At 67.3% G+C, this 57,671-nt stretch carries 48 protein-coding genes and 5 pseudogenes (1 of these 53 running past the window's edge); 27 read left to right on the top strand and 26 right to left on the bottom strand.

Going from position 1 to position 57,671, the window contains the following annotated elements; genetic code table 11:
- Nucleotides 1-271: the 3' end of a hypothetical protein gene (locus tag ACH4D3_RS32630; protein ID WP_398329674.1), read on the top strand. The gene continues 1,091 nt to the left of window position 1, outside the view; the window shows 271 of its 1,362 coding nt (coding positions 1,092-1,362); the start codon falls outside the window, past its left edge; its stop codon occupies nt 269-271.
- A 263-nt stretch (nt 272-534) separates the two neighbouring features.
- Nucleotides 535-2,865 carry a SpoIIE family protein phosphatase gene (locus ACH4D3_RS32625; protein WP_398329671.1) on the top strand — a complete coding sequence of 777 codons (2,331 nt, stop codon included), beginning with the start codon at nt 535-537 and terminating at the stop codon, nt 2,863-2,865.
- A gap of 721 nt (nt 2,866-3,586) precedes the next feature.
- On the opposite strand, the gene ACH4D3_RS32620 is transcribed toward ACH4D3_RS32625, so the two are convergent.
- A complete protein-coding gene (locus ACH4D3_RS32620; RefSeq protein WP_398330054.1) occupies nt 3,587-4,303 on the bottom strand; it encodes an SDR family oxidoreductase in 717 nt (238 codons plus the stop codon).
- Nucleotides 4,304-4,418: 115 nt separating this feature from the next.
- Here ACH4D3_RS32620 and ACH4D3_RS32615 point away from each other — a divergent pair, with 115 nt between their 5' ends.
- The 4 genes from ACH4D3_RS32615 to ACH4D3_RS32600 all read left to right on the top strand — a co-directional run bounded on the left by ACH4D3_RS32615 (nt 4,419) and on the right by ACH4D3_RS32600 (nt 9,045).
- Entirely contained in the window at nt 4,419-4,817 is a 399-nt protein-coding gene (locus ACH4D3_RS32615) for a MerR family transcriptional regulator (RefSeq protein ID WP_398329669.1), read from the top strand.
- Between the two features lie 419 nt (nt 4,818-5,236).
- Entirely contained in the window at nt 5,237-5,830 is a 594-nt protein-coding gene (locus tag ACH4D3_RS32610; protein ID WP_398329666.1) for a TetR family transcriptional regulator, read from the top strand.
- Nucleotides 5,831-6,475: 645 nt separating this feature from the next.
- Entirely contained in the window at nt 6,476-7,942 is a 1,467-nt protein-coding gene (locus ACH4D3_RS32605; protein WP_398329663.1) for an MFS transporter, read from the top strand.
- Nucleotides 7,943-8,034: 92 nt separating this feature from the next.
- Nucleotides 8,035-9,045: an LLM class flavin-dependent oxidoreductase gene (locus ACH4D3_RS32600; RefSeq protein WP_398329660.1), complete on the top strand. Its 1,011-nt coding sequence runs from the start codon at nt 8,035-8,037 to the stop codon at nt 9,043-9,045.
- A gap of 654 nt (nt 9,046-9,699) precedes the next feature.
- On the opposite strand, the gene ACH4D3_RS32595 is transcribed toward ACH4D3_RS32600, so the two are convergent.
- On the bottom strand, nt 9,700-10,860 hold the full coding sequence (locus ACH4D3_RS32595) for an NAD(P)/FAD-dependent oxidoreductase (RefSeq protein WP_398329657.1): 1,161 nt from the start codon (nt 10,858-10,860) through the stop codon (nt 9,700-9,702).
- A gap of 215 nt (nt 10,861-11,075) precedes the next feature.
- Between ACH4D3_RS32595 and ACH4D3_RS32590 the strand changes: the two are divergent.
- The 5 genes and pseudogenes from ACH4D3_RS32590 (at nt 11,076) to ACH4D3_RS32570 (ending at nt 15,497) form a co-directional block, all read left to right on the top strand.
- A pseudogene (locus tag ACH4D3_RS32590) lies at nt 11,076-12,581 on the top strand (ISL3 family transposase).
- A gap of 615 nt (nt 12,582-13,196) precedes the next feature.
- Nucleotides 13,197-13,829, top strand: coding sequence for a hypothetical protein (locus tag ACH4D3_RS32585; protein WP_398329654.1), 633 nt, complete (start codon nt 13,197-13,199; stop codon nt 13,827-13,829).
- A 301-nt stretch (nt 13,830-14,130) separates the two neighbouring features.
- Nucleotides 14,131-14,226, top strand: a pseudogene (locus ACH4D3_RS32580) (IS5/IS1182 family transposase); the annotation flags it as partial.
- Between the two features lie 27 nt (nt 14,227-14,253).
- Nucleotides 14,254-14,738: pseudogene (locus tag ACH4D3_RS32575) on the top strand (transposase); the annotation flags it as partial.
- Between the two features lie 300 nt (nt 14,739-15,038).
- Nucleotides 15,039-15,497, top strand: a complete 459-nt coding sequence (locus ACH4D3_RS32570) for a cellulose binding domain-containing protein (protein WP_398329651.1) — start codon at nt 15,039-15,041, stop codon at nt 15,495-15,497.
- A gap of 545 nt (nt 15,498-16,042) precedes the next feature.
- On the opposite strand, the gene ACH4D3_RS32565 is transcribed toward ACH4D3_RS32570, so the two are convergent.
- Together ACH4D3_RS32565 and ACH4D3_RS32560 are read right to left on the bottom strand one after the other, a co-directional pair.
- Nucleotides 16,043-16,141: a hypothetical protein gene (locus ACH4D3_RS32565; protein ID WP_398330051.1), complete on the bottom strand. Its 99-nt coding sequence runs from the start codon at nt 16,139-16,141 to the stop codon at nt 16,043-16,045.
- A 10-nt stretch (nt 16,142-16,151) separates the two neighbouring features.
- A complete protein-coding gene (locus tag ACH4D3_RS32560; RefSeq protein ID WP_398329648.1) occupies nt 16,152-16,865 on the bottom strand; it encodes an acyl-CoA dehydrogenase in 714 nt (237 codons plus the stop codon).
- 248 nt (nt 16,866-17,113) lie between these two features.
- On the opposite strand from ACH4D3_RS32560, the gene ACH4D3_RS32555 reads away from it, so the two are divergent.
- A complete protein-coding gene (locus ACH4D3_RS32555; protein WP_398329645.1) occupies nt 17,114-18,097 on the top strand; it encodes an aldo/keto reductase in 984 nt (327 codons plus the stop codon).
- A gap of 248 nt (nt 18,098-18,345) precedes the next feature.
- On the opposite strand, the gene ACH4D3_RS32550 is transcribed toward ACH4D3_RS32555, so the two are convergent.
- The 7 genes from ACH4D3_RS32550 to ACH4D3_RS32520 all read right to left on the bottom strand — a co-directional run bounded on the left by ACH4D3_RS32550 (nt 18,346) and on the right by ACH4D3_RS32520 (nt 26,881).
- On the bottom strand, nt 18,346-19,164 hold the full coding sequence (locus ACH4D3_RS32550) for a hypothetical protein (RefSeq protein ID WP_398329642.1): 819 nt from the start codon (nt 19,162-19,164) through the stop codon (nt 18,346-18,348).
- 309 nt (nt 19,165-19,473) lie between these two features.
- Entirely contained in the window at nt 19,474-20,373 is a 900-nt protein-coding gene (locus ACH4D3_RS32545) for an aldo/keto reductase (RefSeq protein ID WP_398329639.1), read from the bottom strand.
- Nucleotides 20,374-20,753: 380 nt separating this feature from the next.
- On the bottom strand, nt 20,754-22,022 hold the full coding sequence (locus ACH4D3_RS32540; protein WP_398329636.1) for a ricin-type beta-trefoil lectin domain protein: 1,269 nt from the start codon (nt 22,020-22,022) through the stop codon (nt 20,754-20,756).
- 261 nt (nt 22,023-22,283) lie between these two features.
- Nucleotides 22,284-23,237 carry an NADPH:quinone oxidoreductase family protein gene (locus tag ACH4D3_RS32535; RefSeq protein WP_398329634.1) on the bottom strand — a complete coding sequence of 318 codons (954 nt, stop codon included), beginning with the start codon at nt 23,235-23,237 and terminating at the stop codon, nt 22,284-22,286.
- Entirely contained in the window at nt 23,237-24,082 is an 846-nt protein-coding gene (locus tag ACH4D3_RS32530) for an SDR family NAD(P)-dependent oxidoreductase (RefSeq protein WP_398329631.1), read from the bottom strand. Before ACH4D3_RS32530 ends, ACH4D3_RS32535 begins: the two co-directional genes overlap by 1 nt.
- 13 nt (nt 24,083-24,095) lie before the next feature.
- The gene (locus ACH4D3_RS32525) at nt 24,096-25,652 is read right to left on the bottom strand and encodes a class I adenylate-forming enzyme family protein (RefSeq protein ID WP_398329629.1); all 1,557 of its coding nucleotides are present in this window, start codon (nt 25,650-25,652) and stop codon (nt 24,096-24,098) included.
- Nucleotides 25,649-26,881 carry a thiolase family protein gene (locus ACH4D3_RS32520; RefSeq protein ID WP_398329626.1) on the bottom strand — a complete coding sequence of 411 codons (1,233 nt, stop codon included), beginning with the start codon at nt 26,879-26,881 and terminating at the stop codon, nt 25,649-25,651. Before ACH4D3_RS32520 ends, ACH4D3_RS32525 begins: the two co-directional genes overlap by 4 nt.
- 320 nt (nt 26,882-27,201) lie before the next feature.
- Between ACH4D3_RS32520 and ACH4D3_RS32515 the strand changes: the two genes are divergently transcribed.
- From ACH4D3_RS32515 to ACH4D3_RS32480, 8 genes are all read left to right on the top strand, one after another.
- Nucleotides 27,202-28,032 carry an ABC transporter ATP-binding protein gene (locus ACH4D3_RS32515; protein ID WP_398329623.1) on the top strand — a complete coding sequence of 277 codons (831 nt, stop codon included), beginning with the start codon at nt 27,202-27,204 and terminating at the stop codon, nt 28,030-28,032.
- Entirely contained in the window at nt 28,025-28,732 is a 708-nt protein-coding gene (locus ACH4D3_RS32510; RefSeq protein WP_398329620.1) for an ABC transporter ATP-binding protein, read from the top strand. Before ACH4D3_RS32515 ends, ACH4D3_RS32510 begins: the two co-directional genes overlap by 8 nt.
- Nucleotides 28,733-28,734: 2 nt before the next feature.
- Entirely contained in the window at nt 28,735-29,610 is an 876-nt protein-coding gene (locus tag ACH4D3_RS32505; protein ID WP_398329617.1) for a branched-chain amino acid ABC transporter permease, read from the top strand.
- Between the two features lie 32 nt (nt 29,611-29,642).
- Complete coding sequence (locus tag ACH4D3_RS32500; RefSeq protein ID WP_398329614.1) at nt 29,643-30,770, top strand: branched-chain amino acid ABC transporter permease; 1,128 nt, start codon at nt 29,643-29,645, stop codon at nt 30,768-30,770.
- Nucleotides 30,767-31,948 carry an ABC transporter substrate-binding protein gene (locus ACH4D3_RS32495; protein WP_398329611.1) on the top strand — a complete coding sequence of 394 codons (1,182 nt, stop codon included), beginning with the start codon at nt 30,767-30,769 and terminating at the stop codon, nt 31,946-31,948. Before ACH4D3_RS32500 ends, ACH4D3_RS32495 begins: the two co-directional genes overlap by 4 nt.
- 90 nt (nt 31,949-32,038) lie before the next feature.
- A complete protein-coding gene (locus ACH4D3_RS32490) occupies nt 32,039-32,848 on the top strand; it encodes an SDR family NAD(P)-dependent oxidoreductase (protein WP_398329608.1) in 810 nt (269 codons plus the stop codon).
- A gap of 4 nt (nt 32,849-32,852) precedes the next feature.
- The gene (locus ACH4D3_RS32485; protein ID WP_398329605.1) at nt 32,853-33,317 is read left to right on the top strand and encodes a MaoC family dehydratase; all 465 of its coding nucleotides are present in this window, start codon (nt 32,853-32,855) and stop codon (nt 33,315-33,317) included.
- 98 nt (nt 33,318-33,415) lie between these two features.
- Nucleotides 33,416-34,567: a PucR family transcriptional regulator gene (locus tag ACH4D3_RS32480; protein ID WP_398329602.1), complete on the top strand. Its 1,152-nt coding sequence runs from the start codon at nt 33,416-33,418 to the stop codon at nt 34,565-34,567.
- A gap of 225 nt (nt 34,568-34,792) precedes the next feature.
- On the opposite strand, the gene ACH4D3_RS32475 is transcribed toward ACH4D3_RS32480, so the two are convergent.
- Nucleotides 34,793-35,713 carry an IS701 family transposase gene (locus tag ACH4D3_RS32475; protein ID WP_398329599.1) on the bottom strand — a complete coding sequence of 307 codons (921 nt, stop codon included), beginning with the start codon at nt 35,711-35,713 and terminating at the stop codon, nt 34,793-34,795.
- Between the two features lie 214 nt (nt 35,714-35,927).
- Here ACH4D3_RS32475 and ACH4D3_RS32470 point away from each other — a divergent pair.
- A pseudogene (locus tag ACH4D3_RS32470) lies at nt 35,928-37,031 on the top strand (IS701 family transposase); the annotation flags it as partial.
- Nucleotides 37,032-37,429: 398 nt separating this feature from the next.
- On the opposite strand, the gene ACH4D3_RS32465 reads toward ACH4D3_RS32470, so the two are convergent.
- Together ACH4D3_RS32465 and ACH4D3_RS32460 are read right to left on the bottom strand one after the other, a co-directional pair.
- Nucleotides 37,430-37,645 carry an MbtH family protein gene (locus ACH4D3_RS32465; RefSeq protein ID WP_398329596.1) on the bottom strand — a complete coding sequence of 72 codons (216 nt, stop codon included), beginning with the start codon at nt 37,643-37,645 and terminating at the stop codon, nt 37,430-37,432.
- 179 nt (nt 37,646-37,824) lie between these two features.
- Nucleotides 37,825-38,202: a TauD/TfdA family dioxygenase gene (locus ACH4D3_RS32460; protein ID WP_398329593.1), complete on the bottom strand. Its 378-nt coding sequence runs from the start codon at nt 38,200-38,202 to the stop codon at nt 37,825-37,827.
- A gap of 283 nt (nt 38,203-38,485) precedes the next feature.
- Between ACH4D3_RS32460 and ACH4D3_RS32455 the strand changes: the two genes are divergently transcribed.
- The gene (locus ACH4D3_RS32455) at nt 38,486-38,788 is read left to right on the top strand and encodes a putative leader peptide (protein WP_398329590.1); all 303 of its coding nucleotides are present in this window, start codon (nt 38,486-38,488) and stop codon (nt 38,786-38,788) included.
- Between the two features lie 18 nt (nt 38,789-38,806).
- Here the strand turns inward: ACH4D3_RS32455 and ACH4D3_RS32450 are convergent, their stop codons facing one another.
- The 5 genes from ACH4D3_RS32450 to ACH4D3_RS32430 form a co-directional block, all read right to left on the bottom strand.
- Nucleotides 38,807-40,510, bottom strand: coding sequence for a carbamoyltransferase N-terminal domain-containing protein (locus tag ACH4D3_RS32450; RefSeq protein ID WP_398329587.1), 1,704 nt, complete (start codon nt 40,508-40,510; stop codon nt 38,807-38,809).
- Between the two features lie 118 nt (nt 40,511-40,628).
- The gene (locus ACH4D3_RS32445; protein ID WP_398329584.1) at nt 40,629-41,672 is read right to left on the bottom strand and encodes a zinc-binding dehydrogenase; all 1,044 of its coding nucleotides are present in this window, start codon (nt 41,670-41,672) and stop codon (nt 40,629-40,631) included.
- A gap of 429 nt (nt 41,673-42,101) precedes the next feature.
- Complete coding sequence (locus ACH4D3_RS32440; protein WP_398329581.1) at nt 42,102-43,055, bottom strand: hypothetical protein; 954 nt, start codon at nt 43,053-43,055, stop codon at nt 42,102-42,104.
- Nucleotides 43,052-43,486 carry a VOC family protein gene (locus ACH4D3_RS32435; protein ID WP_398329578.1) on the bottom strand — a complete coding sequence of 145 codons (435 nt, stop codon included), beginning with the start codon at nt 43,484-43,486 and terminating at the stop codon, nt 43,052-43,054. Before ACH4D3_RS32435 ends, ACH4D3_RS32440 begins: the two co-directional genes overlap by 4 nt.
- Nucleotides 43,487-43,701: 215 nt before the next feature.
- Complete coding sequence (locus tag ACH4D3_RS32430; RefSeq protein WP_398329575.1) at nt 43,702-45,135, bottom strand: alpha/beta fold hydrolase; 1,434 nt, start codon at nt 45,133-45,135, stop codon at nt 43,702-43,704.
- Nucleotides 45,136-45,267: 132 nt separating this feature from the next.
- Here ACH4D3_RS32430 and ACH4D3_RS32425 point away from each other — a divergent pair, with 132 nt between their 5' ends.
- Genes ACH4D3_RS32425 through ACH4D3_RS32415 form a run of 3 tightly spaced genes read left to right on the top strand, consistent with a single transcriptional unit; the run spans nt 45,268 to nt 47,968 of the window.
- Nucleotides 45,268-45,459, top strand: a complete 192-nt coding sequence (locus ACH4D3_RS32425) for a TauD/TfdA family dioxygenase (RefSeq protein ID WP_398329572.1) — start codon at nt 45,268-45,270, stop codon at nt 45,457-45,459.
- 21 nt (nt 45,460-45,480) lie between these two features.
- The gene (locus ACH4D3_RS32420; protein WP_398329569.1) at nt 45,481-47,040 is read left to right on the top strand and encodes an acetolactate synthase large subunit; all 1,560 of its coding nucleotides are present in this window, start codon (nt 45,481-45,483) and stop codon (nt 47,038-47,040) included.
- Between the two features lie 49 nt (nt 47,041-47,089).
- Complete coding sequence (locus tag ACH4D3_RS32415) at nt 47,090-47,968, top strand: NAD(P)-dependent oxidoreductase (protein WP_398329566.1); 879 nt, start codon at nt 47,090-47,092, stop codon at nt 47,966-47,968.
- A 69-nt stretch (nt 47,969-48,037) separates the two neighbouring features.
- Here the strand turns inward: ACH4D3_RS32415 and ACH4D3_RS32410 are convergent, their stop codons facing one another.
- Both ACH4D3_RS32410 and ACH4D3_RS32405 read right to left on the bottom strand, forming a co-directional pair.
- The gene (locus ACH4D3_RS32410; RefSeq protein ID WP_398329562.1) at nt 48,038-48,922 is read right to left on the bottom strand and encodes a cyclase family protein; all 885 of its coding nucleotides are present in this window, start codon (nt 48,920-48,922) and stop codon (nt 48,038-48,040) included.
- 340 nt (nt 48,923-49,262) lie between these two features.
- Nucleotides 49,263-50,048: an SAM-dependent methyltransferase gene (locus ACH4D3_RS32405; protein WP_398329559.1), complete on the bottom strand. Its 786-nt coding sequence runs from the start codon at nt 50,046-50,048 to the stop codon at nt 49,263-49,265.
- A gap of 206 nt (nt 50,049-50,254) precedes the next feature.
- Between ACH4D3_RS32405 and ACH4D3_RS32400 the strand changes: the two genes are divergently transcribed.
- Nucleotides 50,255-50,488, top strand: coding sequence for a hypothetical protein (locus ACH4D3_RS32400; protein WP_398329556.1), 234 nt, complete (start codon nt 50,255-50,257; stop codon nt 50,486-50,488).
- 78 nt (nt 50,489-50,566) lie between these two features.
- Here ACH4D3_RS32400 and ACH4D3_RS32395 read toward each other — a convergent pair whose 3' ends face one another.
- The 5 genes and pseudogenes from ACH4D3_RS32395 to ACH4D3_RS32375 all read right to left on the bottom strand — a co-directional run.
- A complete protein-coding gene (locus ACH4D3_RS32395; protein ID WP_398329553.1) occupies nt 50,567-51,916 on the bottom strand; it encodes a cytochrome P450 in 1,350 nt (449 codons plus the stop codon).
- Nucleotides 51,917-51,997: 81 nt separating this feature from the next.
- Nucleotides 51,998-53,335 (bottom strand): cytochrome P450, encoded by a 1,338-nt coding sequence (locus ACH4D3_RS32390; protein WP_398329550.1) that lies wholly within the window; start codon nt 53,333-53,335, stop codon nt 51,998-52,000.
- A gap of 128 nt (nt 53,336-53,463) precedes the next feature.
- Nucleotides 53,464-54,498: a hypothetical protein gene (locus ACH4D3_RS32385; RefSeq protein WP_398329547.1), complete on the bottom strand. Its 1,035-nt coding sequence runs from the start codon at nt 54,496-54,498 to the stop codon at nt 53,464-53,466.
- A gap of 1,132 nt (nt 54,499-55,630) precedes the next feature.
- Nucleotides 55,631-55,951 (bottom strand): hypothetical protein, encoded by a 321-nt coding sequence (locus tag ACH4D3_RS32380; RefSeq protein WP_398329544.1) that lies wholly within the window; start codon nt 55,949-55,951, stop codon nt 55,631-55,633.
- A gap of 407 nt (nt 55,952-56,358) precedes the next feature.
- Nucleotides 56,359-56,590: pseudogene (locus ACH4D3_RS32375) on the bottom strand (IS256 family transposase); the annotation flags it as partial.
- A gap of 225 nt (nt 56,591-56,815) precedes the next feature.
- On the opposite strand from ACH4D3_RS32375, the gene ACH4D3_RS32370 reads away from it, so the two are divergent.
- A complete protein-coding gene (locus ACH4D3_RS32370) occupies nt 56,816-57,520 on the top strand; it encodes an MIP/aquaporin family protein (protein ID WP_398329541.1) in 705 nt (234 codons plus the stop codon).
- Nucleotides 57,521-57,671 lie beyond the last annotated feature (151 nt).

The following is a 57,671-nucleotide window of genomic DNA, read 5'->3' as shown; positions in this document are numbered from 1 at the left end:
ATGCGCGATGACGAGGTACATACACTGCGATCGCGTCTACGCCGACGAGTCAGCACGTGCGGATGTACATGGCACGCCCGCCAGCGACTGCGCCGGAGCGGTCGGCATCCTGATCCGGCGGTTCGAGTCGAGCGGTGTACTCAGCGACCTGAGCTGGATTCTGGCCGGCGCCATCTGGTTCCGAGAGGCACTGCATCTCCGCGGGAGCCTGGTCGACATGGCATATCGCCGGTCCGGCCCGGACACCGAACTGGCCGAGGACGACTGGTAGGCCGGCGCGCCCTCGATCACATGGCCGGGCACTCACTTCCTCATCGGCGCTACGCAGTGTGCAAGAAGGCTCGCTTATGGTGATGCTGTCCGTGTCAACCGCTTGAGGCGGACACTCTATGCCTACCGGAAAATGCGGGGCATTCCGTCACTCACCGGTTGATTGTTTATAGTCCGGGCGTCACTCTGGAGTACATGAATGATGGTGCCGTGGCGTCCCCCGGAGTGCACATGCGCTCCAGGGGCCCGGGCACGCCACTGGCCGTGACGGATGTTCGCGGCCGTGTCGTGGCGTGGAGCACCGGTGCGACTCTGTTGGTCGGCCTTGATTCCGCCGAGGCTGTCGGCCGACCCGTTGCTGAGCTGCTGGGGACACAGCCCCACTGGTTGACCGGTCCGGACGAATGGCACGGCACGCTCGAGATCCGGCGGGTGGAGGGTGACAGCCGCCAGGTGGCCGTACGGGCGTCCCGCCTGGGCGGTGGCACCGACGAGGAACCGCTGTGGCTCCTGGCTCAGGACGCGGGAGAGACGTTTCCGACGGGGCAGATGCTGACGCACTGGCTCCGGACCCAATGCCCCGTCGCGGTGGCGATCTACGACGCCCAGTTCCGCTGCGTATTGCAGAACGGGGAGATGCGGCGATTGCTGGGTGTACCCGACGAGGAGCACACCGGTCAGGGCTTGTCCGCAGCTCTGATCGGGGCCGGAGCCACGGAGTGGGAAGCGCGGATGCGCCTGGTGCTGGAGACCGGGCAGGCGGATGACAGATTTCTCGTCCGGGATCGGACCCGGTCCGGCACCGATCATGAACAGCGTCTCACCACCACGGTGTCCCCCCTGCGCGGACCGTCAGACCAGGTGGTCGGTGTGTGCGTCATGGTGACCGACACGGCCGAGCGGCGCAGCGCCCAGGAGCGACTGGCGCTGCTGAACGAGGCCAGCGTCAGCATCGGGCGCACCCTGGATGTGACGCGCACCGGGCAGGAACTGGCCGACCTGGCCGTTCCGCGCCTCGCCGACTTCGTGTGTATCGACCTGGTGGACGCGCTCCTCAGCGGCGAGGATCCACCGCACGGTCCGGCTGCCGGGGCCGTGTTGCGCCGGGTGGCGAACCGGTCCGTTCACGAAGGCACACCGGAAGCCGTGGTTCCCGTGGGCGACGTGGACTTCTACCCGGCGAACTCGGCGCAGGCTCACTGCCTGGCCAACGGGCGTTCCACGCTGTACCGGACACCCGGTGACGCGGGCTGGGTGCTTGAGGACCCCTTGCGCATGGCCAAGGTACGGGAGTACGGGTTCCATTCCTGGATGATCGTGCCCGTGGATGCCCGCGGTACGAGGCTGGGCGTGGCGATGTTCCTCCGCGGGCGGCACTCCGAGTCCTTTGACGACGAGGACCTGTCCCTGGCGGAGGAAGTGGTGGCCCGAGCCGCTGTCTGCCTGGACAACGCACGGCGTTTCACGCGCGAGCGCGCGGCGGCTCTGACCTTGCAGCAGAGCCTGCTGCCTCAACGACTGCCTGAGCAGTCCGCCGTGCGGGCGGCTTTTCGCTATCTGCCGGGCGCTCCCGAGCTCGGTGTGGGCGGCGACTGGATCGACGTGATTCCCCTGTCCGGGGCGCGGGTGGCGCTCGTGGTCGGCGACGTAGTCGGTCACGGTCTCCAAGCCTCGGCGACCATGGGCCGGTTGCGCACCGCGGTGCGTACCCTCGCAGACGTCGACCTGGCCCCGGACGAACTGCTGACCCATCTGGACGACCTGGTCATCCGGCTGGCCTCGGAATCCGAGACGGGAACGGAAGGAGTCGCCGCGAGCGAGATCGGAGCCACCTGTCTGTACGCCGTCTACGACCCGGTATCCGGTCGCTGCTGCCTGGCCCGGGCCGGCCACCCCCTCCCGGCAGTTGTGCGGCCGGACGGGACGTGCGCTCTCTTGGACCTGCCTGCCGGCCCCCCGCTCGGTCTGGGCGGACTGCCGTTCGAGTCCGTCGAGGTGGAGCTGCCGCAGGACAGCCTCCTCGCGCTCTACACCGACGGTCTGATCGAGTCCCGTCAGCAGGACATGGACACAGGACTTGAACGGCTGCTGCGTGAGTTGTCGGGTGATCATGCCTCACCGGATACTCTGTGCGACCAGGTCGTCGCAGCGCTCTTGCCGGAGCACCGAACCGACGACGCCGCACTCCTGCTGGCTCAGGTCCGGCAGCTCGACGTCTCCCAGGTCGCCACCTGGGATGTACCCGCCGACCCGGAAGCGGTGTCGGGCACCCGCGCACACGTCGTCCGTCAACTGCGCGACTGGGGCTGCGAGGCGGCCGGCTTCCCCACTGAGCTCGTGGTCAGCGAACTGGTCACGAACGCCATCAGATACGGCAGCACTCCCATCCAGCTGCGGCTCATCAAGGACCGATCGCTGATCTGCGAGGTGATGGACGGCAGCAGCACAGCACCGCATCTGCGCAGAGCTCGTGCGTTCGACGAAGGTGGCCGCGGCCTGCTGCTCGTCGCACAGCTCACCCAGCGCTGGGGCACACAGCAGACACCGGACGGCAAGGTCATCTGGTGCGAGCAGGCGCTCCCGGACGACATGTGAGCCGTGTGCCACTGCGCCGGGCGCCGGCCCTGCGGTGCGCACTGGACCGCCCTTCTTGCCGCAGTGCCCGGCACGCGTCGGAGCACGTCCGTGGCTGTGGCGACACGGCCTCGGCGTCACCGAGGAGCACGGCCAAGGCGAGCCGGGCACCGGCCGGCCCGCATTCCGGGGGAGTGCGGCGAGCCGTTCGGGAGGCCATGGGGGCACTGTTCGCACAGGCCCCGGGGGGTGTTGAACGTCACGTACCGCCCGCTCGCGGCGAGTGCGTGGAGAGCCGGTCCGCGCAACGCCCGGGATTTTGCCTTGTCGCAGGCTCAGTCCAACCCTTTTGAGTGCCCACGATCCCCGATTGTCCTTCGCCCACAGGTCTGAGGCCCGAAGAACGTCTGCCTAACGAATGCGGCTGGAGGTCGCGGCCCACCATGGGCGACGCGAGGCTCTCGTCGTCGAGCTCCTTCACGTCGTCGGTGACGACACCGCCTGGGCGCATCACCGTCACTCTGTCATGGTCGTGGACTGCGGTGAGGGAGGTGGCCAGGGACGGGATCGCGATGTCGGGGCGCCCGTGCCGGGAGCGCTGCAGCGATGGGTTGAGCGGTGGCACCGTGCTCGCGCATCCACGTTGTGCAGACCTGCCGCCCAGGCCTCTGCCCGGCATCGCGCCGGACCGAGGGGCGGCCGGGTCTCTCAACGGCGTCAAGGACGGCACCCCACGTGTTCGTCAGCGAGTGGGTGCCGGGCCGTACAGCTGGGACGGGTCGCCGGACAGGGCGGCCTTGACGAAGCGGCTGGGCTCATCGACCAATACTTCGAGCAGGTTGTTCTGCACCCCGTCGAGGCTGGCCCGCGCCACATCGAGCGGGTCGATCTTGGGGGCGTCGCTGCCCGCCATCATGTCGGTGTCCGCAGCGCCCAGATGAACCCCCTGGACAAGGGTTCCCTGCCCGGCGAGCTCGATGCGGACACCGTTGGTCATGTTCCACTCCGCGGCCTTCGACACGGAGTAGGAGCCTGAGCCCTGAGGGGTCGCCACCCAGGACAGCACGGACAGGATGTTCACGATCGCTCCGCCGCCGTGCGCGGCAAGGGCAGGGGCGAAGGAGCGGATCACGCGCAGGTTGCCGAACAGGTGTGTCTCCAACTCACGCCTGATGTCGTCCAGGTCGCCGCTCAGCAGGTCGGCTCCGGTGGCGATGCCGGCATTGTTGACCAGCAACGTGACGTCCTGAGCGACAGCGGCCGCATCCGCGATGGACTTCTCGTTGAGAAGGTCCAGGAAGAGAGGTGTGACACGCGGGTCGGAGACAGAGACCGTCTCGGGGCGGCGCGCGGCCGCATAGACTCGCTCGGCGCCCCTGTCCAGCAACTCTTCGACGAAGCTTCGGCCGATCCCCCGGTTGGCGCCGGTCACTAGCGCGACAGAGCCAGCAATATTCATGATCATCTCCGGTTGTGCGAAGTCCCGCACCTGTCCGCGGGTTCCTGGCCTACGCTAGAACTTGACGTCAGCGTCAAGGGCAAGTCGAGTAACGCAGAGGAAGCGGGGTGTCACGGTGCGGATCGGTGAGCTGGCAGAGCGAGTGGGTGTCTCAACCCGTGCTCTGCGCTACTACGAGAACCAGGGCCTGCTGTCGTCGTCGCGCACCTCAGGCGGACAGCGCGTGTACGCACCGGCGGCCGCGGATCGCGTACGGCTGATCAGGGAGCTGTATACAGCCGGCCTCAGCAGCACCCTGATCGCCGACCTCCTGCCGGCTATCGACGACAAACACATTGGGCCCGCACTGCTGGCCCGCCTGCTGGAGGAACGCGCCCGCACCGCCACGAAGGTCGCCGAACTGCAGGCGGCGGAACTGCGGCTGGACACGTTGATCCGCCTGGCCACGTCCGCGGGCAACGGGGCATGTCCCACCACACTCGACCAGACACACGGCGAGAACACCGCCGCATGAACGCCGGGCCGCCCGCTGAGGAACTGGCGGGCACCGGCCCGCCACCTCACGGATCCGGCGTTGCCGGTGTGGACGAGGGCAACCGCACAGTGCCTTGCCGGCCACCTCAGCTGTCGGCGGTGGGGGTGAGGTTCTTTTCTATCCGATCGACCTTTCTGGGCGGCGGCTGCGTATCCGCGTGGTCATGCATCGACCGCGAAGACGTCACGCCCAGCCGCAGTGCGGCGATACCGGTCGGGGGGGGGCATGATCGCCGCGATCACCCGCTTCATGGCCGGCGGATCTCACGACCACCGGGACCACTTCCGGCCCGACGTGAACGCGGCGGCGTGAACGCGGCGTCAAGCCCCCTCTCCCGAAAACCGGCCCGCTCGTGCGGCTCCTTCGCATCATGGTAAACGTGACCGTATACTCGACGTATGAGCGCAGCGGACACGGTGGCCCGACGGCAGGGACGTGGAGGTCGGGAGCGTATTCTGGCGGCCGCCAGCCAGCTGTTCGCGGCCCAGGGAATCAACGCGACCGGTATGGAACAGGTGGCGGAGAAGGCGCCCGTGTCGAAGCGCACGCTCTACGCGCACTTCAGGACCAAGAACGACCTGGTTGTCGCCCATCTGAAAGGCCTCGTGCTGACGGGCGGCACTCTACAGAGCGTGCTGGCCCGCGAGGACATCCCCGCGCGGGAACGCATCCTCAAACTGTTCGACCGGCTCCCGGCGGACGTGGGCCCGGTGCGCGGATGCCCGTTCATCGACGCGGCCGCGGAGTTCCCCGACCCCGAGAGCGCGGTCCATTCCTACGCGCGTGAGCAGAAGCTGCGAATGGTGCAACTGCTTGCCGTCGCCGCGGCGCAGCTGGGCTGCCGCGAACCTCTCGCACTCGCGGAACAACTGGCCACCCTCGCGGACGGCGCAGCCAGTCGTGCCATGGTGCTGGGCGACGCGGACTACGGTCGGCACGCGCGGGCTGTGGCAGAGATCCTGCTCGAACGAGCACTGTCGGACGTGAACTGACGGCGAGAGGGCACCGCAGGGCGGCTGCGTCGAGAACGGTTCAACTCGTTCAATCAGTCCGTCTTCCCGGGGTCGCGCGCTGAGCCGCGCCACGATGCCTCGTCACGCATGGAAGGTCCCGGCCCACTCGTGCGCGGCCCGCCTGGCTGTCACTCGGTTCACCGGGACGGCTCGGCGCCCCCTGCGGGTGGCGCCGGCCACGGCCACGCCCCGCTGCCGGGTGACGCTTCCCGCTGTCAACGTCTTCGCCGGGCACTCACGCGCGGCGCCGCTCGCCATCTCCACCTGCCGCGGCCGGCGCTGTACCCGTGGGTCTGGCGTGACGCCAGTACCCGGGCGTCGCCGATGCGCGGGTGGTCCCGGATCGGGCGGGTCGCCGCGACAGGGGCGGGTGGCGCCAGGAGTCGGCCTCGTGGCGAGAGGCTCTCACGCCCCCGGAGCGCCTTTCAGGGGCAGAGTCCGGCTGCCGATGACCGCCCCCATGTCCGTGCGGCGGTCTGAGGCCCCATCCATTTAGTAAACGAATGCGTTTACCTAGGTGTCTGCGACCTGATATGGTGCCAAGGTAAACGATTGCGTTTACCTTGGCTGGACGGAGGCTACGCCCGCTGACCACCAGACATGCATCGCCCGAAATGAGAAGTTATGCCTGACGGCCTTCCGCCCGACCAGACCCTCGTCGAGCCGCCTCCCGGACAGGACACATCCACTGCGGTCGAATCCGGCGCGTCGTCGAGCGTTCGCAGGCCGGGGCTGGTCCTGGCGCTGCTGGCGATGGCGACCTTCCTGGCTTCGCTGGATCTGCTGATCGTCAACGTCGCCCTCGACCCGATCGGGCGCGGAATCGGTACACGCGACCTGTCTGGCCTCAGCTGGATTCTGAACGGCTACGCCATCGTCTTCGCCGCGTTGCTGGTCCCCGCGGGCCGACTGGCCGACCGCTATGGACGCAAGGGTGCCTTCATCTTCGGCCTCGGCCTGTTCGCCGCGGCCAGCCTGGGCGCGGCGCTGTCGGGGAATCTGTGGATTCTCATCGTGTTCCGCGTCATCCAGGCCGCCGGTGCGGCGGTGCTCACCCCCGCCAGTCTCGGCCTGGTCCTTGCGACGGCCCCGCCCGCCAAGGTGCACAAGTACGTTCAGATCTGGGCGGCAAGCGGGTCGCTCGCCGCTGCGGCCGGCCCCGTGGCCGGCGGGCTGCTGGCGAACGCGGCCTGGCAGTGGATCTTCCTCATCAATATCCCCCTATGCCTGGCCGCCATCGTCATGGCGATTCCCTTGATCCCCAACGTCCGCCACGACCTCGGCACCCGCATTCCCGACCTCCTCGGCGGGGCGCTGATCATCCTGGCCGTCGGAGCCCTCGCCGTCGGGCTGGTGAAGGCCCCCGACTGGGGCTGGGGCACGGCTCCCACAGTCGGCAGTCTGATCCTGGCCGCCGTCTCGCTCATCGCGTTCGTCGTCCGCTCGGCCCGTGCACACCTGCCGATCGTGGAACTCCGCATCTTCCGCAACGTGATGTTCTCCTCGGCGAACGCGGCAGTCCTGCTGTTCTACGCCTCGTTCACGCTCCAGTTGCTGGGCATCATCCAGTGGCTCGAACAGCAGGCCGACTGGTCGGTCGTCAGGACGGGGTTCGCCGTGGCACCCGGACCGGGCATGGTTTTCATCGCCTCATTGCTGGCCGCGCGACTCGCCCACCGGCTGCCCGTGGGCCTCATCGCCGCCGTGGGCGCTCTTCTTTCCGGTGTCGGCATCGTCCTGATCACCGCTTCCACCGGCGGGCATGCCATCCACTACGCCTCCGACATCCTCCCAGGCTGGCTCGCCGGAGGCTTCGGAATGGGTCTGGCACTGCCCACCATGTTCTCCTCCGCGACCCGCGACCTCCCCGCACATCAAGCGGCCACCGGCAGCGCCGTGGTCAACATGGCCAGCCAGATCGGCTCCGTCCTCGGGGTGAGCCTGCTCGTCATCTTCCTCGCCCTGCCCGGCTCCGACCCGCATCACGGCTACGCCATCTCCTGGTGGACCGCCGCCGCGCTGGCCGTCGCCAGCGGCGTCGCCGCTCTCGGCCTCAACGCACGGCGACACCCCCACACGACCGTCGCCTGAGCGGTCCGGCGCCCTCGCCGTCCGCCCACCGGGCGTACGAGGAGGGCGCCGCCCCTGGACAACCCACCAAAGGCACACGACGGGACGCCACAGTGAAGACTCTCGGTTTCCTCTCCTTCGGCCACTACCAGCCGGTGCGGGGCTTACGTACCCGCACCGCTCGCGACGCACTCACCCAGACCATCGAACTCGCGATCGCCGCGGAAGAGATCGGCATCGGCATGGCAGCCGTGCGGGTCCACCATTTCGCCCGACAAGCATCCACACCTTTCCCACTGCTCGCCGCCATAGCCACACGCACACACCGGATCGAGATCGGTACAGCCGTCATCGACATGCGCTACGAGAACCCGTACGCCATGGCCGAACAGGCCGCCGCGGCAGAACTCATCAGCGGCGGACGCTTGCAACTGGGGCTCAGCCGAGGCTCACAGGAGGTGGCGCTCCGCGGATACGAGGCGTTCGGACACGTCCCCGCAAAGGGAATGAGTGACGCCGACATGGCCGTCCACCACACCGCGGAATTCCGGCGCGCCATCGCCGGACAGCCCGTCGCATCGACCGATCCGACGGCAGGCCCTGTCACCGGACTCCTGGTCGAACTCCACTCACCGGGCCTCGTCGAACGTATCTGGTGGGGCTCCGCCACCCGCTCGAGCGCCGCTTGGACCGCAGAGCGGGGCATGAACCTCATGAGCAGCACACTGTTGGCCGAGGACACTGGAACACCCTTCGACGAACTCCAGCGCGAGCAGATCGACACCTATCGCGGGGCATGGCGCTCGGCGGGCCACGCATTCACTCCGCGCGTGTCCGTCAGTCGCAGTGTTCTGCCGATCACCAGCGACGAGGACCGCCTCTACTTCGGGGGCAGCGACACAGCGAACAACCGCGACCAGGTCGGAATCCTCAACGGAGCGGTCTCCCGGTTCGGCCGCAGCTACATCGGCGAGCCGGACACCATAGCCAAGGAACTGGCCGCCGCTGCGGCCGTCGCCGCTGCGGACACCCTTCTGCTGACCATTCCGAACCAACTCGGTGTCGACTACAACACCCGCCTCCTGCAGACGATCAACGATCACATCGTTCCCCACCTGCGGTAGCCGAACCCCTTCCCGTAGAACGACGGCACCCCTGATGTGCCCGCCGGCCTTCGTCGGCACCTTCACAGCTACTCCGGTGGTCTGGCTGCTCGACGATGTCGGCGACGGGAGTACGGAAGAGACCGGCCCGCGGATCCCGGCATGGTCCAACGAACACGGCCGGTGACGTGGCGAGCAGGGCCGGACGGACGACGGGTGGTGAGTGCAGAGAGCTGCCGCCGGGCCGGCGCCCTACGGTGACGGTCCGCGCCGGGCGCGGCGACGTTGGCGAGTGCCGGGCCGCGCCACAGAGCTGGCGCCTCGCGCAGCCCGATCCGCGGCGGTCACCCGATCGCCCGCCGTCCGCGCCCGGTCAGAGCTCGTCGGTCGGCTCCAGCGCCGAGGTTGGAGTGCCGCCGCGCAGGACGAGCGCGCTCAGCAGGGCACGCTGCTGTGGCGGGCCCCTGCGGATACCTCGGTCTCCCCATGCCTGAGGAGAAGCGGGCCGAGCACGGCGGCGGCGCCCACCCGAAAGGCCGGCGGGCACCGACTCGCGATTCGGCCGGCGCGAGCATATGGGCGACACCGTCCAAGCCCTCGACGTCTCACCGCCCACCGTGCACAGGTGCGTTGTGAGAGGAAGCCGGACAGGGGACGTGACCGTCCCGGGGCGTCTCAGGTGTTCGCTTCCTCCGAGGACCAGATCTCGTCGACGGCCTTGTCCCGCGCGGCGATGAACGCGTCGAGTGTGCCCAGCGGGTCCGCGTACTCGGTCAGATGGTCCGCCAGCAACGAAGCCTGCCGCACGGCCGACCACACCCCCTGCCCGTGGACGGGGTTGAAGCTCGCGACGCAGTCTCCGATGTCGAGCAGCCCGCCCGGGAACCGAACCCCGTCCCGCAGACTCCGCCGCATACTCTGCGCGTAGGAGAAGCTCTCCGGGGCGCCGATGGCTTCGCCCTCGGTCGCTTCCTGGAACACCTTCGGGAGTCCTGCGCAGATCTCACGAATGTCCTGATGGGAGATCTTCCTCCGGCGCGGTCCCCCGATGGCGACGACCTGCCACTGGTCGTCCTCCACGGCATAGGCGGCCACGGCGGACAACAGACCGCCGTCGTGGGAATGCTCCAGCGGCCGCGTGCTTCCCGGGGTGAACTGGTCGAGAGCGCAGGTGACATCAGGCACCCGGGCCCGGGCGAACAGGGCTGTCGTGTAGTGGACGTCGATGGTCTCGCGCTGCGTGTCCGGGACCGGAAAACCGCCTTCTTCCAGCCACTTGGCCAGGCGGCTCCCCCTGCCCATCGCGTCCACCACGAGATCGGCCTCGACGGACCGGGGTTCCGCGAAACCGTCGCCTTCCCCCGGGTGATACGTGACGGCGCGGGCCGCCCGGTCCGCGAAGGCCACCCCGGTCACCCGGGCACGCAGGAACTCGACATTCGTCAGGGACTCGACACGTCGGCGGAGCTCGTTTTCCAGGAGCGGTCGCGTTGCCATGAGCATCGTGACGGGCGGAAAGTCGATGGGGGAGCCGTCGACGAAGAGCTCGTGGTGACCGGGGGAAGCCAGGAGGGCACCCAGCCCGAGCAGGTCGTCCGTGATCCCCGGGAACCACTGCTCGACCGGTGGCAGCGTCTGCGGCTGCAAAAAATGTCCGTGCCTGCCCTGGGGAACTGACGGGCGGGGACGCGTGCCATCGGCGGGTCGGTCACGCTCCAGGACGACGACCCGCTCGGCGTGGTCCGAGAGAACGCGGGCCGCCAACAGGCCGGCGACACTTCCACCAAGGACGCATACGGTTCCGACGGGGCCTCGCGCCCTGGTGACACACTTCATGTTCCGGCCAACAACGACACGGCGATCACTAATCCGCTGCCGGGATGAGACCCGCCTCACGTGCGTGCCCTGGCGTCGACGCGCGCGGAAGCTTCTTACTGTAACCCTAACCACCCTGTTGCACCGTTCGTTCGGGTCTGTTCCGTAGTCGGTGGTGACGGAGCGCTCGCCTGTGATCATCGACCGTGCATGATGTGAACGAGCGTGCAGGGACGGTGTTTCCGGGGTTGTCGGCGTTCGTCATCGAGGATGTGGCGGAAGGTGGCGAGGTATTCCGGGTTTCGGCTCGGACCCGGGATGTTGCGGTTCCCTGTTCGCGGTGTGGAGTGGTGACGGGCGCGGATCCACGGGTATCACGGCCGGACGGTGCGGGATGTGCCGGTCGACGGTCGGCAGGTCGTGGTCCGGGTGAGGATACGACGGCTGGTATGTCCGGATCTGGTCTGCAGGCGGCAGATCTTCCGGGAGCGGGTTCCCGGGCTGCTGGAGCGCCATCAGCGCCGCACCGTACGCCTGATCGGGCAGTTCTCCAGCTGGTCAAGGAGTTGTGCGGCCGGGCGTCCGCCCGACTCGCCCGGTCGAGGGCCGTGCCCGTGTCGTACGCCTCCGCCCTGCGGCTGCTGCGGCGGGTGCCCGTGCCGGAGGCGCGGATCCCGCGGGTGATCGGGGTCGACGACCTCGCCCTGCGGCGCCGGCACAGCTACGCCACGATCATCGTCAACGCCGAAACCGGTGAGCGAATCGAGGTGCTGCCTGGCCGCGCCGCCGCCACTTTGGAAGCCTGGCTGCGCGGGCATCCGGGCAATGAGGCCGTGTGCCGGGACGGATCGGCCACCTACGCCGAGGCGGTCCGCCGACCTCTGCCCGACGCGGTCCAGATCAGCGACCGCTGGCACCTGTGGCACAACCTCGCCGAGGCCGTCCGCAAGGAGGTCTCCGCGCACAGCACCTGCTGGGCGAAATCGGGCCCGTCCTCGGCCGAGGGGAGACAGGCTGCCACCACTCGCGAGCGCTGGCAGCACGCCACGCCCTGCGCGAGCGCGGAGTCGGACTTCTGGAGTGTGCACAACGCCTCAACCTCGCCTTGGACACCGTCAAGCGCTATGACCGCGTCGCCGAGTCCGAGCGCCTCATCCGCGCCCCAAAGTACCGGCCCACCCTCGTGGATCCCTACCGCGATCACCTGCGCAAGCGTCGACTGGAGAACCCGGCCGTCCCCGTCACCCATCTCCTCCAGGAGATCGGAGAACCGGGCTGCGCCGGCGGCTCGAACCTGCTCGTCCGCTACATCAACCAGGGCCGCGTCGAGGCCGACCGGCCCGCCCTCTCCCCCCGGCGCCTGGCCCGCCACCCGCTCACCCGCCCCGACCGCCTCAAGGACCACCAGCGGGAACGTATCGAGGCCGCCCGCGGTACTTGCCACGAGATGACCGCTCTGGCCGATCTCATCCACCGCTTCGCTGTGCTGCTGGATCCCGGCAACGGCAATGCCGCCCTGTTGAGCGCCTGGACCACCTTGGTACAGGCCGAGGATCTGCCCCACCTGCGTGCCTTCACCCGGGGCCTCGAAAGGGACCGTGCCGCAGTCGAACGCCGCCCTCACCCTGCCATACCACAACGGCGGCACCGAAGGCGTCAACAACAAGACCAAGCTGATCAAACGCCACATGTGCGGCCGCGCGAGCTTCCCCCTCCTCCGCCACCGCATTCTCCTGGACTGACGAAACCCACCGTCACCACCGACTACGGAACAGCCCCGCTCGTTTGACAGACCCTTCACCGCTTGTCGACCCTGCCCGTGGGGCGCAGGGCGTCGGAACCCAGAACCAGATGATCGCGGGCTCGGGCATGTCGAGGATGTGCAGCAGCGCTTCGGCGGCCTTGCGCGGGTTCCCCGGCTGATTGCCGACAGCCTTGAGCCGGGTCACGCGGATCGAGTCGAAGACCGACAGCTCTGGCAGCGGGCATCACCGGCCCCAGTCGACCGAGGTTGAACCGGAGCGGGGAATCTCTACGTTGTAGAGATGAACTACGACATCCAGAGTGATGCGAGCGCCGAATAAACGGGGTGCCGATCGCTACATCCTTCCAGGAAGGGAAGCAGTCATATGTCGACTCCACCGGATCGTGAATATTCTTCAGCTGACACAGCGTCTTCGCATTACACCGGTTCGGAAGGGTCCTTCGAAGGCGCCGGAGATCCTGAGGCGTTCGCGACCAATTTCTTCGACTCCGGGCCGCGTGAGACAACGTACATTCCGCAGCCCACTTCCGGCTTCGGGAGCAGTATGTACGGGCCCGACCCGAGTACCATCACGGTGGCCAGGAGTGGCCCCATGGAAGGCAATCAGGTCACCTACCGTGCAGACCTGGAGCCCCTCTATCGATGGGACAGTCGCCCTCCCCGGGAAATCTTTCATTCAGGATTTCGATCCCGCAACGACAAGAAACCAAGCAGTCTTCAGTACTATCAGGCTGAAACCACCGAAACTGCTCTAGTGAGCACAAGCAGGGACTCTGCATACACGGAGGTTCTTCCTCCTGGTGGGGCGGTGAATGAGGATGGCACCACCTACCGTTACACTGTTATGGTGAGGGGTGGTTATGATTTCCTTACCTCTCTTGGCTATGCCGCCTATCCGAACCAGAATGAGGTCGCACACTGGAAAGGCATCAAGCCGGAGTATGTGTACAGTGTGCAGAAATTCCGACACGGAGAACCTGTAGGGGGAGAGGTATTCAACAGCAATGCCACTAAAGCCATCGAGGTTATGCGTGAGCGCGAGCAACGCCGGCAAGAGTACGTGAGCAATTTTACCAACCCCACTGCCGGATATGCCACGGGATATGCCACCGGATATACCAGTGGGTATTCGTCCTCGTCTGCAGCGGGTCCCTCGTCAAGCCAGCACTATTACCAGCAAGCCCCGCAGCAACAACGCCACCACAGGCGCGGTGGCGGGCGCTGAGGTACGAGAATATGAGAACTCGGCTCGGTGAGCCGTTTTCATCGGGTCTCTGCGGGTTGAAGTGGCTGAGCTTGTGCGAGTTCCCGGGATCGCCCAACTGGCGTGAGGACGAAGCAGTTTTGGGCGGATGACAGAGCGGACGCGGGGTCCGTGATCAGTGAGCCTTCTCAGCGTGGCCACCCATCGGGTGATGATCTTGGTCCCGCAACGGACAGGGCTCCCCGTGCCGTTGGGTGAGGTGTTCGAAGTCCCAACCTGCCGGCCCAGGAGCCCTGTTGGTCCCTACCCTGCCGCACTCGACATGCCTCATGCGTTGGTCGAGTGGGTCACGATACCTATCGTCACCCGAGAGGGTGACCGCCGCTGCAAGCTCCCGCCGCACCAGCGCGTCCTCGTCTACGCCGACGCCCCGAACCGGCCATGACTCACGGACGTCACCGAACGCGCAACCGGCGAGGGCAAGTTGTATCTGTGTGCGGTCAAGGCGTCTTCTCGGGCCGCATCGTGGGCTACTCCATTGACACCCGGATGAAGTCCAGTCTCGCCGTCAGGGCCCTGGACTCGCCCGTCGCCCGTCGAGATCAGGTCGTCGGATGGATCGTTCGTTCCGACCGCGGGTCGCGATTGCGCTCCCGGAAGTTCGTTGCCGTTCTCGCACGGCACGGCATGATCGGTCGATGGGGAGAGTCGGTGCAGCCGGCGACACGCAGCCATGGAGAGCTTCTTCGCGCTGCTGCAGAAGAACGTACTCCACCGCCGTGCCTGGCCCACCTGCCAGGAACTGCGGATCGCGATCGTCACCTGGATCGAGCGTACCTATCGCCGCCGCCGGCGTCAGAGACGCCTGACCCGATTGACCCCACCGAGTACGAGACCATCATGACCCCACCCGCAGCCCTGTCTGCATAAACCCCACCGTCGCCTGTTCGTGCAGTAGTCCCGCTGCCTCGCCGTAACCGGCCTGGCCATCAACCCCTGACCGCAGAGGACATCACGTGTTCAACCTCAGTAGGCACCTGAATTCCTCTATTACACATGGGTACTTGAAAGTTGAACGCATCCCCACAAGACTGAGTCCACGCTCACGTCACACGGCGAGCACACGGTCTGCTGACCGGGATGTTCATCGGTGCTGCGCGCGTCCGCGGTACGGGCCCCCGACTCGGCCGGACGGTGCCGCCGTGTGCGGCAACGACGAAGGACGGTGTCATGAAGACCACTCCCCCCACCTCCGGACCGGCCCGTTTAGTCCACAAGCGCTCGCTGGCGGCCGCGTGCGGCGCGGCACTCTCCGCGGCCCTTCTCGTCGGGTTCGGCTCCGGCCCCGCGACCGCCAGCACGGGAGCCCAGGGGACGGCCACCTGCAGCGCCGACGTCTACGAGGCCGCCCACTACCCCGACGGCAGGTACCGAGTGACCGTCGCGGTGAAGAACACGGGCCCCGTGACGATCAACGCATGGAACGTCAAGGGCACCCTGCCGCAGGGAGAGACGATAGAAAGCTTCTGGCCGTTCGTCCCCACCGTCGACGGTGACAAGGTGACATTCGACAGCGCGCCCTACGGGTACCGTCCGATCCTGGTGGACCGGGTCGACGTCTTCGTGTACATACTCAGTGGCTACGACGGCACGGAGACGCCCACGTTCACGTGTGAGGCGCAGGCCTGACAGATCCGTGCACGGCAGGCGGTGAGGCGTCGGGCATACCGGCGGGCTCGGCGGTCACCTCTGCCGTGCCGGGGTCACGGCCAGTGGGACCGGTTGCGCGGGCCACGCGTCAACCAGGCCGCCGGCCGGACAGGCGGTCCGGCCCGAGGCGAGGATGGGTAACCGCCGACAACCATGAGTTCCTCAGCTGCACTTCGGCCCGGACACGCTGGAGAACCTCACCTGGTGCGAAGTGGAGTCCGGTCACTGGGACGAGTGGCGCCCCTCTCACGGGCAGCCCGCCGGTGACAGCAACCGGTGGCTGTGGCCGAGGCCCTGCGCCCGCGAGGCGGTCTACCGTCCGCCCTGCACCGCCCGAGACACCCAGCTCCGGCCTCGTGCCTGCCGTGCGACGGCCACGACGCCCGCCGCACCGTCGTGTTCCCGATGGCGACCAACCGGCGGGGCCTGCCTCACCTCGCGCTGACCGTCGGTGACCTGCGCAAGGCGGTCGAGGGCCTGGGCGACGACACCGCCAGGCGACGGCGGCTGTGATCTTCCATGCGCTACGCGACCAGTGCGCTGCCGAGGCCCTCGGCGGCGAGAAGGGCGTTCAGTGCGGGATGACGGCTGCCCACCCCGACGTCCCGCCAGTCGCGCTGCAGGGCGTTGGAGTCACGGAAGCCGCTGGAGCCGTGCAGGTCGAGCAGGAGTCCAGCGTGCTCCGGCAGTCCTTGGCCGCACCGCCAGACTCGTCCGGAGCTGGGCGTGCTCGACCTCGGTGAGGTTTTCCCGCTCGCCGGGAGAGTCGCTCAGGTGCGTGTGGTTCGGCTTGAAGGGCTTGCGGTCGGACTCGAACATGTCCTGGACCACGTCGAGCGCGCCCTGCGCCGCCCCCACGACCGGGGCGAGCACGCACAGCCCGAGGAATAGCTGGACCGGCGGCGCGGGCGGGCCGCCCTGGGCGACGCGGTGGACGGGTAATAGAAGACCGTCGGCGACGAGCCGCTGGCTTCCCGTGCCCCGCATGCCTGCCATGTGCCGGCTCCGTTCGACGGTCAGGTCGGCGAGGTGGACGGCCGCGACCTGGTAGGCGTCGTCCACCGTCACGGCCAGATTCGCCCACTGGGCGGACTCGCATCCGGAAACGTTGTCCCAACGTCCCGTCACGCGAATGCCGTCCGCCTCACGCACGCCTTGGGCCGAGGGGAGTCCGGAGCTGCAGACCAGCGCGTCCGGGTCGGGGAAGAACTCCCTACGGGCGGACGCGCTGTGGCTCAGGGCCGTCATGGTCTTGGACGTGGCACAGGTGCCGGCGATCCATCCGGCCGACGGGCAGGGGCGTCCCAGCTCGGTCAGCCTGCGGGCGACCGTCGGCGCGTCGGACACGGCATCTCCCCCGGCCGCTTCCGCGACAGCTCGCGTACGGATCGGCGCGTCCCGGCCATCCGGTAGTGCCGCTGCCCGTGCTTTCGAGGCAGGGTCACCATTTCCCGGTCCGGGCATGGTCGCGAATCCTCCTCGTTGAACCCGCAGGGCCGCGTGGTGCGTTGCGGAAGTAGTGTGATCATGGCGCGCCGCTGAGAGCTTCATGCTCCGGCCGGCAGCTGAAAGGCTGGACCGGAGAGGGGACAGGGATGACAACGAAAACGGTGCGGCTCGGGTGTTCTGGACTGGAGATCAGCGGCCTGGTGCTCGGAATGATGAGCTACGGGGTTCCGGACGGCGCGGTTCCCTGGGTGTTCGACATCGAGCAGGCGCGTCCAATGGTGCGTCGCGCCTATGAGGCGGGGATCACGAGCTTCGACACGTCTAACAACTACGCCTCCGGCACCAGTGAAGAGATCACCGGAGCGCTCGTCAAGGAGTTGGGGCCGAGGGAGAGCACGCAGGTGTTCACCAAGGTGTTCGCTCCTACGACGCCGCACGCAGGCCGCAACGGTCGCGGGCTCTCGCGCGTGAACGTCCTGCGTTCCATCGACGAGTCACTCACCCGTCTCGGCCTCGACTACGTGGACCTCTATCAGGTGCACCGCTTCGACCCCACGGTGCCGGCCGAGGAAACGATGGAAGCACTCCACGACGTCGTCAAGGCCGGCAAGGCCCGCTACCTCGGCGCGTCCAGCATGTGGACCTGGCAGTTCGCCCAGCTACAGCACACCGCCGAGCTTCACGGGTGGACCAAGTTCATCTCGATGCAGGACCAGTACAGCCTGCTGCAGCGCGAGGAGGAGCGCGAAATGCACCCCTACGCGCTCGCCACCGGGATCGGGGTCATCCCCTGGGCGCCGCTTGCCGGCGGCTACGTGGCCCGCCCCTGGGGCGAGGCCGGATCCTCGGCCCGCACCGAGCTGGATGTGTTCGGCGCCAGCCTCAACACGGACTCGAACAAGGAGGTCGTCGACGCCGTCGAGGCTGTCGCCGCCGAGCGAGGCGTCCCGATGGCACAGGTCGCACTCGCCTGGATCGCGGACAAGACCGCAGTCTCCGCACCGATCATCGGCGCGACCAAGTCCCACCATGTCGACGACGCCGTCGCTGCCCTCGACCTCAGCCTCACTCAAAGCGAGATCGACCGGCTTGAGGCTGCCTATACGCCCCGCACCCCCACCGGGTTCTGACGCGCGCTCCGCCGAGCGGGTGGGGCGACGATGACCGGTGGCGGCCACCAGTCCCCGCCGCATCCGCACGGCGCCTGGTCGCAGCGACTGATCGTCGGACGGTTGGCCGGCACCCAGACACGGGTGCCCCAAGCGTCACCAGTGCGTGGCCTGTCGGCCAACCCGGCCTGATGCCGGGACCGCGATCGTGATCAGCGATCCTGGGATGTGAACGGGTCAGCCGGGCTATGACCACGCTTCTCTACGCCTCACATGCTGCCGCCGCCGCTGGTGTCCTGTTCGTACAACTGACTGTGGGGGTAGTACTCGACGGGGTGGGCCGTGTCGAGCTCGACGAGCAGATCGCCTTCCTCGTCCCTGTGCACGATCACGCGCGTCCCGGGAACCGGGATCTCGTGTGCCCAGGTGTTCACCCGTACGGTGACCGTGTGCTCGGCTTCGTCGCCGTCGTCCCGATAGCGGATCGGAACGTCGCCGCCGTGGTTCCAGGTCTTGCGGTCCGGGAGTGCCGCGATCACCCCCGTGTGTGCCATTCCCGTGGCGCGGAGACGGAGGATGCGCATGACGTCCGTCCGCGCTCGGCGTATCCCGCGCGCGGCGTACAGCGCGGTGACCGCACAGGCGACCGCCGATACCGCTGTCGCCAGCATGACGCCCTCAGCGCTGCCCAGCGCAGCCAGCACCGCGAGGCTCAGCGTGAACCCGCCCAGCAGGCCGGCCAGCAGGAGCAGATTACGCGGTCGCTCGCGCATCATCCGCGGCATGCCCTCGACATAGATGCCGGCGAAGGAGAACAGCGCCAGTCCCGACGCCGGAATGGCGAGAGCCAGCCACCACCAGCCTCTCGGGGGTGATGCTCCTGACGGGCCGGAGATCACGAGCCCGGTGCCGACGACCGCCAGCGCGACGCTCACAACGAACGACGCCACGCCGAGCGAGAAACGCAGAGTGAGGGGCTCGAGCACGGCCCCGGGCGGCACAATGGTGACATTGCCGCCCCTCTCGCCGCGGGTGGTGAACACCGGCCGGTCCTCGAGCCAGGACCATTCCTCGTCCAGCTGGGCCACCGTGGACACCCCCTCATCGTGTGGCGGGCGAGCGCCCTCTGGTGCCGGGACGTCTCCGACAAGCGGCCATCTCAGACTAACATCGGCTGACCTGCTGATATAAGGGATGACGGTGCCTCTGCACGGTCTCGGTGCCAAGGAGCGCCCCAGGAGTCCGGTTCGGTGCAGCGCGACTCCCACCCCGATCGGCGAAACCGCAGGGGACACCGGCGCCCTGGCACGGCCCGAAGCGCATCGGCCCGCCCGCCGCGGGCCCGGACAACCGACCGGCTCGCCGAAGAAGCCGACGGGCCGCACGAAAGACCGAGCTCAGGCGGCAGCGTCGAGTTCTGCCAGTTCCGCTTCGCTGAGACGGAGCCGGGAGGCAGCCAGGTTTTCTTCCAGGTGGGCGACCTTGGACGTGCCGGGAATGGGCAGGACGACGTCGGAGCGCTGCAGCAGCCAGGAGAGCGCGACATTGGAGGGGGTGGCGTGGTGCGCCGCGGCGATGTGGTCGAGTGGCCCCCCGGGGCGTGCCAACCGGCCTGCGGCCACGGGCGCCCAGGGGATGAAACCGATGCCGTGCCGGGTGCAGTGGTCGAGCACGTCGGTGGAGCTGCGGTCTGCGACGTTGTACCGGTTCTGGACCGTGGCGATGTCCGCGATCCGTCGCGCCTGCTCGATCTGCTCGACCGTGACCTGTGACAGTCCGATCGCGACGATCTTGCCTTCGTCCTGGAGGTTCTTCAGCTCGCCGACCTGCTCCTCCAGCGGAACCTTGGGGTCCACCCGATGGAGCTGGAACAGGTCGATCTGGTCGAGGCCGAGCCGCCGCAGACTCATCAGCGCCTCCTGACGGAGGTATTCCGGGCGGCCGACCGGCGGCCAGGCCTTGGGCCCGAGGCGCACCAGCTCGTCTCCCTGCCTGATGACGTCCGGGCCGTTGCGCGTCAGGCCCGCCTTGGTGGCGATCAGTACATCCTCCGGATAAGGATGGATGGCCTCCCGGATGATCTCCTCGCTGATATAGGGCCCGTAGGAATTGGCGGTGTCGAAGAGCTGCACGCCGAGTTCGACGGCACGCCGCACGACACGCACGCACTCGGCGCGGTCCTCGGGCTCGCCCCAGATGCCGAGGCCGGTCAACCGCATGGTGCCGAAGCCCAGGCGAGCGATCTTCTTCCCCGCGATCTCGTACGTGCCCACGCTGTCGGCGAGGGAGGTGTTCATGATCGGGCGTCACCCTTCTCCGGGGTCTTGTCCTCGACGGTGTCCCCGTCGGCATTCTCGTCGGACGGATGTCTTCCTGGCAGTCACCGGGTTTGTTCTCACTGTCCGCAGTGACGACATTAATGCGGTCGGCTCGTGGGGGCGTGGGTGTGCTGCACCCACGCGTGCGGGGCGGGTGCCGTGGTGGCGCCACTTGCTCGCGTCGTAGACGCATGCCGCCACCCCGCATATCGAGTTCGAGCATCCGGCGCCGGTCGGTGGTGTCGGTGCCCGTGATCGGTGAAGTGGGTGGTGGAACGGGACCGGGAGCCGCGCCACGAGGTGTGCTCGTGCGTGGGGTCCGTCCTGCCGGCGGCTGGGCGGACCCCACGCGTCCGGCGTCAGGCGGTCGGGGTCCAGCGCTGGGCGGCCGCGCCGTTGCAGTCGTAGATCTGCAGCTGCGTTCCGTCCGCGCTGGAACTCCCCGGATCGTCCAGGCATCGCCCGGACTGCGGGTTGACCAGCGAGGAGTCGGGCCCCGTCACCCAGCGCTGGGCGCCGGTGCCGTTGCACGGCCAGAGCTGGACCTTGGTCCTGTTCGCGGTCCCGCTGCCGCTCACGTCGAGACAGCGGCCCAGGGCCCGCAGTGTGCCGCCGGCGCCAGGCACATACGTCCATCGTTGCGCGTTGGTGCCGTTGCAGCTGTAGAGCTGCACGGGCGTGCCGTCGGCAGTTCCGGAGTTCCGCACGTCGATGCACTTGCCCGCGATCCCTGAGCGGAACGTGACCGTTTCCGTCTGCCCGCCGGCCGCCACAGCGGACTGCACGAGGGCGGCCGCCTCTCTCATTCCGGCCTCGTTGGGGTGGTAGGTGGCCCGGCCCGGCGCCGGACGGTACGACTCCACCCAGGGGCTCCCCGAGCACGCGTCGTGTCCACGGCTCGCGGCAGCCAGGTCGACCAAGGTGGCCTGTGTGTCGGCTGCCGCTGCCGCGGTGGCCTCCGCCAGGCGCGAGGCGACGCCGCGCTCGAACGTCGCCTGGTCATCGGTCAGCGGGACGTTGGCGCACACCCCGGAGGCCGGCAGGAGGGTGAAGTAGTTGACCAGATAGACGTGCGCCTGGGGTGCCGTGCTGCGGATGGCCGTCACGATGTTCCCGATCCGCCCGGCCAGGGCAGGGAAAGCCTGGTTGATCGCGTTCCGGTCCACCGTGCCGCAGTTGGCGCCGCCGCCGCTCTGGCAGGAATAGGCGTTCATGCTGCCCAGGTAGTTGACATCGTTGCCACCGATCGTGACGGTGACCACGCGGGTTTCCGCGGTTACGGCCCGGACCTGCGGCTGCTGCCCGGACTGACTGACCGTCAAGATGTTCGCGGTGGTCGCGCCGCTGCACGAGACGTCCGTGAGGTTCGCCCCGATCTCCCGGGCCACGATGCTCGGGTAGTTGGCGCCCGACCGGGCGCACGCCGAGGCACCGCCGCTGTCCTGCACCGGAGGAATCCCCGGCCCGGCTGCGAAGGAGCTCCCCATCGCGACGTAGCCGAGACCCGAGGCGGCGGCCGCCAGGCCCGGCTCCGCCTGTGCCGCCCCCCGCGCCGAGGCGGTCGGCGCTGCGGCGGTGAATGCTGCCGCGCACGCCGCCGCCAGGGCGACGAGAGTGCGCACACGCACCGATACCGGTTGGTGCGAACGGTCCTTCGAGTACAAACCCGCCATCGGCTTCCTCCGCAGTGGGGTAGGAGCACAGCAGAACCTGGGACAGCGACCGGCCGGACGCGATTGGTCCGGACCTTAGCGGCCGTCAGGTGCGGCGCCAAGACCGCCAACGCGCATTGAGTGGACGCCGGCCGAGTGGCGCACGAGTTCCGCACGACATGGCTCGCGCCACGAGCGCCACCGGACGGAGCTGACCAAGTGGAGGCCGACGGCCGATCAGGGAGTGACGATCACCTTGCCGGTAGCTCGCCGCTCGTCGATCTCCAGCAACGCCTCGACTATCCGCTCCATCGGCCGCACGGACGAGATGACCGGTTCCAGCGCACCGGTCGCCAAGTGGGGGGCAAGGGCGTCCCACTGACGCCGCAACCGGTCCGGACGCGCCAGGACGGACGGGCCCCACCCGACCCCGACCACCGACGTATTGCTGAGCAGAAGCCGATTCACCCTGACCTCGGGGATGGCACCGGCGGTGAAGCCGATCACCAACAGGCGTCCGTCCTCGGCCAGCAGGCGCAGGGAGTCGGTGAACCGATCGCCACCGACGGGGTCGACCACCACGTCGAACGTTGCGCCGGCGAGCCGGTCGCGGAAGCCGTCGGCCAGAACGTAGTCGTCGGCTCCGGCCGCCGTCGCGACCTCTCCCTTCGCCGCTGTCGAAACCACAGCCGTCACACGCCCGGCACCGAACGCCTTGGCGACCTGGATCGCCGCCGTTCCGATCCCGCCGGCCGCACCGTGTACGAGCACCGACTCGCCGGCCTGGAGACGGCCACGCCGGAGAAGGGCGAAATAGGCGGTTCCGTAGTTGAGGATGACCGCGGCGCCCGTCTCGAACGAAACCGGGTCGGGCAGGGGGAAGACGTACCGCGGATCGACTGCCGCCTGCTCGGCGAAGGCTCCCACCGCGCTCAGAGCGGCCACCCGATCACCAGGCGAGAACACCGACTCCGCAGGTGCCTCGACAACGACACCGGCCAGCTCGGCACCCGGAACGAAGGGCAACGCCGGCTTCGTCTGGTACTGCCCCCGCGACTGCAGCACCTCGGGAAACGACACACCGGCGGCCTTGACCTGGATCAGCACCTTTCCCGTGCCCGATGGGGCGTCGACCTCACCGACGCTCACGGCCTCAGGACCGGCCAGGGAGGTGATCTGCACCGCGCGCATCAGGAGGCACCGCCGCTCGTCGCGAGGGAGCCCGGTGCCCCGCTCGTCGAGCCGAGGCCGGCAGCGGACGGCAGGTCGGTCGGGATCGTGGTTCCGATCAGCCCGCCGTCGACGGCCAGCACGGAGCCGGTGACCCAGCGCGAGCCCGGCCCGGCCAGGAACGCCACGGCGTCCGCGACGTCCCAGGCGGTGCCCTCGGTTCCCAGGACGCCTGCGGCGGCCCGACGGGCCCGGCCCGCTTCATCGACGCCCGAGCCGACCATCGGCGTATGGACCAGACCCGGCGCAACCACGTTGACACGGATGCCGTCGCGTCCGTGCGCCAGGGCCATTGACTGCGAGAGTGCCACGACCGCGCCTTTCGTCGTGCTGTAGGCCGCAGCGGGGGAGAGCCCGCGCAGGCCCGCGACAGAGCTCATGTTGATGATCGTTCCGCCGCCCTGGCGACGCATGTGGGGAATCGCCTCACGTGACGTCAGCACCATCGACGTGACGTTGACCTCGAAACACCTGCTCCAGGCTGCCAGGTCGACGGTCTCGGCCGTGCCGGCCGGGCCGGCCACGCCGACGTTGTTGACCAGGACGTCGACACGGCCCCAGCGCGTGATCACGGACTCCATCAGCCGTGCGACGTCGGTCGGGCTGCTCACGTCGGCCACCTCGACGACGGCGATCCCTCCTGCCGCCTCGATCATCTTCTGTGTCGTGCGTGCGCGCTCTTCATCGATCTCGACGAGGACGACACCGGCTCCGGCCTCGGCGAGGCGGACCGCACTGGCGCGGCCGTTGCCGATCCCCTCATCGTGCGAGCCCGCCCCCGTCACGACCGCAACCTGTCCGGTCAACTCTCCCTGTGATTCAGATACTGCGTTCATGACCCCTCCAGAAAGACTGACGGACCTCACGCCGGAGAACCTTGCCGTTGACGCTGCGCGGCAGGTCGCCGACGAACTCGACGCGCTTGGGCGCCTTGTAGGAGCCGAGCCGCCGCTTGCACAGCGCGATGAGTTCCTTCGCCGACACACTCATCCCGTCGTTGAGCTCGACCACGGCGACCAGTTCCTCGCCCCAGTCGGGATGCGGTGCGCCCACGACCGCGCAGTCCTGGACGGCCGCGTGCGACCACAGGACCTGCTCCACCTCGGTCGGGTACACGTTCAACCCGCCGGAGATCACCACGTCCTTCGCGCGGTCTGTGATGTACAGGTAGCCGTGCTCGTCCATGTGGCCCACATCGCCGGTGTGGAGCCAGCCGTCCTTCAACGCCTCGGCTGTCGCTTCGGGGTTGCCGTAGTAGCCCTTCATCACCAGATCGCCCTTGACGCAGATCTCTCCCGTCTCGTGCGCGCCCATCGTCCTGCCGTCTCGGCGAATCTCGACGCGCACGAACGGGTAGGGGCGCCCGCAGGAGGCCAGGCGCCCGTCAGTCCTGGGAACGCCGTCCTGGAAGTGCTCGGACGGCTGGAGGAACGAGATGCCGGCGAATGCCTCGACCTGACCGTAGGACTCGGTCAGCACCGGCCCGAAGACGGTCAGCGCCTTCTTGAGCTTCTCGACCGACATCGGTGCGGAGCTGTAGATGAGGTAGCGCAGCGAACTGAGGTCCCGTTCGGTGAGATCTGGCTGCTCGAGCAACCTGTAGATCACAGTCGGCGGCAGGAAGACCTCGGTGACCGAGTGGTCCTCGATCGCCTGGAGGATGGCCCGGGGCTCGGCGCGTTCGAGGACCACCACCTTGCCACCCTGTGCGGAGGTCACCAGCGAGAGCATCCCCGAGGAGTGCGTCAGCGGCGCCGCGGCGAGGTTGACCGGCGGTCGGTCGGGCTCGTAGGGGAAGGCCAGCAGGATGTGGGCGAAGGTGATGGAGAACGAGCGGTGCGTGTTCATCACGCCCTTGGGACTGCCGGTCGTGCCACCCGTCGGGAAGATGGCGACGACGTCGTCGGGGTCGGCCTCGAGCTCAGGCCGATGGTCGCAGGCGTCCCCGATCCACTGGTCCAGGCCCGGCAGTCCAGGCCGCGTCGGACCGAACGCCAGGCTGAACATCTCCGTGCCCGCCGATTCCTGCATGGCCGCGAACTTCTCGGCGAGCGACTCGTGGAAGAAGATCCCGTCGCCGTCGAACCCGGTGAACAGATTCGCAAGGGTCTCGGGTGGGCTCGCCGGATTCATCGGGATCCAGACCATGCCGGCGCGCCACAGCCCCAGCACGATGATCCATCCCTCCGGATCGTTGGGCGCGAGCACGCCGAACTTGCTGCCCGGAGGGAAGCCCTGGGCCAGCAGCCGATGAGCGATCGCGCACGATCTGCGGCCGGCCTCGTCGTACGTCCAGGTGCGTTCGCCCTTGGCGTAGGCGACCGAGTCCGGGGCGATCTTCCAGCCGCGGTCGAACAGGTCGGTCACGAGCGTCACGCCGACCTCCCCAGGATGGTCACCGCTGCGACGGCCTCCTCGCCGCGATGGAAGCCTCCGCCGTTCTCGGCGAGGGCAGTCCGTGCACCGTCGACCTGCCGGGATCCGCATTCTCCACGGAGCTGTCCGACGAGCTCATGAATCTGTGCGAGTCCTGTCGCGCTCAAGGGGTGACCCTTGGACTCCAGGCCGCCCGAGGGGTTGACCGGGAGCTCGCCGCCGAGACTCGTGCGGCCGCCCTCCGCGTCGGGACCACCGCGCCCAGGCTCGCACAGACGCGTCCGCTCCAATGCCATGATCTCTCCGAATGCCGTCGCGTCGTGCACCTCGGCCACATCCACGTCGCCCGGTCCGAGCCCGGCTGTCCGGAAGGCTCGGTCGGCGGCTCGCGTGGTCACGTGCTCATCGATGTCGGTCGCACGCCGGGGCCGGCCCGATGCGACGGTGGTGGCGAGGACTGTCACGTCGTCGCGGAGGCCCAGCTGCCGGGCGACCCGACGTGAGGTGACGAGAGCCGCCGCCGCGCCATCCGTGATCGGCGAGCACATCGGGACGGTCAGGGGATGGGCGAGCGCGCGGGCCTGCAGTACGTCGTCGACCGATATCGGTGCGCGGAAGAACGCCCTGTCGTTGTCGACGGCATGCGCGTGGTTCTTCGATGCCACTGCGGCGATCTGTCGCGCCGTGGTGCCGAACTCCTTCATGTGCGCCCGCGCGGTCGCGGCGTAGATGTCCATGAACACCGAGCGCCGGCCTTCCCCGGCATCCGGAGCGGACCCGCCGAGCTCCTCCAACTCGCGCTGCAGGCCGTCCGGATCTTCGACGTCGTACGCTCCGTCGAAGACGGCGAACGAGCGGGACTTGTCGCCCACGTTCATCTTCTCCACGCCTACCGCGAGGCTGATGTCGGCGAATCCGCCGAGCACCTGGCTGATCGCGAGGTGGAGTGCGCTCGCACCACCCGCGCACGCGTTCTCCACATTGAAGATCGGCACACCGCTGATTCCGGCCTCACGGAGAGCGATCTGGCCGCCGGCCATCAACTGGCCCTCGAGCGCGCCCCAGGTGGCGTTGGCGAAGACGCCCACCCCGATCTGCTCCGGTTGCAGGCCCGACAGTGCCAGCACCTCGTCTACTGCCTGGTGGCTCAGTTGCTTGACCGTGGTGTCGTCGTGACGGCCGAAGGACGTCATCGAGGTGGCCACGATCACGACGTCGTTGTCATTCAACGCTTCCGCTTCCTTCTTCGTGCGCCGTTGCGGTCATGGGGGCTTCCACTGTCCGGCCAGGAGAACGTGTCGTCATCTGCGGCGGCTCCAACATGTCCGGCCTCCACTTGGAGTCTTCGACAGTCACCGACCGCCGGTGCGGGAGATCCAGTACGCGATCTTCGACATGGCATGTGCCTGGCGCCGCACTGGAGCCGATCACCGTTGGAATTCGGAACAACGGATGCGGGCGGTCTTTGGAATTCGCTCCGTGGTTGGGGCGGCAGGCTGTCCGTAATCTCCCTCAGGTCCATGTGACCTACGACACGAGAGGACGACTCATGGCAGCGTCCTTCACCTCGGCCGAGCAGCAGCGCCGGCCGTCCTCGCTGAGCGCCGCGTTGCGGCTGGAGTCCGTCACGGTCCGTTTCGGCGGTGTGACGGCGCTGGACAATGTGACCTTCGGTGTCGCCCCTGGAGAGATCGTTTCGCTTATCGGGCCGAACGGAGCCGGCAAGTCGACGGCATTCAACGCGATCTGCGGGCTGGCGCCGGTTGCGAGCGGTCGTGTCCGGTTCGCCGACACGGACCTCCTCGCGCTGCGACGGCACGAGATCGTGACGGCCGGGATCGCCCGGACCTATCAGGGCCTTCAGGTGTTCCCCTCGCTCACGGTGGGCCAGAATCTCACCGTCGGCTATCACTCCTTGCGGAGGAGCACGGCACTGGCACACGCCGCACGGCTTCCGCGTGTGCGGCGAGAGCGTGCTGCCGCCTCCGAGAGGGCGCACTGGGTGGCACGGGAGTTCGGGCTCGACGCCCTCTGGGACCGGGAGGTCTCCGAGCTGCCGTACGGGACGCAGAAGAAGGTGGACATCGCCCGGGCCATGGTCTCGGAACCACGGCTTCTGCTGCTGGACGAGCCGGCCGCCGGCCTTCCGCAGCGCGATCTGGACGAACTCTCCGGTCTCGTCTCCTCGTTGAACACCCGCTTCACGATGTCGGTCCTGCTCGTGGAGCACCACATGTCGATGGTCATGAGTGTCAGCGACCGGGTGGTGGTGCTCCACCACGGGCGTCTGATCGCTGAGGGCACGCCCGCGGAGATCCGGAACGATCCCCAGGTCCTGGAGGCGTATCTCGGCCGAGACCGACGGGACAGCCATGCTTGAGATCCGGGACCTCCATGTCACCTATGGCGCCGTAGAGGCCGTCCGTGGCATCTCGCTCACCGTCGGGGACGGGAGCATCGTGGCGCTGATGGGCGCCAACGGCGCCGGCAAGTCGAGCACTCTCAAGTGCGTCACCGGACAGGTCCGGCCGGCCCGCGGAGAGATCCTGTGGGACGGCCGTTCGCTGGCGGGCACGAGCGCTGTCCGGATCGCGCGCCAAGGTGTCGCCTGCGTTCCGGAAGGCCGGGGGATCTTCGGCGATCTGACGGTCCTCGACAACCTGCGGCTGGGTGCGTACCGGCTGCGGGGGTCGCGCTCCCTGGCGGCGAAGCTCGACGCGGTCTATGGCTTCTTCCCCATCCTGCGGGACCGTCGGCACCAGACCGCCGGCACCCTCTCCGGTGGTGAGCAGCAGATGATGGTCATCGGACGGGCGCTGATGGCGGAGCCTCGGCTGCTGTTGCTCGACGAGCCGTCCTTGGGCCTGGCTCCGAAGATCGTGGACCAGGTCTACGGGATCGTTGGGGACATCTGCCGCCAGCTCGACCTGGCCGCCCTCGTCATCGAGCAGGACGCCTCGATCGCCTTGTCGATCTGCTCATCGGGCTACGTGCTGCGCAATGGGGTGGTAGCCGTCCACGGGACCCGCGACGACCTCATGAACGACGCGGCGATTCGCGACAGCTATCTGGGGGCTTGACCATGACCTTTCAACTCATAGCCAACGGGCTGGCCAGTGGCGTGATCTACGGGATGGTCGCCCTCGCGATCGTGTTGATCTTCCGTTCCACAGGGGTGCTCAACTTCGCGCAGGGTGAGATGGCGACCTTCACCACCTTCGTCGCGTGGACACTGATCGTGGGTCTCGGCCTTCCCTACTGGCTGGGCTTCACCCTCACGGTGCTCGGCGCCTTCCTGCTCGGGGTCGTCGTGGAGTTGGTCTTCATCCGGCCGACCAGCCGCTTGCCCCATCTGTCGGTGCTGATGGTGACCCTTGGCCTCTACCTCCTCTTCAACGCGCTGTCCCATGAGTGGTGGGCGTCCGAAGCCCGCTCGTTCCCGACGCCGTTCCCCGCGGGTGTCCTCCAGATCGGCGGGGTGCGTCTCAGCTGGGTCACAGTCGGGATCTTCGTGGTCGCGTCCATCGTGGTGGTGGCTCTGACCGCACTGTTCCGGTTCACGAAGCTCGGGCTGGCGATGCGCGCGGTGGTGTCGAACGCGGAGGCCGCCCCTCTGATGGGCATCAGCGTCAAAGGTATTGTCTCGGTTGGCTGGGGGCTGTCGGCGGCGGTCGGGGCGATCGCGGGAATGCTGGCGGCGAACCTCCTGCTTCTGGACGCCAACATGATGACGTCCGTCCTGCTGTTCTCCGCCACAGCCATGGTGCTGGCAGGGATGACCAGTGCGGCGGGCGCCGTCGTCTGCGGGCTCCTCCTCGGAGTGCTCAACTCGCTCGCGACCCGTGTCTCATTCATCGGAACCGAGCTGAGCACCGTCACGACCTTTATCGTCATCGTGGCGATTCTCGCGGTGCGGCCGGCCGGGTTGTTCGGCAAGCGGACGGCGGTGAAGGTGTGACTGCTCTCACCGCGCGCCAGCGGTCAGTGATCGTGGCCGCCGTCGGCTCGGCCGCAGGTCTGGGGATCACCTATCCGATGGTGTTCCTCCCCGGCGCCCTCGCGCTGGGCCTGTGCTGGCTGCTCGGATACCTCGCCGGAGCGATGGCCGGGGGCGGCCGTCGGCTCGCGGCGACCGCGGCTCTCGTCCCTCCCGCCATAGCGGCCCCGGCCTTCATGCCGCTTCTCGACGTGACCCAGGTCCTCATTCTGGGCATCGCCGTGCTCGGACTGAACGTCATCGTCGGCTGGGCCGGCGAGCTGAACCTCGCCCAGGGCACCGTGGTGGGTCTGGGTGCCTACGTCAGTGCGATCCTGTCGGTCCACCACGGCTGGCCGATTCTCCTCACCCTGCCCATCGCCGCAGCGCTCTGCGGCCTGGTCGGGCTGTTCCTGGGGCTCGTCGCCCTGCGCTTCGAAGGCATCTTCCTCGCCGTCCTGACGATGTCGTTCGCCCTGATCCTGCCGATCGTCCTGAAGCACTACGACGGTCTCACCGGGGGGACCCAAGGCATCATCGTGCCCGACGCGCCGCTGCCCGGTGATCAGGCGACGGGTGAGTACGTCCTGGCGCTCGTCTGTGTCGTACTGGTCGTGCTGCTCACCCACAACGTCCTGCGAGACGCGGTCGGGCTCGCGCTCAATGCCGTTCGCGAGAGTCCGATCGCGGCCGCGGGCAGCGGTGTGAGCGCGAGCCGCGTCAAGATCACCGCATTCGTCTTCGGCTCGGTCCTTGCCGGCATCGCGGGTTCGCTCTATGCGATGACGGTCGGCTTCGTGGGCCCGGACAGCTTCGGGCTCTTCTACGGTATTCAGTTCCTCACGATGGTCGTGGTCGGCGGCGTCCGTTCGATCGCGGGGTCCTTTCTGGGCGCGTTGCTGATCTTCCAGCTCAACGCTCATGTGTCACCGATCGATCTTGGATCCTTCGTCGGAGCCGATGGACTCGCGTTGTCGCCCCAGGCGGTCTTCGCGCTGATCCTGATCGGCGTCCTAATCGCGACCCGCGACGGGGTCGTCGGTCTCCTGACGAAGGCCGGACGCGCCGTCCCCCTTCCGTCCGCCGTCTCGCGGAAACTCCCGCGAGACCGGGCATCCACCCTCCCAGAAGGAACAGCATGAGAATCACCCCCACCATGCGGGCGCTCGCCCTGATGTCCGCCACGGCAGTCGTCCTCGCCGGTTGCGACGGACGAGGCGGAGACGAAGCCGACAGCACCCCGGGCGTGACGGACGACTCGATCGTGATCGGTATGACCGCGCCGCTCAGCGGACCGCTCGCGGCGAATGCCGACGCCGCGAAGGGCTTTCAGGCCTACATCGACTCGATCAACGCTCACGGTGGCATACATGGGCGGAAGATCAAGCTGATCGTTCGCGACGACGCCTATGACCCGGCGAAGGCGGTGACCGAGACAACCCGGCTGGTCGTCTCCGACAAGGTCTTCGCCCTGGTCGGGGGCGTGGGATCAGCGACGCAGCTGTCCGTCTACAAGCAGATGAACGACCAGAAGGTACCCATGCTGCTGCTCAACACCAGCTTGGACACCTTCGTCGAGCCGCTCCTGCCGTACGTCTCCCTCATGCTGCCGTCCACCAAGAACGAGCAGAAAGCACTGATCAACTTCGCCCGGAACGAGTACAAGAACGCGAAGGTCGGTGTCCTCCTGCAGAACGACGACATCGGCCACACCATGACGGGAGTCTGGCAGAAGGCCTACGGCGACGACTTCGTGGCAGCCGAGACCTACGACACCACCGACACCGACGTGGCCAACCAGATCGCAGCCCTCCGCCGGGCCGGCGCCGAGGTCGTCGTATTTCTGGGATCCGTCAAGTTCACGTCGCTCGGACTGCTGGCGATGCAGCGAGACGGATGGGATGTGCCGCGTATCACCCAGTCCACCGGGTTCGACACGTCCGTGATCGAGACGGCCGGCGATGCCGCGGAGGGAATCATCACCGTGAACGCCCTCAAGCCCGGTGACTCCGACGAGCCCGGCGTCGCGGCGGCCCGCGACATCCTCAAGAAGTACGGCAAGGGCCTCGGCCCGAACAAGACGGCGTTCACCGGTATCGCCAACGGCATGGTGCTTGAGCAGATCCTGAAGGACGCGGGCAAGGACCTGACCCGCGAGAGTCTGATGAAGGCCCATGACTCCCTGAACATGACGGCCAACGGACCATGGTACGGAACCATCGAGCTCAGCGCCGAGGACCACGAAGTCCTGCAGTGCGAGCAGTTGCTCCGCAACGACGGCGGCTCTCTGACCCCCGTCGGTGACGTCGTCTGCCCGTGAACACCGCGCTGGGGACATGGCGCACCCAGACACCTCAATTCTCCGTCGCACCGCGTACAGCCACGGTGCGACGGAGGGAAGGACCAAGACATGGATGAGCTGAAGAACAAGGTTGCCCTGGTGGTCGGCGCAGGCGTCGACGGCGATGAGGGCATCGGCAACGGCCGGGCCACTGCGATTGCCTTCGCCCGCGAAGGGGCGCAGGTCGTCTGCGCCGACATCGACGAGTCGTCGGCCGAACACACGGCGCAGCTGATCAGGGACGAAGGACACGCGGCATCCGCTGTGGCCTTCGACGTCACGGACCTGGCCCAGGTCGAGCGAGCCGTCGACTCGGTCATCGCCGCGCACGGTCGCATCGATGTCCTGGACAACAACGTCGGCATCGGCGTGGTCGGCGGTGTCACGGACCTGGACCCGGCCGACTGGGAGCGGGTGATGCGGGTGAATGTGACCGGTGCCTTCAACACCATGCGGCACGTCATCCCGCACATGGCCGAGGCCGGCGGTGGCAGCATCGTCAACATCTCCTCGCTGGCCGGCGTCCGGTGGATGGGCTATGCCGCCGCCTCGTACTACACGAGCAAGGCCGCCCTCAACCACCTGACGCGCACCACGGCGGCAGAGTTCGCCGCGCGGAACGTGCGGGTCAACGCCATCCTCCCCGGACTGATCAAGACGCCGATGGTGACCAACGTGGCCGGACTGACCGACGCCTACGACAGTGCCGACACCGAGGAACTGTGGCGCGAGCGCGAGCGGCGGGTGCCGATGGGGCGCATGGGGCAGGCGTGGGACGTCGCCAACGCTGCCCTCTTCCTCGCCAGCGACCGCTCGGCGTATGTCACGGGAGTTGAACTGCGCGTCGATGGTGGGATCACTCTCGTGAGCGGGCGTTGAGATCATGACCCGCGTATTCGACACGCTCGACGAATTTACTTCCGTCGTGGGCGAGGAGCTCGGTACGAGCAGCTGGGTCACCGTCAGACAGGAGCAGATCGACCGGTTCGCCGAGGCGACCGGGGACCGCCATTGGATCCACGTCGATCCACAGAGGGCGGCCCAAGGCCCCTTCGGCACCACGATCGCGCACGGATATCTGACGCTGTCGCTGCTGGCCGCCTTCGCGGAGGAGATATACCGGGTCGACGGCTTGGCGACTAGTGTCCATTACGGTGCCGACAAGGTCCGCTTCTGCGCCCCGGTCCCAGTCGGCTCCCGCCTGCGTGGAACGGCGACACTCACCGACACCGCCGAGGGCCGTAACGGCACGCGGACCACGATCAGGTTCGAGGTCGAACGTGAGGGCAGCGATCAGCCGGCGCTGGTCGCCGACGTGCTGCTGATCATGGCTGCCACACCCCCGTGAGCCCCCGAGAAGACGATGCCCATCCAGCCCGTCCGGCCCAATCAGGGCGGTTCGCGGTGCCACGGTCCCGCAGCGGGGGTGCGTCTAGGATCGGACGTATGGCTGCCCCACGTCCGCCCAAGGCTACGGTCCAAGAGGTCGCCGAGGTGCTGTATGCCAGCGTGGACCAGATCTGGGACCGGGCCTACACGGCTCTCGTCGAGATCGCATCGTATCGGGAGATTCCGTGCGATGCCCTGCGCGCGGCCCATCGGCTGAATGTCGAGCGGGCAGCGGCGACCGTCCGGTACGGGCGGTTGCCGGCGCCGGCGGACATGGCGGAGGCGCAGTCCACCACCATCGCGCGGCTGCGCGCGGGCCTCCCGATCGAAGACATCATCCGAGGCTACCGGCTTTCGATCAGTGCGACGTTCGAGCAGTTCGTCGACATCGCCAAGGACGCCGGGCTCGCCCAGGACGAGCTGATGAAGGGGACCGGTCTGCTCTGGGGACTGAGCGACCTGTTCGTTGCCCAGGCGGTGCTGGCCCATCAGCGCTACGCGGTCGAGGTCGTGATAGGCGAGACGCGACTGCGCAACGATCACGTGCGTGCGGTCCTCGACGGGAAGGTGTCCCGGGCAGACCTCGACCAATGGCTGCCCGATGCGCACGGGCCCTTCCGCGCCCTGCTGGCACGCGTCACCGAGGGCGAGGGCGACGTCGACGAGGCGCGACTGAAGGTGGAGACGGCACTCTCCAGGGCCAACGTCCGCAGCGTCATCGGCGTCGTCGACGGAATGGTCACCGGGTACGTCGTCGATGCCGTTCCGCATGCGGTCGAAGGACTGAGCATCGCGGTGGGGCATCTGGTGCAGCTCGGGGACCTGCCCGCCTCCCTCCAGATCGCGCGCAGACTGCTCGTCGCCGATCGTGACGAAGCAGTCTCGACCGTTGAGACATGTGGGTGGCGGCTGACGGTGGACACCATCGAACCGCTTGCTCGGCATCTCCGCTCACGATACGTCGATCCACTGCTGGAGCTCGGCGAGTTCGGTCTGGATCTCCTTGCCACGCTTGGGGCATATCTCGAATCGGACCGACACGTCGATCGTTGCGCCGCTGCCCTCAACCTGCACCCCAACTCGCTGCGTTACCGACTCCGACGACTCAGTGACACCCTCGACGTCGACCTGAACCAGACCGACAGTGTCATCGCGCTTTCCATGGCGCTAGAGCTGGCAAGGCGCCCGGCATCGGCGGAGCTGACCTGAAGGTCTGCCGAAGTCGAGCTCATGCTGACGGTCTTGCCGACTCGTAGAGATGTGTCCGGTGCCAGTACTGCAACGGTGCTTGCCGTGACTGGTGGCCAGGTCAGGGGATGTGTCCGCGTCGTTTGTAGTGGCTGGTGCGGGCCTGGTGTTGTCTTCGGCGGCGCCAGGTCGACCAGTGCAGGATGTGCTCGACGGGTGTGGGCCGGCGGTTGGTGAGGCGGGTGATCAGCTTTCGTATCTCGGCGAGGCTGAGGTGGATGAGCTGGGAGGATCCGTTTCTGCTTTCCCGGTATCCAGCTCGCGGGCTCGCAGGACGGTCAGGCAGGCGTGGGCGGCCATGGCCAGGGTCATGTGGCGGTGCCATCCGGGGTGGCGGCGGACCTGGTAGTCGTCCAGGCCGCATTCCTGCTTGGCGCTGTGGACGGGATGGTCGATCGCCCAGCGGGTGACCACGGTGTCGTGCCGGGTGGTGGCCATGACGTGGAAGACGTCCGCCCGCTCCAGCTCGGACCGCCAGCCCTTGGAAAAGCCGTAGGCGGCGTCCGCGGTCACCCACCGAAACGGGACCTTGTCTGCGATCGCGCGGCGGACCATTGCCTTGGCCATGGCCACCTTGGTCTCGAAGGCGACCTCGTCGCCGATGCCGGCCCGGCGGCATCTCTCCGGGTCGTCGGTCCATGAGGTGGGCAGATACAGTCGCCGGTCGATCAGCGTCCGCCCACGGTCGGTGGCATAGGCGAGGAAGACGCCGACCTGGCAGTTCTCCGTCCGCCCGGCTGTGCCGGAGTACTGGCGCTGCACCCCCGCCGACCGCGTGCCCTTCTTCAGGAAACCTGTGTCGTCCACGACCAGGACGGCACCGGGGTCGCCGAGGTTGTCGACCACGTACCGGCGCACGTCGTCGAGCACCTCGTCGGCGTCCCATTCGATCCGGTTCAGCATCCGGTGGATTCGGCCCGGGCCTGCGTGGCCTGCTTCCTCCGCCAGCGTCCAGCCGTTCTTCCGCTGCAGCGGAGCGATCAGGCCCCGCATATAGGCCAGTGCCGACTCCCGGGGCTCCGACCTGCTGAAACGGTGCACGAACCGCCCATGCACAGCTTCCAGTTCACCCGCCCACAACCTGACATCAGCAAGGTCCCCACCCATAACCACACCAACGACCAGCCTGGCCACCAGTCACGGCAAGCACCGTTGCAGTACTAGTACTCCAGCAGGATTTCGCTGTCTGACCTGGTCTTTTCGCCGGGTGGCGGGGGTGTAGCGGGACTCCGGTCGTGCGGGGGCGGTCTCACGGAGACCGCCCCTCGATCGTGCGACACCGCCGCAGGTAGTGACAGCGGCGGGGCAGCCTCCGAGGGTGATCACCGAGTCTGCCGCTGCGCAGTGGGACCTCGAACTGGACGATCTCTTCCTGACCATCGGGCACCGCTTCGGCCGAGTCGAGCTCCGCCGCCGCATGCGGGACTACGTGCGCGGGCTGCTCGCCCCGGTCGCCCGCAAGAACAGCTGGCAGCTGGCGGAACAGGCCGGCCACTCCACCCCTGACGGCCTGCAGCACCTCCTCGCCGGATCGAAGTGGGAGCCTGATGACATCCGCGACGACCTGCAGGAATACGTCGCCGCCAAGCTCGGCGAAGCCGACGGTGTCCTGATCATCGACGACACCGGGTTCATCAAGAAGGGCACCACCTCGGCCGGGGTCCAGCGCCAGTACTCCGGAACCGCCGACAGGACCGAGAATTGCCAGATTGGCGTTTTCGCCGCCTACGCCTCTGCCCGCGGCAGGGCCCTGGTCGACCGGGAGCTCTACCTTCCGAAGTCCTGGACTGAGGACCGGGAACGCTGCCGCGCCGCAAGGATCCCCGACGAGCGGGAGTTCGCCACCAAGGACGAACTGGCCCGGCACATGGTGCTGCGGGCCCTGGCCTCGCGGCTGCCCAATGCCTGGGTCACCGCGGATTCCGCCTACGGCCAGGACAACCGCTTCCGCCGGCTGCTGGAGCAGTCGGGTGTCGGCTACGTACTGGCCGTCCCCAAGTCCCAGTTCAGTGTGGGCTGTTCACGGATCGAGGGCCTGTTCGCGCAGGCACCCGCCGAGGCGTGGGAGAAGCTCTCGTGCGGCGACGGCGCGAAGGGGCCCCGCGTCTACCATTGGGCAGCGGTGCGGCTGCCGGCCGTCGCCGAGTTCGACTATCAGGGCGAGGTCCCGCACCGGATGCGGTGGGCGCTGGCCCGGCGCAGCATCAGCAAGCCGGACGAGATCGCTTACTACCTTGCTTACGCACCCCTTCAGGTCACCGTCGAGGAACTGGTGCGGGTTGCCGGGGCGCGCTGGGCGATCGAGGAGTGCTTCCAGGCCGCGAAGAACGAGTGCGGCCTGGACCAGTACGGGGTCCGCCGCTACGTGGGCTGGTATCGGCACATCACTCTGGCCATGCTCGCGCACGCCTTCCTGGCCGCCACGGCACACCAGTCCTGGGAAAGGGGGCGGACCAGGTGGGACAGCCGGGGTCATCGGGCTCACAGTGGCGGAGGTTCGGCGACTCCTGGCAGCTTGTCGTGCCCAGCCCTCGCACCTGAGTGGACACCGGGGACTACACCACACGCTGAGCTGGTCGAACTGGCGCCGCCGACGCCAAGCAGCCGCCCGCCGCTGTCACTACCTGCGGCGGTGTCGCACGATCGAGGGGCGGTCTCCGTGAGACCGCCCCCGCACGACCGGAGTCCCGCTACACCCCCGCCACCCGACGGCATCTCTGACCTGGTCAGAGGTGTCGTCGGGAGTGTAGTTGGCTGCGGGCACGTCAGGGGCGGTCTTGCCGGACCGCCCCTCCAACGACTGACATCGAGAACTATCTGTTGTCACTGATCCCGATCTCGGAGGGCAAGCAGACTCGCCGGGCGAATGTCAGTCCAGCTCTCCTCGATAAAGTCGATCATGTCCTGCCTTGAGCCGGGCCCGTGCACCGCCTCCCACCCTGCAGGCACAGGGGCGAAGTGCGGCCACAGAGAGTACTGCTTCTCTTCGTTGCGGAGCACAGAGAAGGTTCCCTTATCATCGTCAAACGGATTACTCATATATTTCCCTTTCCTCCCGAAATGGCGGCCCGCTTAAGTCACGTACGCATCCCTGCGAAATCGTTGGCGACAGTTTGTAACTGGCTGCGCGAACCTTTGGATTCTGTAGACTTGTGCTGCGACACCCACGTGCCACGCCCCTCCTGCCTGCGGCCGGCTCGGGACTGGCGGACGTTGTCCTACGCCATTGCGGCGAGGATTCTGCGCTCTCCGGTGAAGGTTCGGCGGCCATGGGCAACCGCGATGTTATCGACCAACAGCAGGTCGCCGACCTGCCATTCGACGTCCACCCCCTTCCGCATCCCCACTTCCTGAATATGGGTGATGTAGTCGGACGGGATAGAGCTGCCGTCCGCGAAATAGGCGTTCTGGGGCAGTTCCTCCTCGGGCAGAATCTCTGCGAGCGCTGCCCTGTCCTCACCCAGCCCGGCGATGTGCCAGTGGTCTGCCTGGCTGAACCACACCTCAGTGCCGGTGACCGGGTGCTGCAGCGTTGCCTGCCGCAGCTGCGTGATTCGGCGTGCCGTCAGGTCGCCAACTCCACTCGGCATCGGCATCGTCGAGAAACGCCTCGACCTCCGTACGGTTGTCCGTTTCGAAGGTTGCCTGCCAACCCTTGCCGAAGCCCACGCCGTGGTTGCGTGCGGGAGGTCCAGAATCGCTGAGTGGGCTTCAGCCGGGCGTGGCCTTCGGGTGGAAGAGCGCTGCTGCGCCTTCGATCCGTTATCGGCGCAACTCGTGTACACGGGAGGGCCGACCGCCTGGCTGGGTTTCAAGGGTACGTGATGCGAGACATGTCGGGTTTTCCCTGACTGCCGCGTACGAACGAACGCTGCCACGATGTGTGGCATGAGAATGCGACTGGAACTCACGCGGCGACGTCATGTCGACCTCACGCGCGTCGCCAGCGCCTCCTGTTGCGTCGCGGCCCGATCCCCCTCTCCCCGCCCCGGCCCTGCATCCAGGACGCCGTTGGTGTCGACATTCGCAATCACGTGCACATGTGACAACAGGGCCCCCTGGCGCTGCTCGGTCGGAATCGCATCCCCGAGCCGTCGGAAGGGCCCTGCCCTCATGCGCGTGCAGCCGGAAAACCACCCCATCACGGGCCCTGGTCGTCCCTCACGTTCCATGATCGGTTGAGATACGGCTGCTTACAGGTCACCGCGTTTCGCGCGCAGGTCCATCCGCGCGTTCACCTGCTGCGAGATCGCTGTACAACGTCCCGTCCGACCAGATGTAGCGTGTTCCACCCCACCTGGCGGCGGACGCGACGTCGGGGAAGAAGCCCCGCCCTCCGAGGTTCGCGCTGGTGTTGCACAGGACGGGCACACCACTGATCTCCGCATAAGCGGCGAGGACACGGGCGCTGGCGACGTCCTGCGTCGAGCGGACAGTCTGCAGCCGGGCAGAGCCGTCCAGGTGGACGACTGCGGGGACACGGTCGGCCCAACCGGGCCGCATCCGGTGCTCGAAGAGCATGTGGGGGTCAGGCGCACCGGGATCGAAGACCTCTGCCGCGCGTTCTTCGAGACAGATCGGCGCGACGGGCCTGTAAGAAGCCCGGTTCTTGATGGCATTGAGCCGGTCCTTCATGCGGGGATCGGTCGCCGGTGCCAGAATGCTGCGGTTGCCGAGGGCCCGTGGGCCCAGCTCGCCGCGGCCGGACAACACCACCACCGGCTCCCCTTCGGTGTGCAGGAGGCCGGCCAGTTGCCGCTCGTCGTATGGCTCGGCCCGCCACCCGCCGGGGAGCTCACCGACGGCGATGCCGGGTCCGCTGTAGACATCCCACTCGAGCGATGTCCGCCCGTGCCGGAACATCTCGCAGGCGGCTGTGCCGATCGCCGCTCCCGCGTCATTGGGGAAGGGCGGTACGAACATCTCCTGGAAGACTCCACTGGCGCGCATCATGGTGTTCCACTTGATGTTGAGCGCGCACCCGCCGCCGAGCACCAGGTTGGGGCGCTTCCCTGGGAATCTGCGTTCCACAACAGCGCTCAGGCTTTGAAGAAGTCGGTGACCGAGGTAAGCCTGATAGGTGGCGATGATGTCCGCGTTGGAGAGACCAGGCATGAGTTCGTTGCGATTCGAAGCCACCTTCTCCCCCAGTATGCTGGCGTTGTCCGAACTGGTGCCAGGAATTCCGGCGACAAGGTCGTCGAGCACAGTGAAGGCGTCCATCTCGATTCGGCCCAACGCAGCGTACGCCATCGCCTTCCCCGCGATGGAGAGGTGCATGCGCACTTCCTCTTCCTCTGAGCGCCCGTCGAGATTTTGCAGGAAGGGTTCGAACTGCGCGCTGAAGTCCGCGAAACTGTTTCCCGTGATGGGCAGCAGAGTCGACACCATGGTTACTTTGCGGGTGGCTGCCTGCACCTGGTAAAGCCGCGGCACAACGCCGCCGTCCCAGACCAGGACGAGTGCGTCCTCCCCGCGGACGGCGAAGGGACTGGAACAGTACGCACCGAGAAGGTGGTTGGCCACATGGGTGTAGCTCGCATAACCGCCGGTGCCGTTGAAGTCGTGGTCTTCGAAGGTGTGGCGTTGCAGCGGCCCGTCGTCACCGGCAGCCTCCACGTAGGGCGCGACGCGCAGATGTGCCGGCTGGTCACCAATACGGACATCGACGGCGGGCGCACCGTCGGCATTCTTCGTGTACCAGCCGTCTATAACGAACTGGTCTACGCTGGCGGGTGAAATCCCCTCCCCGGTGAGGATCTCCGTCACCAGTCGCAGATCACCCAGAGAACTGTAGCGTTCTCTGTTTTCCAGCTTTTCCACCTCGATGCTGAACAGCAGCCGCCCATCTTCGATGACCGCGACCGCACCGTCGTGTGACGCCTTGATGCCGCATATGAGCACAGTAGTCCTGCCTTTCGAGTCGTGTAAGCCTTCTTGTGCGTGCCTGCAGGGTGTACATGGTCATGCGTCGTCGGACTGCATCCATGCCGACCCGACGACGCTTTCGGGCTACTGGAGTTCAGTAATTGATCAGTACCTTGAGGGCCGTTCGCTCCTCCATGGCCTTGTAGCCGTCGGGGATTCCCGCCAGGTCGACGGCTCGGTCGAACACCGGCGACGGATCGATCACCCCGTCGAGCACGTCGGGCAGAAGCTCGGGGATGTAGGTCCGCACCGGCGCGACACCGCCGCGCAACGCGATGTTCCGCTCGAAGACATCGCTCAGGTCGAAGCCCGTGCCGCTGCCATGTGGCACACCGACGCAGCCGATCGAGCCACCGTCCCTCGCGATCTGCACAGCCGTCCACATGGACTGTTCGGTCCCCACGGCTTCGATCACTGCCGGCACGCCCCGGCCGCGGGTCAGTTCCCGCACGGCCTCGACCGCTGCCTCCCCGCGCTCCGTGACGACATCGGTTGCGCCGAAGGTCCTGGCGATGTCCGTACGGGAGCGATGGCGGCCGAGCGCGATGATCCGTTCGGCACCCAAGCGCTTCGCGGCCAGCACACCGCAGAGTCCGACCGCGCCGTCGCCCACGACGGCGACCGTTGTGCCAGTGCCCGCGCCCGCGCGGGCAGCGCCGTGGTGGCCGGTTCCCAGCACGTCGGACAAGGTCAGAAGCGCAGTGAGCAGCCGCCGGTCCGACACCGCCTCCTTCGGGAGCCGTACGACCGTGCCGTCGGCACAGGGCACCCGGACGGCCTCGCCCTGGCCACCGTCCGATCCGTTCGTGCCCCAGAAGCCGCCCTGTTCGCACGAGGTAGTCAGCCCTTCGGCACAGTAGCCGCACTCACCGTCCGACCAGACGAACGGCACTACTACCAGGTCGCCGACGGAGCAGCCCATGACGTCGGCGCCGATGTCCTCGACGACGCCGATGAACTCGTGACCGATGCGCTGTCCCGGGTCGAATTCGGCCACGCCCCGATACGCCCACAGGTCGGTGCCGCAGACGCAGGAGAGCACAACCCGCACGACGATGTCGGTGGGCTGCCGGATCACCGGGTCCGCCACCTCCTCCACCCGTATGTCGTGCGGAGCGTGGATGACAGCGGCACGCATGCTTCGGTCCTCTCTGCTGGGCGTCTGTTGGGCGGAGGGATCGAGCACCTCGTCCGCCACAGCGCATAGTTGGCCCATCGCGGTCGCGGGCTCCTGCTCGGACGATGTGGCACGTATCCCGATGACTCCGCGGCCTGCCGGTCCCGCGCGCGGGCGGCCGCACTGTTCTCCTCGCGCGCCAGGACCACACGGAGCCGTCCCCCGACCAGTGCAGCGGGCGGACGTCCTGGCCGGGCTCAACCATGGACCCGGCGCGCCACCTCAGCGGCCGTGGGGGCCTCGGCGGCCCCTCGACCGACACCACGCCCCGGTGGGCGGCGTGCGGAAGCACAGGGCGCGGGCGTACATCCCGAAACCGATGCCGGTCAGGAAGTTCACCGCCGCGAGCCGGAGCCGCGGTCCGGACATAGGGTGTCAGCCGGCGCACGGCTACGAGAGCTGGGCGGGGGTGACGGCGGCCTCACCGACCTCGTGCAGGATGTAGCCGATGCGGTTCTCGCAGTGGGCCACCTCGGCACTGCGCAGCTCCTCGGGCCGGTCGCCGCCGTGCCCCCGCGGGTAGAGACCCTGTCGACTGAGATCCCATGCCACCGCCTGCAGCCGACGCAGGAGTTGGCTGGTAATGCCGTAGCCGTCCACGGGCGCACGCAGGGTCAGGAAGAAGTTGTCGTACAGGACTGCGGTGCGCTCCGAGGGGCGGACGACGGTCTCCCTCATGCTCTGCTGAAGTAGGGACTGGCCCCCGGGCACGAGGCGCGCGGCGACGCCGTCGTGGATGGTCTTGTGGATGTTCACGGCGCGGGCGAGTCGGGCGGCTTCTGGGGTGTTTCCGCGGACCGCCGTACCCTGTCCTCGGAACAGACCGCGTACCGGGACGAAGTCCGACGCCCATGTACCGCTGAAGCCACGGTGCTGGAGATACATGCGCGGTCTGATCAGGCTCTGGTAGAGGTCGATCGGACAGGACCCCGTGTAGAGGAGCATCGCGCTGTAGCCGTACGCGTACCTTTCGAGACGTGCCAGTGACGCACTGTCCTGGATCTCTCCTTTCGCGCTCCGTTCCAGGATCTCGCCCATTGAGCGCCAGATCAGAAAGGAGATCTGATGCCCCGTGATCCAGCGGAACCAGAAGAGCTGCTCATCGGTGACTCCCACGCGCGGGTCCGGATCAACAGGCGCTTCACCGCCCGCGAGGAGACGCAGACGGGACAGGACGAGGTTGGAGTCACAGGGGGGCAGGAAGCTCGGGACGCGGGCGGACGAGACGGTCGCGTGGCCGACCGGCGGCATCGCGAGTGGTTCCAGGCCGTAGGCGAAGTCCCCGAAGTCCCACTCGGCGGTGCGTGGGCCGGCGACAAGGGCGGTGTCGCTCGTGCTCGTCATCGGTGACCCTCCGGTACGTAGCTGAGTTCGTACTCAAGGCCGTTGACATCGAGTAGATAGAGGCTCTGCACGCCGTCGTCGTCGACGACTATCTCGGTCGGCATCTCCGATCGGGCAAAGGAGTAGCGCCCCGATTTGTAGATCTCGACCCACCGGCGACGGCGGTCGACGAGCTCCTGCGGCGTGGCCACCTGGACGCACAGATGCTGGAAGAGGAATCCATCCTCGTTGGCTGTCCGGCCGTTGTGTCCCGCGCGGTCGAAGAGGTGGAGACGGACGTCTCCGATGGCGACCTCGATCAGCTTGCGGATCCCCGGCAGTCTGCTGAGTGTGAGGTCGGAGAAGCGACTGAGTTCCCACTTCTGCTCCGCGTCGAAGAACTCCTGGTACCAGCCGAGGCAGTTGGCCAGATCTGCGGTCTGCACGCCCACGTGGTGAATTCTGAGTTGATTCGAACGATCCACAGCGGCATCATCCTTTCGGGCTGACCGGGCGGGAGCGAAGGTGTCTCCGGGAGCGGGGTTGGTGGCGGTGACCGAACTCGCGGCCTGGATACCGCCAGAAGTTGGGGCGGGCTCTCCCATGAGATCGGTACTCATACTCTTCCCTGTTCGTACGGTGCTTTCTATGTTCTTCTTCAGGTCGTCTAGGGCACATTTCGCAGGCGATTGAAGGACTGCAATTGCTCGTTCAGGACCGGGCCGATGCTGGAGAGCTGCTCCGGGGCCATCATCTGATAGTGAGAGCAGTCGACATTCACGACGGTCAGGTTTCCGCTCAACTGGGGCAGCCACACGTTCCGAACCGCGGCCATTTCGCCCCCGTCGCGGGCGGCACGAAACAGTGTCATGTCGCTGCGGAGCAATCCCGGGCGGTGTTCTTCCATGAGTTGAATATTCTCTTCGGCAGCGGCCAGGATATTAATGATCTCGTCGTCCACGAGATCGTGGAAAACCGGACTGGACGACCGGACTAGATCGAGCGCCGTCGAGGTGTTCGACGGCATCTCGCGGTCGCTCATGTCCCTGCCGCAGAGAGCCGACAGCGCGGCCTTGAGCAGAACGCGATCGGTCAGTTTCGACGCGGTCTTCTCCTGTTGCACCGGGTAGCCGTCAAGGACGGCGACAAGACCTACCTCACACTTCCGCTCCTGTAGGCATACGGCCACCTGGTGCGCCGTGAGACCACCGAAGGACCAGCCGACCACGTGATACGGGCCATGGGGTTGGATCCCCTGGATTAGTCCCGCGTAGTCCTGCGCCATCGATCGGAGGCTGTCGTGCGTACTGTCATGCGCCGTCAGTTTCGGCGCTTGGATGGCGTACACCGGACGATCCCGGCTGATGTGTTTGAGCAGACCCAGGTACGACCAGCTCAGGCCACTCCCGGGATGAATGAGAAAGACCGCCGGCTTGTCGCCCTCGATGCGGAGAGGAAGAACCGGGCTGTAGGCAGCGGATTCTCTTGCTTGGCCGATGGAATGGGTGGTGAGGGCGGCTGGGGTGGGTGCTTCGAAGAAGGTTCGGACCGGCAGGTCGATGCCGAGGGCGGTGCGGAGTCGGCTGAGTAGGCGGGTGACCAGCAGTGAGTGTCCGCCGAGCTCGAAGAAATTGTCGTCGGCACCGATGCTGTCCAGTCCGAGGACGTCTGCGAAGTGGCTGCAGATGATCTCTTCCTGGGGGGTGCGGGGGGCGCGTCGGGGGCGGGTGGTCGCGGTGTAGTCGGGGGTGGGCAGTGCCTTGCGGTCGAGTTTGCCGTTCGGGGTCAGCGGTAGTGTGCCGATCTGGACGAACGCGGCTGGGACCATGAAGTGAGGGAGCCGGCTTGCGGCGTGGTCGCGCAGATCGTGCGGGTCCAGGTTGCCCGGAGCCACGACGTAGGCGACGAGGCGTTTGTCGCCGGGGGTGTCTTCGCGGACCTGGACCACGGCCCGGGTCACGTCGGGACGAGGACGTGAAACTCCGAGCGCGGCATGGACGACGTCAACCACGGCCAGAACGGCCGAGGGGTGCGGTGGCGAGACCACGATGCTCGACGGGAACGCGTGCTCGCAGAGTTCGACGCGGGCGAGCAGCAGCACGCCCTCGACACCATGTACCAGTGGAGGTCCACGGAGGGCCTCGCCCGCTGCGCCGTTTTGCCCACGGCGGAGTACCCAATCCTGGAGGAGTGAGACGGCGAGCCGATCCTCCGGTACTCGACCGGCTATCTGGTGATACCCGAGGGCGACGAGTCGGCACGGCGTCTCATCGACTGCGGCGGCGCCCTCTACGAGGAGAACCACATCGCCATCCGCTACGAGAAGAGGGACCTCGCGGTCTGGGACAACTGGCGGATGCCGCACTCCCGCAACGCCTTCGAGGACCCGCAGCGGCACATCGAGCGCGTCCAGATCGCAGGCTGACCCCGAAAGGCAGGCACCACCATGAACGGCGCCCGAGCAGTGCTCAACACCCTTGTGCACGGTGGCATCGACGTCTGTTTCACCAATCCGGGCACCTCCGAGATGCACCTCGTCGCAGGCATGGTCTCGACGCCGGAGATCCGCGGCGTCCTCTGTCTGTTCGAGGGGGTGGCGACGGGCGCCGCCGACGGGTACGGCCGGATGGCGGGCAGGCCCGCCTCGACGCTGCTGCACCTGGGGCCCGGCCTCGGCAACGGTCTCGCGAACCTGCACAACGCCCGCCGCGCGGGTACGCCGCTGATCAACCTGGTGGGCGACCACGCGACGTACCACAAACCGTTCGACGCGCCCTTGGACTCCGACATCGAGAGCATCGCCGGGACGGTGTCGGCGTGGGTGCGCAGGACTGAGCGTTCCGCTGACGCGGGGCAGGACGCCGCCGACGCCATCCGGGCCTCGCGGACTCCGGTCGGCTACCTCCCGGGCGGCGTCGCCACGCTGGTCCTGCCGTCGGACGTCTGCTGGTCGGACGGCGGGGCCGCCGTGCCCGTACCCGCGGCGCAGGCCCCGTCGTTCGAAGAGGCCGAGGTGGAGCGGATCGCCAAGATCCTGCGCGAGAACGAGGGGTGCCTCCTATTCGTCGGGGGCGGCAACATGCGGCGCGCGGGTTTGGCGGCGGCGAGCCGTATCGCCGCGGCTACCGGGGCCGACGTCCTGGCCGAGAAGTCCCCGGCGCGGCACGAGCGAGGGGCGGGCCTCGCGCGCTTCGAGCGGCTGCCCTATCCCAGGGATCTGGCGGAGCGACGACTCGCCGGGGCACGGCATCTCGTTCTGGCCGGCACGCGTGAGCCGGTCTCGTTCTTCGCCTATCCGGGCAAGCCGAGCACGCTGATCCCGGCCGGGTGCGAAGTGCACGACCTCGGCGCCGCACCCGGCGCTCTCGAATACCTGGCCGACCTGGTGGCACCCCGCACCGCGCCGCTCGCCACCGACGCGGACAGGCCGGGGCTGCCGAGCGGGGAGCTGACCGCGGAGAAGGCCGCGGCCGTCATCGGCGCGCTCCTGCCTGAGGGGGCCGTCGTCGTCGACGAGGCCATGACGTCCGACCAGTGGCTGCCGGGCGCCACCGCTGGCGCGCCCGTGCACGACTGGCTCAACATCACCGGCGGTTCGATAGGCATGGGGATGCCGGTCGCCACGGGCGCGGCCGTCGCATGCCCGGACCGTCCCGTCCTCAATCTGGAGGCGGACGGCAGCGCGATGTACACCCTCCAGTCGCTGTGGACGCAGTCACGCGAGGGCCTTGAGGTGACCACGGTCGTCTTCAACAACGCCTCGTACGCGATCCTCGACTCCGAGCTGCGGCGGCTCGGGGCGTTCGACGGCGAGGACGTGCGGCGCAGCCGGTCGTTCATCGACATCCCGGGGCTCGACTTCGTGGCGATGGCGAACGGCATGGGTGTATCGGCGACGCGGGCCCGCACGGCCGAGGAGTTCACCCGTCAGCTGCGCGCGGCCGTCGCGGAACCGGGCCCGCACCTCATCGACGCGGTGGTGCCCCCCGTGACGGGCGGTTCCTGACCTCCCTGACCGCCCCGACCACTGCCACCCCCGAAAGGAAGGAAGAACGGTGCCTACTCCCGTGTTCCGGCAGGTCTCCCTCCTGCCCGGCGTATGGCCGTCCCCCGGCCTCATCGACGCCCTGCGCCCGCTGAGCGAGAGGCCGCCGCTGTACCTGACCCAGTGGCCGTCACCGGACTCGGACACGGGAGAGTCCTTCGCGCGGACGGACGCCCTGCTGGCGGGCTGGAAGGACCGTCTCGACGCCGGGCACCTGAGCCAACTGCCCGCCCTGCGGTACGTGGGTCTGCGTGCCACGTCCACCGATCGCGTCGACCTGGACTACACGCGGCGCGAGGGCATCACCGTGTCGCCCATCTACGGCTACGGCGACATCGGCACGGTCGAGTTCGTGATCGAGCAGCTCCTCGCCCATGCACGGCACGGCGGGCAGACGCCGGGGGAGCTGGCGGGGCGGCGCCTGGGGCTCATCGGCTACGGACCCGTGGCTCGGCGCGTCTCCGCGGTCGCTGCCGCGCTGGGGATGCGGGTCCTCTTCCACACGCCGACTCCCCGCTCCACGGCGGAGTGCGATGCGTGCTGGGCGCCGCTGGCCGAGGTGCTCGGCTCCGCGGACTGCCTGTCCTTCCACTCACCGGCCTACCGGCATGTCGTCACGCTCCAGGACCTGCGTCTGATCCCCGGGGACGCCTTCGTCGTCGTGACAACACTGGGCCTGCCCATGGCTGAGAGCGACCTGCACACCTGGCAGTCGGGCCGCGCGGGCCGCGTGGCCCTGGACTCGTGTGCGGCTCACGCCGCCAGCGACCCTGTGCGACGGGTCCCGGGCATCGACGTGCACGATCTCCACGCGGCACGGACCACTGAGTCGGTGAAGCGGGCGGAAACCCAACTGGTCGAGAACCTCACGGCAGCGCTCCGCCCGTGAGACGGACCGCCCCCGGGTTGCCAGGGCGGAAGTGCCCGAGGATCTCCAGGGGTGCCGCTCACCGTTCGGTCAGAACATGGCGATGGGGTTGACCGGTGTGCCGGTCAGACCGTGGATGCGCGGCGGGGCGACGGTGAGCAGGAAGCTGTAGCGTTTCAGTCGCGCACACAACGCCGCGAGGTCATCCAGTTGGGGCACGTCGATCAGCGGCATCGCCATCCGGCCGAGCGCCACCCCATGCAGCGGTGAGGGTTCGTCCGGGTTCAGGGGAGGATGCGCGTCGCCCCTGTCCGGGGCGACGATGGCGACCCCCCGACGGTGCATCCATTTCACCGCGTCCATGCTGATTCCCGGAGTCGGCTTTTCGGGGTGTCCGCGTCCCGTCCAGCCGAGTCGTACCACCAGTGCGTCACCGGAGTCCACCTCGACACCCTGCCGCTTCTCGGCCTGCTCGAAGTCGTGCGATGTCACCGCGTAGGCGGGGGGAAGGGGGCCTTCGACGGCCAGGTCGAGCAGGACGCCACGTGTCACTATCCCGGCGGCGAAAGCAGCCGTCGAGGCATGCGTGATGCCGACGGGGGTGACGACCTGCTCCCTCGGGCGGCCCGGATAGATCTGGCCGTCGGTCGACCAGTGTGCGAGCGCATCGAGGTGCGTCGACTTCCAGTGGTGGCTGTGAACCACCGACAGATCGGATGCCACCGGTCCACCGGTGTGGGACACCATCTGCTGCACCGGTGATGCGTCGACCGTCTCGGGCGAGAACGGGCTGGAGAACAGCGCATTGGGCGTGATCGGCTGTGCCAGCGACACCCACTGACCGGTCCGCGCCTCCGCGGCAGCCCTGGCACGCACCTCGTCGGTGATCAGGTTGAGGGTGCCGAGTTCGTCGTCCGCTCCCCATCGTCCCCAGTTGTCCGGCAGATCCGCCTCACTCATATCGACCATGCCCATGGGTCCTCTCGTCATTACGCACTCAGACCTGAATGGCCCGTGCAAAGCTGCCTCCTCGTGGTCAACCTGTCGCATCACAGGAACGGGAGAGCGTGGATGCCGGTGAGCGAGTGGGCCGCAAACTCGCCTGGTCAATAGGCAAGTTGAACAGCATCACTGCCCGCCGTTGGTATTCCGTGGCAGTCCGTGTTTCCGACTGCCCGGTTCAGGGTGGTCTACCAGCCCAACCCGGAGGTCAGCATGCGCGGCCTCTACGACCGCATCGTCACCTCTGGGCGGCACCCAAAGCTCCGTCGGGGCACGGCGCTTCCGGGTGGGAGGCACCCGTGTCCGGGACCGGTCAGGGAACCCTGGCGACGCCGACGTGGAGGCCGCTGCGCTCGGAGGTCGGCGCCAGCTCACCCTGATACCACTCGGTGGCGAAGACCAGGCCCGGCGCTACGAGGTCGAGGCCCTCGAAGAAGGGTTCGACCTCGCTGCGACTGCGCAACCGCAGCGGGATCGAACCCTTCTCGTAGGCGGCTTCGATCTTCCCCGCCCACTCGGGGTGCTGGTCGACCGTGCCGTGTGAGAGGACCAGGTAACTGCCTGAGGGAAGTGCGTTCACCAAAGTGCGCACGACGCTGTACGGGTCCTCGTCATCGGGCAGGAAGTGCAGCATGGCCAGCAGCGACAACGCGACGGGGCGTTCGAAGTCGAGCCTCTCGGCGGCGAGTTCGAGGATGGCTGCAGGCTGACGCGCATCCGCGTGGAGGAAGTCGGTGAATCCCTCCGACGTGCTGGTCAACAACGCATCCGCGTGCGGCAGGACGCTCGGGTCACTGTCCACGTAGACGACTCGGGCGGTGGGTACGATCGCCTGAACGATCTGGTGCATGTTGGGTTCGGTGGGGATGCCGGAGCCGATGTCGAGGAACTGGTCGATGCCGCTCTTCGCCAGCCAGGCGACGGCACGGTGCATGAACGCCCGGTTTCGGGCCGCGTTGCCCCGTGTCTCCTCGGGCAGTTCCTGGCCAACTCCCCGGTCCACGGGGTAGTTGTCCTTCCCGCCCAGCAGCCAGTCGTAGACGCGTGCTGGATGAGGCTTGGTGGTGTCGATGTGAGTATGGGGAACACGGGCGCTCACGGGAAACTCCTTCGTATGGGAAACGTCCGAACGCAGCGGCCGGAGGCCGTCCGCCCTTTCGCTAAGCGCAGGGCGACGCGCGAACCATGAGGTATGCCGTAATTCATCGAGGGGGAGAACGTTCGGTCTAATGTATCACTCGCCTCTATAGGCTTCTATAGGCTTCTATGGGCCTCTAGGGGTGCCTCTGGAGGCGCGGAGCCCGGGTGGAGTTCCATCCGCTCGACCAGTCCCGGGTCGACCGGTTCCGCTGGTGGGTGGTGTCGTACCGCAGTCGCAAAGTCCGTGACGGGGACCTGACGGTCGAAGCATGGGCCAACGACGACAACGCGGCGCTGGATGACGGGTGGGTCACTGAGGCGGCCGCCGACCCGGGCTCGAGGTGGGGGCAGTACGAGTATGTGACCGACATCGGCTTCGCTGCTTACCACGATGCGTGAGGATCGGTCCGACCAGGGTCGCCCCGACACCTCCTCTTGTGTGCCGCGGCTCCAGGCGTCCGCTTCAGCCCACCGGCGTCAGCTCGGGGTCATGGCTCGAGGACGTAGACGCATCGGCAGTTTGCGGGGCCTCAGCGTGATGCTCAGAGCGGGACGCCTCTTGGCGCCCGGCGCGTGTTCCAGACGCCAGCGGGTGGTGATGGTCGCCAGGGCGAGAGTGGCTTCTGCCATGGCGAAGTTGTCGCCAGGGCATTTGCGGGCCCCAGCAGCGAACGGGATCAAGGAGTTGCGGGGCGGCTGAGGGTGCTCGGGATCCCATCGGTCGACGTCGAAGTCTTCCGGCTGGTCGTGGAGATCCGACCGGTGGTGAATGATGTAGGAGCTGTAGGCCACGCTGGTTTTGGCGGGTAGGAAGTGCCCGCCCAAGCGAGTGTCAGTGGTGACTGTGCGAGTGAAGAACCAAGCGGGTGGACGCAGCCGAAGCGTTTCGGTGATCACTCGGTTGGTGAACTGCAGGTGCGGTAGGTCGGCGTGGGTGGCTGGCGCGCCGTCCAAGACGGTGTCGACCTCGTCGTGCAGTCGGCGCTCGGCCTCCGGATGCTGGGCCAGGAGATCCAGCGCCCAGGCAAGAGCGGAGGCGGTGGTCTCGATCCCGGCCAGAAGGATGGCCACGATCGTGTCGATGATCTCCTCATCCGTCATGCCCTGCCCGTCCGTCTCGACGTCGCGGGCCGCAAGCAGAGCGGACAGCAGGTCGTCATGGTCGGTGCCGTCGGCACGGCGCTGGGCGATGATCTGGCCGCATGTGACGTGCAGGCTGTCACGGGCGCGTGCGTAGGCGCGGTTGCCCGGGGTGGGCAGCCGGTCCAGTGGCGGAACCAGGAACATGCGCTTGTAGAAGCCGGCGAAGAGGGTCTTGCCGGCATCGAGGAGACGGTCGAGTTCGTCCCGGGGCAGTGTGTTGGAGAACAGAGTGGCAATCGCAATCTTGGACGTGATGCTCATCATCTCGTCCGGCACGTCCAAAACCTGCCCAGGTTGCCATGAAGCGGTCGCTTCATCGATATAGCCGGTCATGGTCTGCGCGTAGCCGGGAAGCCGAAACGGATGGAACGAGGGCTGGACGAGCCGTCGTAGCCGCCGGTGTTCGGCGTGCATGCTGGTGCCGATGCCGTTGCCGCTCACTTCCCGCGCCCGGTCATACATCGGGCCACCCTTGTCGAAGATGCGGTCGTCGAGCAGGACCTGGTGGGTCAGAACTGGATCACACACAACCACGAGGGGGAATGGGCCTAGACGGACCTTGACCAGGTCGCCGTAAGCGGGCAATGACGACAGGAAGGCGGTCGGGTTCCGCAACAGGGGCATCAGATGACCGACCAGAGGCAGCGCCTTCGGCGCGGTGGGGATCGATTGCAAGTTCTTCATGATCGCTCCAGAATGTGGTCGCGCGGGGACTACGTGGCCTTGGCGACGGACGAGTTCGGTCTCCGGGGGCGCTCGGGCGTCTCAGGACCTGGCCCGTACCACCATGGGCAGGTGGTTCGGGCGGAGTACTGCTGCGGGGACTTCTCTCACCTTCCTGCGCGCGGCGGGGGCCAGTCGCCAGGTGGCGGCGATCGTGGCGACGTTGATCGCCAGCTGAGTGAGGGAGAAGTGGTCACCTGGGCATTTGCGCGGGCCTGCGCTGAAGGGCTGGAAGGCCTCACGCGGGGGCGGTGCGAGCCAGCGGTCCGGGTCGAAGCGCAGGGGGTCGGGGTAGAGATCGGGGTCGCGGTGCATGGTTGTCGCGCTGAACAAGATCTCCGCTCCCGCGGGCAGATGCGTAGCGCCGAGCCTGACGGGGTTGATCGTGCGGCGCATCTGGATCCAGGAGACGGAGTGGAGCCGGAGTGTTTCCTGGATCAGGCGCTGGGTGTACTGGAGTTGAGGAAGATCGTCGAAGGTGACGGGGCGGGAGTCGAGGACAGCGTCGAGCTCGTCGTGCAGGCGGGCCTCGACGGCGGGGTTGCGGCCGAGTTCGTAAAAGAGCCAGGAGAGCGTGTAGGCGGTGCTGTCCGCGCCGGCAACCATCATGGTGATCACTTCGTCGTGGATCTGCTGGCGGCTCATCGGCTCATCGGTTTCCTCGTCGCGTGCCGCGATGAGGAGTGACAGCAGGTCGTCTCGCTCCTCGTCCGCGCGAAGACGCTCGTCGACGATGGTGTCGACGATGGCCTTGAGTCGCTCACGTGCCGCTTCGAACTTTCGAGTGCCGGTGAGGGGCAGACGCTCGACGAAATTTGGCGTCATGGTGCGCACGATGACCTGCCGGAGAAAGACGCCCACGCACGCATCGATCTCGGCGATGGTGCTGTTGTCGATGTCGGTGCCGAACAGCGTGCGCACAGTGGTTCCCACGCTCAACTCGTGCATGACCCGGTCGACGGCGATGCGCTGCCCTGGCTCCCAGGCGGCGATGACCGATTCGGCCTGTTCCCGCATGGCCTCGCTGTAGCGGCGCAGACGGGAGCGATGGAAGGCGGGCGTGATCAAGCGCCGCTGCCGATGATGGAACGCGCCTTCCGAGGTGGCGATTCCGTTGCCGACGACAGGTCGTGTCTTGTCGTACATTCGGCCCTTGGTGTAGGAGCCGGCATCGGTGACGAGGACGTCGTGCAGCAGCTTCGGCGAGTTGACGACGTAGATCGGCAGCGTGCCCAGGTGGAGGGCGACGATGTCACCCTGATCGCGCAGGTCCTGAAGAGCCTTCAGTGGTCCGCGAACGAATTGCAGGGCGTGCCCGACCACAGGGAGGCGTCCTCGTGCCGGCGGAGGGAGGTGGGGGACGGCCGGGGGAGTGGACATGGGTTGATCTCCCTTTCAGGAAGCAGGATGAGTTGGAGGCTGCCCTGCTCGGGCCGGAGCTCGGTCGGGCACCGGCATGTGGGGGAGGGCGCGGAGCGTTCAGTGATGTGCTCGTATTCGCTGCCCACTCAGGCGCCGTGGAAGTTGCCCCTGTAGCGTGGGGTGTTGTCGTACCAGTCGTACAGACCGGACAAGTAGCTCTGGGCGCCCCGGACCCAGACCCTCATCTGTTCGATCTCAGAAGGCGACAGGCGCACCTCCGCGGCAATTTGCGGCAGTTTCACCTCTACCAATTGGTCGAAGCGTCGGACCCGGTCCTCGATAAGACCGGTGGCAATCTTGTGTGCCTGCTCCAGGCCGCCGCCGAAAATGTCCCGCAGGACCAGCATGAGATTGTTGATCTCACCTTCATCGTTTATCTCCATTTCGTAGGAGACGGCCTCGTTCCCCAGAGCCATGACATCGATGAAGGCGTCCAACAGCGAGGTGACCACCTCTGTTTCGCGAAGAGTTTCAGGTATTTCTGCACCTGTGGCCATTGCCGCGAAGCAGGCTCCGGTCCCGCCTGCAAATGTCCGCCGCCTGAGTCCGATGAACTCGATCAGGTCGGGCACCCGATCATCACAGATGTTCTCCAATTCGAGAGCGGCTCCGGTGAGGAATTCGTGAATTGCCTGCGAGAAGTCTCGACGCCAGCTGAAGGATCGCCCTTGTGCGAGCCGCGGCCACAAGTCGGCCAGCCCTCGCTCCACTGCGTCAGTCGGCTCGGGAATGGGATGCCCGGGATCTGGCTGGATGAAAGTGCAGAGCCTACGAGCATATTCCCAACCGCCTTTCCTGTCATGATGCTTCTTGAAGGCCGACGTGAAGTAGTCGTCGTAGGCAAATATCCAGACGAGCGCGTGGTTGATGAGGACGAAGTCGGCTGCTTTCGCATCGGGGGCAATCTTCGCCGCGAGCTCAGGTACGGCGATCATGCGCAGTCGATCCGGCTTCCAGACCCCCTCGGGCAGGGAGGGGGCTGTACGCAGCATCCCCATGTCACGGGCCCAGATCTCACACTCCTCGTGCAAGACCTCAAGGTGCGGATTTACTCGCACCTCGTACGGCAGGGAAACTCCAGTCGCACCGATGACGGGAGTTTGATCGGCAAGTTTGTGCATGGAAACCTCCTATGGGCCAAGCGCAAACGGAACTCACGAGAGAGCGGTGCACCTCGCTTCGTTCACCGGGTGCTGCGGTGAGCGCCCTCGATCACGAACATGGCGGTGTGGGGCGGGCTGATGATCACGGGTGGAGAGACGAGGCGCCCTTGCCGCACGCGGACGCGCTCCGGCAGCAGTGGCGGGCGGGATGGGACGAACACCTGGGCGCTGACAGTTCCCAGGCGCCGCAAGAGGCACGCGCCCCCATGCGGCGGCAGCGGCCACGGGGCCGCATGGGTGTGGGCCGACCGCAGTGCAGCAGTCCGGGCCGCGCTGTGATCCCGTCCGCGTCAGTGGCGAAGTTGTCTGCTTCGGGCCGGTCTCGATGGACGCGCCTGCGCTGACCGTGTCCTTGGTGTCCGCGTTCGGGCGGCAGAGTCGACCCCACCACAGTGCCGATCTAGGAGTTGCTGACGGATGCGACCCTGTTGAGGGTGGGCAGCCGGCCAAGATGCGGCGGCGTCGCTGGTAAGTCGACGCGTCTGCGCGGGGCTGACGGTGACCGGCGCGCGAGGCCGTCCTCCACAGTCGCAGGAGACCCTGCGACCTCTTTGCGGAGTCGGTGAGGCGTCAGGGGTGGGGCCGAGGGCCGGATTTGGAGGGGGGTGGACAAGACAACATCCTTCGTCAGTTGCCCTCGTCAGGGCGGTAGCAGTGGCCACACCGAGCGCAGCCTCAGCCCTGTTCCGCGGCACGGTATCCACATGCGCCTGGAATGTCTGAGGTAGAACGTTCAGTCTTAATCTAGAAGGTGTGAGCCGATGGTGTCAATACCGACCGTTCTGTCTTCTATGGGTCGGCCCTCAGTGCGCGATTGTCCCTGTGCGGTCTCAGCAGACCAGGCTGCCGCAGGCCGATCCGGCTGCCACGGTCGTGCTGGCGGCGGCTGAGCAGGCGTATGAGGCCCAGCGGACGACTTGGGCAGTCGCCTCGGTCGCTGATGAGGAAGGCTGTGGCTGTCACGCCTCCTGAGCGGGGGTCTGCCGGCTCAGTCTTTTGCGGGGCCGGTTGTTGAGTCGGCGCTCGATGGAGCGGAGCTCGTCCGCGGTGTGCAGGGACAGATTTGTACGCTTGGACAGGTACAGCCGGATCAAGCCGTTCGTGTGCTCATTCGTCCCTCGCTCCCAGGGACTGGCGGGCCTGCGAAGAAGATTCCGTCGGTGAAGTAGGGCGCGAGCCCGTGATGGCGGGCCATCTCGGAGCCCTGGTCCCAGGTGAGGCTCCTGCGCGCCCGTTCGGGCAGCGGGACCAGATGGGGATAGCGAGTTCGTCGGTCGGCGAGGGTGGCGACGGCGGACTGGCTGCGGGCGCCGACGACGAGGTCGCCCGCCCAGTCGCCCAGTCGCTCGCGGAGCTCGATGACCGGTGGCTGCGGTCGATAAGGACAGCGGGTGCAACGAACCTCAGGCATGCGCCGGTCGGAGCGGCGGCGCTGCTTTCTCAGTGGCCGACCAGTGCGAAGTTTCCTCGTCAGAGTCCTGCTCGAGCCGCCTTTGACATGAGATGGGCGGCGATCTGCTCCGGGCTCCATTCCAGATTGCGCCTGTCCTGGACTTCTGCATTGAGCTCGGGATCAGTGGACAGCTTGGAGCGTCCGCCCCGAACGCGAGATCTCTGGACGACAGTCCGGTTGCAGGCCACCGTTCTCCGCCCTCCACCGGTAGCCAGTCTTGCGCCCGATCCCAAGGCGCCTGCACGCCTCGAAACTGCCCACCCCGGCCGCCAGAACGCGCCAGTACTCGGCCTTGAGCTCCAGCCTGCGCTTGCGTCCCCGCCCTCGCCATCAACACTCCACAATGATCAAGGAATGTTGCGGCAACCTGCCGGATCGTGCTTGTCATAGCCGAGGGGGTCGGTGATCTTTCCTTCCAGGGCGGACCCCCGCAGGCGCGGCCAGCTGCTGCAGCAGCCCGCCCTCACCGGTCAGCTGCAGGCCCTCGGCCTGGGCCCGGCCGACCAGTTCGTCGATCAACTGGTCGGCCACGGCCCTCGCCGGCCCAGCCTTCGCGGGCTCAACGACCTCGGTCTCAGACACGTTCTCACTGGTCATCAATGCATCCTCCATGATCGGGAGTTGCAACGATTTGCAGTCCCGGGCTCCTCCAGACAGGGGCGATGTCAGTCTTTCGTAAGAGCTGGGCCGCTGAGAGATCTCTCACCCGCTACCTAGGGTGTTGGTCGGAACCGCCAGTTCAGCGTTACGGACGCTGCACGTTCCATTGATCGTCCGTCAGCGGCGGTACCCACCACCACTCAGCCCTCGAAGGAGAGAACTTTGCGTAAACCAGTAGCTGAATTCATCGGCGCGTTGTTTCTGGTTTTCACTGTCACTGCGACGGTACTGACGAATGCCGCTCTCGCGCCCTTGGCCATAGGCGCGGCCCTCATGGTGATGGTGTATGCCGGAGGTCATGTCTCTGGCGCTCACTTCAATCCGGCTGTCACACTCAGCGTCCTCGTGAGGGGCCGCATCAAGGGTGGCGAGGCCACGGCTTACGTGGCAGCGCAGTTGGCGGGCGGGTTAGTGGGAGGACTGGTCGGGCGTTGGGTCGTCGATCCGAACGAGGCGACAGCGGTCTCGTTGTCGGGGCGCCAGCTCGGAGCGGCGCTCGTGGCGGAGGTACTTGTGACCTTCATGCTGGCCTACGTCGTCCTCAACGTCGCCACCAGCAGCGACCACCCGCAGAATTCCTTCTACGGCCTGGCCATCGGTTTCACTGTCCTGGTAGGTGCGGTGGCTGTAGGAGGGGTGTCCGGAGGAGCTTTCAACCCGGCTGTGGCCGTGGGAGGTTCCGTGGCCGGATTGTTCTCCTGGTCGTCGCTGTGGGTCTATCTCATCGCTCAAGGTGTCGGCGGTGCACTTGCCGGCTTCGCCTTTCTCGCGCTCAACCCTCATGAGCGCGAGACGGTACGGACAGAGCCAGACACGGCGGTGCCCGACACCGAAGCCACCGGCCCGGAAGCCCCTGCTCAGACCTGACCTCTCGCCGTCTTCGACTGGCCCATCTCCTAGCTGAATTCCCCCGGAAGGATTTCCCTCCCATGTCCGAGAACCACGACGCCATCGTGACCGACGCGAAGACCGAGGAGACGGACGGCTGCCCGGTCGCCCACGGACGCGCCCCGCACCC

Source organism: Streptomyces sp. NPDC018026 (assembly GCF_044327745.1).
GTDB classification, from domain to species: Bacteria; Actinomycetota; Actinomycetes; order Streptomycetales; family Streptomycetaceae; genus Streptomyces; species Streptomyces rubrogriseus.
Note: the sequence above shows the minus strand (reverse complement) of the source record. Positions and strands in the feature narration are given on the sequence as shown.

What these genes read in the sequence shown, in the direction of transcription:
- ACH4D3_RS32545 (WP_398329639.1), bottom strand. Translation starts at nt 20,373, where the DNA reads ATGAACACCTCCCTCGCCGACAGCGTGGGCACGTACGAGATCGCGGGG.
- ACH4D3_RS32455 (WP_398329590.1), top strand. Translation starts at nt 38,486, where the DNA reads ATGTGTGGCATGAGAATGCGACTGGAACTCACGCGGCGACGTCATGTC.
- ACH4D3_RS32595 (WP_398329657.1), bottom strand. Translation starts at nt 10,860, where the DNA reads ATGAAGTGTGTCACCAGGGCGCGAGGCCCCGTCGGAACCGTATGCGTC.
- ACH4D3_RS32380 (WP_398329544.1), bottom strand. Translation starts at nt 55,951, where the DNA reads ATGCCTGAGGTTCGTTGCACCCGCTGTCCTTATCGACCGCAGCCACCG.
- ACH4D3_RS32460 (WP_398329593.1), bottom strand. Translation starts at nt 38,202, where the DNA reads ATGCCGATGCCGAGTGGAGTTGGCGACCTGACGGCACGCCGAATCACG.
- ACH4D3_RS32480 (WP_398329602.1), top strand. Translation starts at nt 33,416, where the DNA reads ATGGCTGCCCCACGTCCGCCCAAGGCTACGGTCCAAGAGGTCGCCGAG.
- ACH4D3_RS32445 (WP_398329584.1), bottom strand. Translation starts at nt 41,672, where the DNA reads ATGCGTGCCGCTGTCATCCACGCTCCGCACGACATACGGGTGGAGGAG.
- ACH4D3_RS32465 (WP_398329596.1), bottom strand. Translation starts at nt 37,645, where the DNA reads ATGAGTAATCCGTTTGACGATGATAAGGGAACCTTCTCTGTGCTCCGC.
- ACH4D3_RS32505 (WP_398329617.1), top strand. Translation starts at nt 28,735, where the DNA reads ATGACCTTTCAACTCATAGCCAACGGGCTGGCCAGTGGCGTGATCTAC.
- ACH4D3_RS32390 (WP_398329550.1), bottom strand. Translation starts at nt 53,335, where the DNA reads ATGTCCACTCCCCCGGCCGTCCCCCACCTCCCTCCGCCGGCACGAGGA.
- ACH4D3_RS32510 (WP_398329620.1), top strand. Translation starts at nt 28,025, where the DNA reads ATGCTTGAGATCCGGGACCTCCATGTCACCTATGGCGCCGTAGAGGCC.
- ACH4D3_RS32535 (WP_398329634.1), bottom strand. Translation starts at nt 23,237, where the DNA reads ATGCGCGCGGTGCAGATCACCTCCCTGGCCGGTCCTGAGGCCGTGAGC.
- ACH4D3_RS32585 (WP_398329654.1), top strand. Translation starts at nt 13,197, where the DNA reads ATGGAAGGCAATCAGGTCACCTACCGTGCAGACCTGGAGCCCCTCTAT.
- ACH4D3_RS32410 (WP_398329562.1), bottom strand. Translation starts at nt 48,922, where the DNA reads ATGGGCATGGTCGATATGAGTGAGGCGGATCTGCCGGACAACTGGGGA.
- ACH4D3_RS32490 (WP_398329608.1), top strand. Translation starts at nt 32,039, where the DNA reads ATGGATGAGCTGAAGAACAAGGTTGCCCTGGTGGTCGGCGCAGGCGTC.
- ACH4D3_RS32515 (WP_398329623.1), top strand. Translation starts at nt 27,202, where the DNA reads ATGGCAGCGTCCTTCACCTCGGCCGAGCAGCAGCGCCGGCCGTCCTCG.
- ACH4D3_RS32605 (WP_398329663.1), top strand. Translation starts at nt 6,476, where the DNA reads ATGCCTGACGGCCTTCCGCCCGACCAGACCCTCGTCGAGCCGCCTCCC.
- ACH4D3_RS32610 (WP_398329666.1), top strand. Translation starts at nt 5,237, where the DNA reads ATGAGCGCAGCGGACACGGTGGCCCGACGGCAGGGACGTGGAGGTCGG.
- ACH4D3_RS32440 (WP_398329581.1), bottom strand. Translation starts at nt 43,055, where the DNA reads ATGACGAGCACGAGCGACACCGCCCTTGTCGCCGGCCCACGCACCGCC.
- ACH4D3_RS32485 (WP_398329605.1), top strand. Translation starts at nt 32,853, where the DNA reads ATGACCCGCGTATTCGACACGCTCGACGAATTTACTTCCGTCGTGGGC.
- ACH4D3_RS32570 (WP_398329651.1), top strand. Translation starts at nt 15,039, where the DNA reads ATGAAGACCACTCCCCCCACCTCCGGACCGGCCCGTTTAGTCCACAAG.
- ACH4D3_RS32620 (WP_398330054.1), bottom strand. Translation starts at nt 4,303, where the DNA reads ATGAATATTGCTGGCTCTGTCGCGCTAGTGACCGGCGCCAACCGGGGG.
- ACH4D3_RS32475 (WP_398329599.1), bottom strand. Translation starts at nt 35,713, where the DNA reads ATGGGTGGGGACCTTGCTGATGTCAGGTTGTGGGCGGGTGAACTGGAA.
- ACH4D3_RS32385 (WP_398329547.1), bottom strand. Translation starts at nt 54,498, where the DNA reads ATGCACAAACTTGCCGATCAAACTCCCGTCATCGGTGCGACTGGAGTT.
- ACH4D3_RS32420 (WP_398329569.1), top strand. Translation starts at nt 45,481, where the DNA reads ATGAACGGCGCCCGAGCAGTGCTCAACACCCTTGTGCACGGTGGCATC.
- ACH4D3_RS32495 (WP_398329611.1), top strand. Translation starts at nt 30,767, where the DNA reads ATGAGAATCACCCCCACCATGCGGGCGCTCGCCCTGATGTCCGCCACG.
- ACH4D3_RS32555 (WP_398329645.1), top strand. Translation starts at nt 17,114, where the DNA reads ATGACAACGAAAACGGTGCGGCTCGGGTGTTCTGGACTGGAGATCAGC.
- ACH4D3_RS32395 (WP_398329553.1), bottom strand. Translation starts at nt 51,916, where the DNA reads ATGAAGAACTTGCAATCGATCCCCACCGCGCCGAAGGCGCTGCCTCTG.